The following is a 53,956-nucleotide window of genomic DNA, read 5'->3' as shown; positions in this document are numbered from 1 at the left end:
CGCGGCGCGAGGCTCGCCGCCGTGTCGGGGGACTCGTCGGAACCGGCGGAGCCGGAAGAATCGGACGGGTCGCCTTCGTCCGTCCGGGTGCCGGAGGGCTGCGTGGCGTCGCCGGAGCCCTTGCCGGGCGTCCTGCCGGCGGTCTCGTCGTCGCCCTTCTGGCGCGCCGACGGGCTGCCCGACGGGTCGGCGGCGGCGCCCTTGCCACCGGAGGGGCGGTCACCGCGCTCGTCAGCGGCCCCGGACTCGTCCTGTGTGGCGTTCGAGCCCTTCCCGCCGGCCGAGCCCTTCTCGTTGTCGGCCGAGCCCTTCTCGCTGCCGGTCGGGGTCGGGGTCCGGACCGGCGGGGTCTTCGCGGCGTCGCTGGGGATGTGGGCCGCCAGCTCCTTCTTCGCGTACAGCTCCTGGGCCTTGTCGTCGTCGCTGGCGGCGCCGTCGTACGACACGACGCGCTGCAGGTCGACGGTGAGGTGGCGGCTGCCCTCGGACGTCTCGCGCTTCCAGCGGCAGCCGACGCGGCGGTCGGTGTCGAAGGTGATGTCGGCCTGGCCGCGGTAGACCTTGTCGGCCTCGGCTGGGGTCTCCGAAGCGCCGTCGGTGGGCAGCAGGCTGCGCAGCGTGCTCCGGCCGGGCAGTCCGCAGGGCTCGGGCAGCGAGTCGAACCTGCCCGGCTCGGCGACCGGCGCCGAGGACGTGCTGTCGCCGCTCTTGGAGTCGTCGGCCCCCGCATCGGCGTCGGAGCCGCCGGAGCAGCTGGTGAGGAGGGTGGCCAGCGCCACGGCCGCCGCTACCGCGGCCCCTCGTACGGACGACCTTCGCTGCACCGTCACCGGCTCCTTCCGTACGAAATCCGGTTGCCGCCGAGCAGCGGCTGATGGACACAATGTCTACCGCACGCATCGCCGCGCATGCCGGTCCGCCGTCGTTGATCGGGTGCTATGTCCGCGATTTGCGTTTCTCTCTTTATTTGCGTTTTCTATCGTTTCGGGGGAATGAGGAAGTCATGTCGTACGTGGAAGTGCCTGGTGCGCAGGTACCCATCCGCATGTGGACGGACCCGGCCACGGTCGAGGGCGCCGCGCTGCAGCAGCTGCGCAATGTCGCGACCCTGCCGTGGATCAAGGGCCTCGCCGTGATGCCCGACGTGCACTACGGCAAGGGCGCCACGGTCGGCTCGGTCATCGCGATGCGCGGCGCGGTCTGCCCGGCGGCGGTCGGCGTCGACATCGGCTGCGGAATGTCCGCGGTCAAGACCTCCCTCACGGCGAACGACCTGCCCGGCGACCTCTCCCGCCTGCGCTCGAAGATCGAGCAGGCCATTCCGGTGGGGCGCGGGATGCACGACGACGCGGTGGACCCGTCCCGCCTGCACGGCTACGCCACGGCCGGCTGGGACGACTTCTGGACCCGCTTCGACGGCATCGCCGACGCGGTCAAGTTCCGCCAGGACCGGGCGACGAAGCAGATGGGGACGCTCGGTTCGGGTAACCACTTCATCGAGTTCTGTCTGGACGAGAACGACTCCGTCTGGCTGATGCTGCACTCCGGCTCCCGGAACATCGGCAAGGAGCTCGCCGACTTCCACATCGGCGAGGCCCAGAAGCTGCCGCACAACCAGGGCCTGGTCGACCGCGACCTCGCCGTCTTCATCGCGGACACCCCGCAGATGGCGGCGTACCGCAACGACCTCTTCTGGGCGCAGGAGTACGCCAAGCACAACCGCGCGATCATGATGGCGCTCTTCCAGGACGTCGTACGCAAGGAGTTCAAGAAGGCCCGCCCGGCCTTCGACCCGGTCATCTCCTGCCACCACAACTACGTGGCGGAGGAGCGGTACGAGGGCATGGACCTGCTGGTGACGCGGAAGGGGGCGATCCGGGCCGGGAGCGGGGACTACGGGATCATCCCGGGCTCGATGGGCACCGGCTCGTACATCGTGAAGGGGCTCGGCAACGAGAAGTCCTTCAACTCCGCGTCGCACGGCGCGGGACGGAAGATGAGCCGCAACGCCGCGAAGAAGCGTTTCTCTACGAAGGACCTGGAGGAGCAGACGCGGGGCGTGGAGTGCCGCAAGGACTCCGGCGTCGTGGACGAGATCCCGGGTGCGTACAAGCCGATCGGCAAGGTGATCGAGCAGCAGAAGGATCTGGTGCAGGTCATCGCGAAGCTCAAGCAGGTCATCTGCGTGAAGGGCTGAAGCCCGGCTCTGCACCTGCCTGATGGCCCCGGACGGCTTGTACGTGTCCGGGGCCATCGGTATGTCGCAAGTCGCGTACCGGCGTCGAATGCGCTCTCGTGGGGTCAGTTGCCGCAGCTGCAAGCCGAAGATTCCTGCTTCGTGTCAGCCGCAGGGGAACTGCTTGTGCAGCAGGCGCCCGCAGTGGAGTCGAGGGCTGCGCTCTTCCCCATCCGGTCGGCGTCGGCCTTGACGACGTAGACCTCCCAGGGCTCCTTGCCGGGGCCGTGGACCCAGACCTTGTCCTGGAGGGCGTAGCAGCAGGAGGTGTCGTTCTCCTCGAAGGTCGCCAGCCCCGCGTCCTTCAGGCGGTCGGTGGCGGCGGTGACCTGGCCGGTGCTCTCCACTTCGACGCCGAGGTGGTCCAGGCGGGTGTCCTGGCCCTCTTCTCCCTCGATGAGGACGAGCTTCAGCGGGGGTTCGGTAATGGCGAAGTTGGCGTATCCGGGGCGGCGCTTGGTCGGCTCGACGCCGAACAGTTTGGAGTAGAACTCCACCGATCCTTCGAGGTCGGCGACGTTGAGAGCGAGCTGAACACGGGACATGGCGGTCTCCTTCGATCGTCCTGCATTGACGTTTGTCGATGCAAGCTTGCGCCCTGGATTGAAGTTCGTCAACATAGAGGTATGTCGAAACAAGAGCTAGAGGTGCTCGGTCGGACCGAAGCCTGCTGCCCGGGTCTGCTGACCGCGCCGCTGGATGCGGATCAGGCCGTGGAGCTGGCGAAGGTGTTCAAGGCCCTGGGGGACCCGATCCGGCTGCGGCTGCTGTCGATGATCGCCTCCCGCGCCGGGGGAGAGGTCTGCGTCTGCGATCTGACGCCGGCCTTCGATCTGTCCCAGCCGACGATCTCCCACCACCTCAAGCTGCTGCGAGAGGCTGGTCTGATCGGCTGCGAACGTCGTGGGACGTGGGTGTACTACTGGCTGCTGCCGGAGATGACCGACCGGCTCGCCGGGCTCCTCACCCGCCCTGTCGGTCAGCCGTCTCCCGGGCACCCCGCCGAGGCCGGGGCCGCCTCGTGACCGCCGAGACCACGCCTACCGCCCCCGTGGTAGCTCGACTGTCGTTCCTCGACCGCTACCTCGCCGTATGGATCCTGGCCGCCATGGCCGCCGGCCTCGGCCTGGGCCGCCTCGTGCCCGGCCTCGGCGATGCGCTGGCCGAGGTCACCGTCACCGGTGTCTCGCTGCCGATCGCGCTCGGTCTGCTGGTGATGATGTACCCGGTCCTGGCCAAGGTCCGCTACGACCGGCTGGACACCGTCACCCGCGACCGCCGGCTGCTGATCCCGTCCCTCCTCCTGAACTGGATCGTCGGCCCGGCGGTCATGTTCGCCCTCGCCTGGATCTTCCTCCCGGACCTGCCCGAGTACCGCACCGGCCTGATCATCGTGGGCCTGGCCCGCTGCATCGCCATGGTCATCATCTGGAACGACCTCGCCTGCGGCGACCGCGAGGCCGCCGCCGTACTCGTCGCCCTGAACTCCGTGTTCCAGGTGATCGCGTTCGCCGCGCTCGGCTGGTTCTACCTGTCCGTACTGCCCGGGTGGCTCGGCCTGGAGCAGACCGGCCTCGACGTGAGTGTGTGGGAGATCGCCCGCAGCGTGCTGATCTTCCTCGGCATTCCGCTGGTCGCGGGGTATCTGACCCGGCGGCTGGGTGAGAAGGCCAAGGGTCGGGCCTGGTACGAGTCGCGGCTCATCCCGCGCATCGGCCCCTTCGCCCTCTACGGACTGCTGTTCACCATCGTCGTCCTGTTCGCGCTCCAAGGAGACGCGATCACCTCGAAGCCGGTCGACGTGGTGCGGATCGCCCTGCCACTGCTGGTGTACTTCGCTGTCATATGGGCCGGCGGCATGGCCCTGGGCAAGGCCGTCGGCCTGGACTATCCACGCACGACGACCCTGGCGTTCACCGCAGCGGGCAACAACTTCGAGCTCGCCATCGCCGTGGCCATCGCCACCTTCGGAGCCACTTCCGGGCAGGCCCTGGCCGGCGTCGTCGGCCCCCTCATCGAGGTGCCAGTACTGATCGGCCTCGTGTACGTGGCCATGGCCACCCGCCGATTCTTCCCCCGCCCCGCCGGACCGGTCGAGGCACCGACCGCTGAGGAGAATTCCACCCGTGTCTGATCGACAGAAACCATCGGTGCTGTTCGTCTGCGTGCACAACGCGGGCCGCTCCCAGATGGGTGCCGCGTTCCTCACGCATCTTGCGGGCGACCGCATCGAAGTCCGCTCTGCCGGCTCCGCCCCGGCCGATCGCGTCAACCCTGCCGTGGTGGAGGCGATGGCCGAAGTCGGCATCGACATCACCGCGGAGACCCCCAAGGCCCTCACCACGGGCTCCGTCCAGGCATCCGACGTGGTCATCACCATGGGCTGCGGCGACGCCTGCCCGGTCTTCCCCGGCAAGACCTACCTGGACTGGCGACTGGAGGACCCGGCCGGCCAGGGGCTCGCTGCGATACGGCTGATCCGCGATGAGATCCGGGCCCGCGTCGAGGGCCTTGTCGCCGAGCTCACGGCGGAAGATCGACAGACGCCCTGAGCTCCCAGAAGTCTTCGGTGAAGTCCTTCAGGCGGTCGGCGAGCCGGCCGAGCGTGGGAACGGCGTCGCGGACCCGGCCGTCGGCGTCGATGTACCGCACGGCCTGTACGCGGTGGTACGCGGGCTCGGGCGGCATCCGGGGCACGACGTCGTTGTGGTTGACGAACCGGAACATGCGCTTGGTGAAGGCCTTGTCGTGTGCCCGGGCCAGCACGCGGTCGCAGGTCCGCGGCTGTCCGAAGGTGTGGATGCCGTCCGTCGTCAGGTGCGGCTCCTCGAAGTGCGGCCGGCAGCCGGCCGGCATGGCAAGGCCCCGCCGAGGCTGAGCCCGGTCAGCCATACCGTCTGCGCGCTGTCGCGCAGCTCCGTGAGCGCGGTACGGACATCGGGGAGAACGGAGTCCGATGCCTCCCCGAAGCCGTAGGGGACGCAGCCCGTACCGCCGGGACCGGGCCGGTACGGCGTGGCGACGTCCGAAGCCAGTCCCGCGGCTCGCTCCGTACAGAGAGGTCCCGGCCGAACCGCGGGATGCTCCTCGGTGTCCGGCGGCGGGCTTGCTGCGGATGCAGCGCGTGGGCGTGGCGTGGCCGGCCTTCACCGGTCCTTCCTGGTCCGTTGCCGGTTCATGCGGATGCGGATCGTGGTGCCGTGCGGGGTGGTGCGCATGTCGGCGGCGTCGCTGAGCTGGCGGATGATCCACAGGCCGCGGCCGTCGAGGCCGGCGGTGCTGGGCGGCAGATAGCCGGCCAGGGCGGTGTTCAGCGTGCCGTGCGGGTCGGTCACCTCGCAGTAGATCTCGCCCGGCGTGGTCCAGATGCGGCAGCGGCCGAGGCCGCCGCCGTGGCGTACGGCGTTGGCGGCGGCCTCGTCCACGCACACCAGCAGGCTGTTGATCCGGTCGGCGGAGAGCCCTGCCCGGCGCGCCAGCCGGGCGGCGAAGTCCCGCAGTTCGGCGACCTGCTTCGGGCCGTCGAAGCGGAACTGGCTTGCGTCCCGGGGCGGGGCCGGCAGCGGCACGCTGTCGCAGGCCGCGCTGAAGTCCTCCGGCGCGACGTGCGCGGGGTTGGGCCGGTGCTCCCCGCCGGTGGTCAGCGTGGGGTGGGTGAGCTGCGCGGTGTGCAGGAGCGCGGTCGGCAGTGCGCGGGTGTCGTACGGGCACAGATGCCAGGCGCCGGTCGAGGCGAGGGCCAGCGTGAGCAGCGCCTCGTACCGGGTCCATTCGCGGACCTGGACGGACGAGAGGCCCTCCCAGGGCGTCTCGCCCAGGACCCGGGAGCGGCCACGGGCGGCACGTGCCCGGTCGTGGAAGTCCAGCAGCGCCTGAGCGGGGGTGCGGTACCAGGAGAGGGCGAAGGTGACCTCGTCGGCCCGCGTGGCCAGCTGCCGTCGCAGGAGGGCGGTGTTGTGCGGGGTGGTGGCGATGAACACCGGCTCTCGGGCATCCAGGCCGTCGCGGGCGAAGGGGACCGCGGAGGCCAGGAACTGTTCGTCGTTGCCGTAGAGCAGCAGGTGGTGCGCGTGGCGGGCTGGGCCCGGCCCCGCGGACGCACGTGACTCAGTCATCGCAGTCTTCCTCCAGGAGAGTCAGGGGAAGCTCGGGCCGGGTCCAGCCGCAGGCGGCCAGCATCTGCCCGATGATCGGTGTCCCGGCGCGGAGGATCAGGCGCCGGCCGGGTGCCAGCAGTTCGGCGTAGGACACCAGCGCGTGCAGGGAGGCAAAGCTGAAGAACGTCACCTTGCACAGATCGATCGTGATCCTGTCGGGGGTCCCGTCGAGGGCGAGCAGGTGAGTGAGGAAGGCGTGCTGGTTGGTCAGGTCGACCTGGCCCGACAGGCGGAGGCCCGGCGGGGCGGCGGTACGCCAGATCCGCAGTTGTTTGTCGGCGTAGGCAGGCGGCCGCACTGGGGGCCTCTTCCCTGCGCGCACCGCGACGCTTCCCGAGGCGGGCCTGAACCGCGGCCGCCCGGCCCGGAGACCGGGGATGCCCCACGGTGCGGCGGCGGTAGGTAGCGGCCGATCACACGGGACCGGAGGAACGTCCGCTGGCGGCATGGCGCTTCTCCTGTTCGAGGCCGCCGAATGCCCGCAGCAGAAACGCGCTCGATTCCGGTGGAGGCATCCACGGATTTTCTCCGAGGCTACGCCGGTCCGCCGCGACAAAGCGGGCACCGGAGGTGCACATTCCGCACCGCCCGGCACCACGTCACCGCTGGGCGCCTCCCGCCCCGGCGCGAGCGGACGGGCCCGCCGGCCGGGTCAGTCGTCGTGCGCGTCGGCGGGCGGGGTGTCGTTCCGGAGGTCGGCCACCGCCCGGCGGACGCGCTCCGCGCGGCGCCGGGCCTCGTCGGCCCGGCGCGACGAGTCCGGGCCGAGCCGTTCGTACTCATCGGCCAGCGCGTCCTGTGCGGCGCCGAGCGCGGCGGCCGTCTCCGCGAACAGATCCTCCAGGCGGCGCACCCTGGCTTCCAGGTCCTCGTGCGGGGTGGGGGCCTGACTGGCCCGGAGCACTTCGGTGGCGGCGACCTCCCGGTCGACGGAGCGCTGTTCCCGTTCGTCGCGCGCGTCGGCGCGGTGCAGCGCGGCCTCGCTGCGGTCCAGCCGGTCCCGGCTGGCTTCCATCAGCCCCCGGGCCCGCATGATCGCCTCATGCGAGCGCTGCCGTGGGCTGGGGGCCGACCCTCCCGTCGCACGGGCCCGCTGATCCATCCGGCCCTCCCACGCAGCGAGCCGCTTCTCCCGCGCGTCCGCATCGGCCTCCCGCGCGTCCGCATCGGCCTCCCGCGCGTCCGCATCGGCCTCCCGCGCGTCCGCATCGGCCTCCCGCGCGTCGGCCCTGCTCTCGCGGTCGTCGGCCCTGCGCTCTCGCTTGTCGGCCGCGCTCTCGCGGTCGTCCGCCCCGCGCTCGCGCTCGCCGGCCTCCCGGCCCTGGTCGGCGGCGGTGTCCTCCTGCTCATGCGCACGGTGCGCGGGGTCGGCTGCGTCGTGCTCTTTGCCCGGCCGATCCTTACTCATAGTGGCAGTATGCCCGGCTGCTTCCAGGGCGCCACACAACGTGACGGCCAAGAGGCGACGTGCGCCCCGGCAGGGTGACGGTGATGCGGCGGGGCCCGTCCCCGGGCCGTGGAGGTTCAGCTTGTCCCGCCACCTTTCCGGACGGGACAAGCCTGACCGAGCGCCGGCCCCGGGTGCCCGCCCTCGACTTGAGCGGCAGGTACCCGCGAGCCGCTCTTCCACGCCCGCCGGGTGTCAGAAGAAGGTCGCGGCCCGGCCGCCGGTCATGGCAGCGGCCGTGGGCCGCCGGCCCTCAGCGCAGCTCCTGGATGCGGATCTGGTTGCCCGCGGGGTCGCGGAAGGCGCAGTCGCGGACCCCGTACGGCTGCTCGGTCGGCTCCTGGATCACCTCGGCGTCGCCGGCCTGGAGCCGTTCGAAGGTGCCGTCGAGGTCCTTGGTGGCGAGCATGATCCAGCCGTAGGTGCCCTTGGCCATCATCTCGGCGATCGTGCGGCGTTCGTCGTCGGTGATGCCGGGGTCGGCGGCCGGCGGCGCCAGGAGGATGCACGTGCCGGACCCGCCAGGGGGGCCGACCGTGATCCAGCGCATCGTGCCGGTGCCGACGTCGCTGCGGACCTCGAAGCCGAGGACGTCGCGGTAGAAGGCGAGGGAGGCGTCCGGGTCGTCGTGCGGAAGGACGCTGGTGTGAATGGTGATGTCCATGTCCGTCACGCTAGCTACCGGTCCGTGGCGCCGCTTCTCGATTCCTGACCGGTCTGGTCACCTGCTTCGCCACGCACGCCGGCAGCTCCGCCGACCCGTCCGCCGCCCGGCGCCGGTACACGCTGGGCGGCATGCCGACCAGCTCCCTGAAGCGGGTGCTGAAGGTGCCCAGCGATGAACAGCCGACCGCGAAGCAGACCTCGGTGACGCCCAGGTCGCCGCGGCGCAGCAGTGCCATCGCGCGCTCGACCCGCCGCGTCATCAGATAGCTGTACGGCGACTCGCCGTAGGCCAGCCGGAACTGGCGGCTCAGGTGCCCCGCGGACATGTGCACGCCGCGCGCGAGCGCTTCGACGTCCAGCGGCTGCGTGTACTCCCGGTCGATCCGGTCACGGACGCGGCGCAGCCGGGCGAGCTCGCGCAGGTGCTGTGCCGCGGCGGGTCTGCTGGTCACGTGCACGATCGTGCCACGTCCCGCCGGAGTGCACCGGCGTTCGCCCGGTGCGGACGACGCGGCGGGCGCGGGGAGCCGGCGGTACGGAAAGTGGTGCGTTCTGCTCCGCATCGTGGACACGGCGCTCCGTCCGTCGGCGTATTTGCGGAAGGCGAGGGGCTCGCGGCAAACGGAGCGGTGGCATCCTGAATGCGTTCCTGCCCCGCCGCGGTTGCCGATCCCGTCGCGAGCGACAGCGGACCGGCCGAGACCCCGCCCCACCGCGAACCGTTCGTGCCCTGGAGCCGGCCATGCCCACTGAACCCGCTGAGCACGCCGGGCAACGCACCGCGCGTGAAGAAGAGCTCGCCGCCGCGTTCGTCGAACTCGCCGACACGCTGGTCGCGGACTTCGACATCATGGATTTCCTGCACGTGCTCGCCGAGCGGGCGATCGCCCTGCTGCCGGTGGACGCCGCCGGGGTCGTGCTGCTCGACGCCCGCGGCCGGATGGTCGACGCCTCCGCCACCGACGAACGGACCCGGCAGCTGGAACTGGCGCAGATCGAGTGGGAGGAGGGCCCGTGCCGGGACTGCACCCGCACCGGCAGCGCGGTCCCGTACACGCTGCTGGACGCCGCCGAGGCCCGGGACCGCTGGCCGCGGTTCACCGGCTGGGCGCTGGCGCGGGGGTTCGCCGGGGTGGCCGGCATGCCCCTGCGGCTGCGGGAGCGGAGCGTCGGCGCCCTGAACGTCTTCCGCTGCTGCCGCGAGGCCCCGAGCAGGGCCGAGCTGCGGCTGGGGCAGGCCCTGGCCGACGTGGCGACCATCGGCATCCTTCAGTACCGGGCACTGCGCGATCGGAGCCTGCTCGACGAGCGGCTGGAGGACGCCCTGGGCAGCCGCGTCGTCGTCGAGCAGGCGAAAGGGGTGCTCGCGGAACGCCTGCACGTGAGCCTGGACGAGGCTTTCGAGCGACTCCGCGCGCGTGCGCGCAGCCGGCGGAGGCCGCTGACCGACCTTGCCCGAGCGGTGATCGACGGCCGCGGGGACGACGCCGAGCCGGCTGATCCGTCACCACCCGGTTCCTGAATGATGCCGCTTCCGCACTCTTGATGCGGAGATCCGATGCCGACGAGTCCAGAGGCCCCGGTCAGCCCCCAGATGGCGGCCGTGCTCGCCATGGTGGCCCCCGCCGCGCCGGGCCTGGCCCAGGTGCCGGCGGACCGGTGCGCCGAGGCGCTCGGTCTCACCGGCGTCACGGTCTCGGCCCTGACCCGGGGCCGGAGCCTGGAGCTGATCTGGCACGCACCGGCCGACACCCTCGGGGCCGCCCTGGAGGACCTCCAGTACACCCTGGGCGAAGGGCCGTCGCTGGAGTGCGTCCACCACAACCGCGCCGTCCTCGAACCGGACCTCGCCCGCACGCCCGAGACCCGCTGGCCGGTGTTCCTGCCCGACGCGCTGCACGTGGGGGCCGGTGCCTTCTTCGCGTTCTCGCTGCGGATCGGCGCCATCCAGCTGGGCGTCTTCGCCGGTTACCGGACCCGCCCGGGGGCGCTCGGCCCCCAGCAGTACCGCGACGCGCTGGCCTTCACGGACTCCGCGACGTATCTGCTCCTGGGGGGCGTACCCGGCGCCCGGGGCCGGCGCGACCCGCTGGCGGACCTCGCCACGCTGCACCGCGCCGAGGTCCACCAGGCCACCGGGATGCTCTCCGTCCGCCTCCGGATCTCCCTGGACGAGGCGCTGCTGGCGATCCGTACCGAGGCCTTCAGCAGCGGACGGCCGATCCTGGACGTGGCCCGCGACGTCATCGTCCGCCGGGAACCCCCGGACGTGCCGTCCGCCGACTGAGACCCGGGCGGGACGGCGAGAGGGCCGGACCCCGGGTGGGATCCGGCCCTCTCGGACGTGACGGGTGCGCGGTCAGACCGCCGGCTGGGCCTCCGGCCGGCCCGGGGACTGCACGGGGCCGGCCGGCGGGCCCGCCTTGTACAGGGCGTCCCAGGTCGTCGGGGAGACCACGCCGTCGGGGACGAGACCGTGGTCGGCCTGGAAGTGGGCCACGGCCGCCAGGGTGTTGGTGTCGAAGGCGCCGCTGAGGTTGTTCCAGCCCAGGTACTGGCGGTTGGCCAGCAGGCACTGGATCTGGGAGACCTGGTCGCCGGCCTCGCCGAGGGCCACGGCGCCGCGGTCCTCGGAGAAGGCGCACGCCGCCGGGCCGTGCACGACGTTGTCGCCCATGGCGGCGGAGGCGGGCGTGGCGAGCAGGCCGGTGGTCAACAGGCCCGCGCCCGCGGCCAGGACGGCCGCGCGCTTGAGGGCCCTGCCGGGCCTGCGGAAACGGGGGGTGGGGATACGGAAAGTGCTCACGCGGGTCCCGTGCCCTGCGGGTGGAAAATCATGTGGCGCGATCATTGTGGATCTTGTGAAGGTCCGTCGCCCGCGGTGTGCCCTACGCGTCCACCGGGTACCAGCGCAGCTCGACGGTGTTGCCGTCCGGGTCCCGTACGTAGAGGGACTCGGCCGTGCCGCGGGCGCCGAAGCGCTTGCCGGGGCCGTCGACCACGGTGAACACGCCGGAGTCGATGACCTGCTGCCAGTCCAGCGGCGCGACGACCAGGCAGAGGTGGTCGACGTTGGCGCGGGCCGGCGTGCCTTCCCCGCCGGCGGCCTCCGGGGCCCGCACCAGGTCGATGATGGTCGTCGGGCTCACCCGGACCGAGGGGAACGGCACCTCGCCGGCCCGCCATTCGTCCACCCGGACCGCTTCGAGCCCCAGTGGCCCGCAGTAGAAGTCCAGCGCGCGTTCGACGTCGGCGACGTTGAGGACCAGGTGGTCGAAGGCGGTGACGCTCACGGGAGCGGGAACGGCGCGCATGGTGGCTCCTTCGCTGGGGTGCGGACACCGGGACCGTATCCGCGGGCCGGCGGACCGCGCATCGGCCGTTCGGCCTCCGTGCCGGACGGGCGGCCCGGGACGATGGTCCTAGGGCCCGGGCATACGTCAGGCCTCGCGGTGGACCTTGGTGTTGGAGGCCTGCGCGCGGGGGCGGACGACGAGGAGGTCGATGTTGACGTGGGCGGGCCGGGTGACCGCCCACGCGATCGTGTCGGCCACGTCGTCCGCGGTCAGCGGCTCGGCGACGCCCTCGTACACCTTGGCGGCCTTCGCCTCGTCGCCGCGGAAGCGGGTGAGCGCGAACTCGTCGGTGCGCACCATGCCGGGCGCCACCTCGATGACGCGTACGGGCTGCCCGCACAGCTCCAGGCGGAGCGTCTCGGCGAGGACGTGCGCGCCGTGCTTGGCGGCCACGTAGCCACCGCCGCCCTCGTACGTGCCGTGGCCCGCGGTGGAGGAGAGGACCACGACCGTGCCGTCGCCGGAGGCGGTCAGCGCGGGCAGCAGCGCCTGCGTCACGTTCAGCACGCCGAGGACGTTGACCTCGTACATCGTGCGCCAGTCGGCCGGGTCGGCGGTGGCCACCGGGTCGGTGCCGAGCGCGCCGCCCGCGTTGTCGACCAGGACGTCGCAGCGGTCCAGGGAGGCCGCGAAGGCGTCGACGGCGGCGCGGTCGGTGACGTCCAGGGCGTACGCCTCGGCGTGCGGCAGCTCGGCGGCCAGCGCTTCGAGACGGTCCTTACGGCGCGCGACGAGGATCACGCGGTATCCGGCCTCGGCGAGCTTCCGGGCGGTCGCGGCACCGATGCCGCTGCTCGCTCCGGTGACAACGGCGGTACGGGCGGCGGTCATACGTGCTCCTCGGCGTACGGACGTACGGATGTACGAGTGGGCGGTACGCGATCAGAATATGCGCAGCCGGGCCGGGGCCGGGGAGGTCCGCCGGGCCGTCACCGCCCCCGCGGCGCGTACATGATCAGGGCCATGCCGGCCAAGCAGACCAGGGCGCCGGTGATGTCCCAGCGGTCGGGCCGGTAGCCGTCCGCGACCATGCCCCAGACCAGCGACCCGGCGACGAAGACGCCCCCATACGCGGCCAGGATGCGGCCGAAGTCGGCGTCCGGCTGGAGCGTGGCGACGAACCCGTACGCGCCCAGGGCCAGTACGCCCGCGCCCGCCCACACCCAGCCGCGGTGCTCCCGCACGCCCTGCCAGACCAGCCAGGCGCCGCCGATCTCCAGGAACGCGGCGAGGACGAAGAGCACGGCGGAGCGGAAGATCGACATACCGGCAGCGTATGCGGGCCGCCCGGACCGGCAGGACCGCCCGGCCCGGTACGGCCGCCGGGGCTCACCCCCGGGCCGGTGCCGCCGCGGCCGGCTGCTGCTCGGCCGGCCCCGTCCAGCGCAGCAGGGCCGCCGCCAGGGCGTCCGCGCGGGCCGCGCGGTCCATGGTGTCGGTGGCCCAGGCGATGTAGCCGTCGGGGCGGACGAGCAGCGCGGTACGCCGGTGGCCGCGCCAGGTGCCGTGCGCGACGCGGCTCGCGTCCCGGCCGCCCAGCTCCGGTGTCTCGTACGCCGGGGTGATGAGCACGAAGCGGTTGCCGCGCAGCTCTTCGTAGAGGCGGCTGCCGTCGGCGAGCCGGATGTCGGGCGCGCGCCGGCCGGTGAGCGGGTGGTCGCCGCGGCCGCGCCGGTAGGCGATGCCGATGCCGGAGATCTGCGCGACGGCGCGGCGCGTCACCGGCGGCAGCCGCTTGACGACCTGCCCCACCAGTACGGCGGCTGCGCGCTGCGCGCGGGTCTGGAGCAGCGCGAAGCGGATGAGCGCGCCGCTGGAGCGCAGGACCGCGCGGCCCACCGGGTGGCGTTCGGCGTGGTACGTGTCCAGCAGCTCGTCCGTGGCCCGGCCGCGCAGCACCGCGATCAGCTTCCAGCTGAGGTTGGCGGCGTCCTGGAGGCCGGTGTTCATGCCCTGGCCGCCGGCCGGGGAGTGGACGTGGGCCGCGTCGCCCGCGAGGAAGGCCCGGCCGACGCGGTATTCGGGGACCTGCCGTTCGTCGCTGTGGAAGCGGGACATCCAGCGGGCCTCTTGGAGGCCGTAGTCGGTGCCGTGCGCGAGCCGGGTCAGCTCGCGGACCTCGGCCAGGTCGACCGGCGCCCGGTCGTCGGCCTGCCGGTGGCGGTGCCAGGCGATCACCCGGAACCAGCCGTCGCCGAAGCCCGCGACGAGGGCGAAGGCGTCGCCGTCCGCCCTGGCGACGAGCGGCTCGGACGGCGGCTCGGTGAGCCGTACGTCGGCGAGCACGACCGACCGGATGACGGCCTTGCCGGGGAACGGCAGGCCGAGCGCCCGCCGCACGCCGCTGTGCACGCCGTCGGTGCCGACCAGGTAGGACGCGCGGTACCCGCCGGTGGCGCCGTCCGTGGTGCGGACCGTGGCCGTGACGCTGTCCGCGTCCTGGCGGACCGCCGTGACCTCGTTGCCGTACGCGAAGGCCACGCCGGCCTTGCGGGCCCGCTCCTCCAGCACCCGCTCGACCTCGAACTGCGGAGTGACCAGGACGTACGGGTAGCGCGTGCGCAGCCCGGTCGGGTCCATCCGTACGTCGCCGAAGAGCTGGAGCGAGGTCACCGGATGTCCGGTGGCGATCACGTCATCGGCCAGGCCGCGGGAGTCGAACTGCTCCAGGGTGCGGGCGTGCACGACCAGGGAGCGGGTGAGGTTGCTGATCCCCGGGGCGCGGCGCTCCAGCAGGGTGACGTCGAGGCCGGCCTCGGCGAGGTCGCCTGCGAGCAGCAGGCCGGTGGGGCCGGCGCCGACGACCAGTACGTCGGAGGTGGGGTGCGGGGCTGTGGTGCGGGTCGTGGTGCCGGATTCGCGGTGCATGTCCGCCTCCTGTGCCAACGGTCGTTGGTCAACGCTTGTTGGCAACGTACGGCCGCGGCTCTGGCGTGTCAACAGCTGTTGGCCTACGCTTGTTGGCATGGCTGACATCGAGCCCTCAGTGCGGCCCCGCCGCTCCGACGCGACCCGGGCCGCGATCCTCACCGCGGCGCGCGACCGCTTCGCCGCCGAGGGGTACGAACGCGCGACCATCCGGGCCATCGCCCGGGACGCGGCCATCGACCCGTCCATGGTCATGCGCTACTACGGCAACAAGGAGGGGCTGTTCCTCGCCGCCACCGAGATCGACCTGCGGATGCCGGACCTGTCCGAGGTGGACCGCTCCGAGCTGGGGGAGCGGCTGGTACGCCACTTCCTGGCCGTCTGGGAGAGCGACGAGCGGCTGACCGGGATGGTGCGGGTCGGCGTCACGGTGGACGCGGGCGCCGAGCGGCTGCGGTCGATCTTCCGGGACCAGCTGGGGCCGGTGATCGCGGCGGTCTGCCCGGTGCCCGACGAGGCGCCGGTCCGGGCCGTGCTGATCGGCTCGCAGATCGTGGGCATGGCGCTGGCCCGCTATGTCGTACGGGTCCCGCCCGCCGTCGGGCTCGGCCACGACGAGGTCGTCGCCTGGCTGGCGCCGACGGTGCAGCGGTACCTGACGGCGGAGCGGCCCTGAGGGCGGGCCGCGCCCGCGGCGGCGCCGGGCGCGCTCACGGCAGCGGGATGCGACCCGCGGCGGCGCCGGGCGCCCTCACAGCGGGGTGGCCGCCTGGAGGACGAGGAAGAGCGCGACCGTGGCGTTGACGGAGGAGAGGGCGGAGGCGAGGGTGCCGGCCGCCGCGACGAGGGTGGCCAGCCCGGCGGGGGTGAGTGCCGGAGGCAGGCTGCGGGCCGGCGGGGTCGGGCCGAGCAGTGCGGCCACCCGGCGCGGCACGGGGCCCGGCGCGGCGAACGACGCCAGCCCCGCGAGCGGGGAGCCGCCGGTGACCAGGGCGGCCTTGCCCACCGCGCGGGCCGTTGCCCGGCGGTCGCCGACCGCCCGCGCCGCCTCCTCGTCCGCCCAGCGCTCGGCGCAGAACTCCGTCGCCGTACGCAGCGGCAGCAGGAACGGATTGGCCCGCGCCGCGAGCTGTACCGCCAGCAGATAGCGGTGGTGACGTCCTGTCAGATGCGCCCGCTCGTGCGCGAACAGGGCCCGCCGCTCACGCGAGTCCAGCAGCGCCAGCATCGCCGTGGAGACCACGATCCGGCCGCGTCCGGAGCGCCGGGCCGGCAGCGCGTACGCGTACGCGGCGGTGTCCGGCAGCACCGCCACCGGCGAGCCGGGCAGTCCCGCCAGCGCACGGGCCGCCCGGCGCCGCACCCGCACGTGGTGCCAGGCCGTACGGGCGCCCGCCACGGCCACCGCGAGCAGTGCCGGGATCGCGGCCTTGCCCGCGACCTCGTCGTACGGGACCGCCGCGCGGACCTCCGGGTCGGACCAGCCGTCGGGCAGCGGGTTGCCGGGGAGCTGGGCGGTGCCGACGACCATGATCAGGGCGAGGCAGAGCGTGCTGCACACGGCCAGCACGGCGGCGACCCCGGCCAGCAGCCGGGTGGCGCTGCGCGGGTGCAGATGCTGCTCGGCCAGGCGCGCGACCGGCCAGGCGGTGAGGGGGAGGACCAGGGGCAGGAAGACGAACACGCCCAAGGGTCAGTCCTCCGGCGTCTGTTCCGGCGCGCCGGTCCCGCGGGGGCCCGCGGGAGCGTCCGACGCCTCGTGGAGCAGGCCGCGCAACAGGCGTTCGTCGTCGGGGGAGAGGGCGGTGACGAAGCTGGCCAGTACCGCTTCCCGGTCGGCCTCCCCGTCCAGCACCCGGCGCATGCGCAGCGCGGCGAGCCCGGCCTCGTCGGACGCGGCCTGCCACGCGAAGGCGCGGCCCAGCCGCTCGCGGGTGACCGCCCCCTTGGCCAGCAGCCGGGAGAGGATGGTCATGACGGTGGTGTAGGCGAGGTCGCCGTCGAGACGTTCCTGCACCCAGGCCGCCGTCGCCGGGCCCGAGGACAGCCGCAGCACCGACAGGACCTGGGCCTCCAGTTCGCCCTGGCCGCGCCGGCGTCCGCGGGGGTCGCGTTCGTGCCGTCCCTCGCCCGCTCGCCTGCCCGCTCCGCGGTCCACTCCGCCGTCTCCCTCCGCCGCCCGCCCGCACGTGTGCTCGTACGCCCGTGGGGCGGCCATCGTACTGAGGGAAGCCCGCCGCGTACGCCCGGACCGCGCGCCTTGTTTCTACAGTGCTGTAGATTCAGCGGTCGGGGCACGGGTCGAGAAGCGGGGGAAGTGATGGCGCGGTTACCGGGGGAAGGGCTGCGGGCGCGGGACGCGGCGGACGTGGAACGGCTGGTGGACCGGGCGCTGAGCACCGGTGAGATCGCGCGGGCCGTACGGGCCGACCGCACCGGAGAGCTCGGCAGGCGGCTGCGGACCGGCGCGCTCGCCGAGGCCGCCCTGCTCGCGGAGGCGGCCGCGCCTGAGTACCGGACGTATCTCGCCCTCCGGGAGCACGCGGTCGGCGGAACGGGCGGCACCGGGGACAACGGGGCCGTGGGCGACACCGACGGCGACGCGGGACGGGGCCGGTGGCGCGGGCTGCTGCCCCTGCTCGGCGTGCTGGTGCCGAGCCTGGCCGCCGTGGCGTCCGTCGTCTTCTTCCTGCTGGGCTACCTGCTGCGGCCGGCCGCTTCGCAACGGGCGCTCGCGGACGCCCTGATCACCGCCGGGCAGGTCTCCGTGGTGCTCACCGCGGCGTCCCTGGCCTGCGGCGTCGCCGGGCTGCTCGGCACCGCGGCCCGGCACCGGGCGTCCGGCGCCGACACGCCCGGCGAGCGGCTGCGGCGGGCGCGGGAGGCCTGGCAGCTGGCGCTGCTGGAGCGCGGGATCGTGCCGCACCTGGAGCGGCAGCTCAACTCCGGCCCGCCGACCGCACCCGCCCGGGACGCCGGCCGCCGGACCCGGCCCGGCTACAGCAGCCCGGACTTCGCGGCGCCCGACTACACGAGCGGGCGGTATGCGAGCGGGGATTACGCCGGCGGCGACTACGCGAGCCCGGATTACGCGGGGCCCGACTTCAGCGGGCCCGATTCCGGGCCGCGGCACTGACCAGTACGCTCGTGATGCCCTCCGTGCGGAGGGGGAAAAGAGGACCGGGGATGTTCGGGATCAGTGAGATCGCACTGCTCCTCATCGTTGTCATCGTGCTGCTCGCGGCCAAGCGGCTGCCCGACCTCGTACGGTCCGCCGGCAAGGCGACCCGCATCCTGAAGAGCGAGACCCGGGCGATGAAGGACGGCGTCCACCCGGACGACGACGGCCCGCCGCCGCGCACGATCCGTGCCCGGCCCGGCGACGTCATCGGCTCCCGCGCGGACGACGAGGCGCCCCGTACGACCGGCGAGCCGGGCGCCCGCGGCTGACCGCCGCGGGCCGTGCCCGGCCGGCCGTCACAGGTCGAACTCGGCCGGCGGGATGTCCAGCGCGAAGCAGACGTCGCGCACGACGGCCTGCTCGGTCTTGTCGAAGTCGCCGTCGGCGCCGCCGATGACGATGCCGATCTGGATGACGGCCCGGCCCTCGGTCGGCTTCTTCTTCACCTTGCCGATCTCCTGCATGATGCTCACCTTGCCGAAGTCGAAGTCGGCGATGAGCTTGTCGAGGTAGCCGTCGAAGCGGCGCTGGAGGTCGTCGGCGGGGAAGTTCTGCAGCACCTCGTTCGACATGATCAGCTGGGCCACCCGGCGGCGCTCGGACGGGTCGACGGTGCCGTCCGCCGCGGCCACCAGCGCACACATCGCCATGCTCGCGTCCCGGAAGGCGCCGCTCTTCAGGTCGTTCTTCTTCGCGACCAGCTGAGTCTGCATCGTCTGCGCGGAATCCTTGATCCGGTCCCACAGAGCCATGTGAATCTCCTCGTCATCCCTCGTCCGTTGCGCACGGCTGCGCAGAGCTGAAATCTACACGGATGTAGAAGTTGACGGCATGGGCCGCCCCGGAGGGCCGGCGGTCCCCCGCCCCGAAGCCCGGAGCGGCGGTGTCCGTCGTGATGCTCAACGTGCCTGTGGGGCGAAAGGTGCCCGGGACGAGGAGCCTTCCGGAGCCCTCCCGGTCAGCGCCGGGGGGCCGCGGGGCCGTCCGGGCCGTCGCCGCCGAGCCGCAGGCGGCCCTCGACCACGTCGTGTGCGACCTCGCTCAGCACCCGGCGGTGGGCACGGGCGTGGCCGCGCAGCAGCGCGAAGGCGCCGTCCATGGAGAGCCCGCAGCTGTTGGCGAGCACCCCCTTGGCCTGCTCGATGATCACGCGGCTCACCAGCGCGTGCTCCAGCTGGCCGGCCAGCGTCCGGCTCTCCTGCAGCTCATGGCCGCGTATCAGCGCCAGCGCGGTGAAGTCCGCCAGCGACTGGGCGAGCGCCACGGTCTCCTCGGACATCGGAGCGTCCGCCGGGGAACCGAGCAGGACCAGCGCGCCCAGCGGACGCTCACGGGTCCGCAGCGGAAAGGCGGCGGCCCGGGTGTACCCCAGCTCCAGCGCGCGCGGGGTGTACCGCGGCCAACGCCGCCTGGCCGCCTCGCTGTCGAGCGCGACGTCGAGGAGCGCCCGGCCGCTGCGGCAGGCCTCCGTGCCGGGGCCCTCGGCCCACTTCACGGCCTCACGCTTCAGCAGCTGCGCACCGTCCTCGGAGCCGGCGATCTGAGGCTCGGTACGCGCGTCCACGGTGGCCACCGTGCCGACGGCGTGCACACCGAGGAGGTCCGGTCCGTACCGTACGAGTGTGGCCAGCAGCTCAGGGGCATCCAAGGGCGTGCCCGCGCTTCCTCCGGACAATTCCACGAACACGTCGGCGATCTGCTGTGCCGGTGTCGTCATGACGCCCCCTTCAGGCGAGTCGCAGCGCTCTGCGAACTTTGCGCCATCCCTTGCCTCTCAGGCAAGGCGGATCTCCCCACTCACGATCCGTTCCGCCATCACGTTGACGGGTATCCCGTCCGCGTAGGCCCTTGCCTTGATCAGCGCGAGGGCGTCCTTCACGGGACAGCGTTCCTGAACGGACACCATCCCCGCGGCCTGGTGCACGGTGTCCCGGTGGTCCGTCCCGCCGTAGAACTCCGGGTCGGCGTCCGGGCCGATGAGCATCGACCGCACCAGCGCCTCGGTGATGTCGGCGACGGCCGTGGCCGTGGCGGTGCCGGGCCGGGGGTCGAAGACCGCCAGCGAGCCCAGGCAACCGCCGGGTGTCTTCAAGGGTACGGCGATCACCTCGCCGAAGCCGAGTGCCCTGACGGCCGGGCCGTAAACGGGCCAGTACCGCTCCAGGTACCGGCCCGCCGCGGAGATCCGGCGGCTGCCGGCCGCGGCGTCCGTGCCCGGCCCCTCGCCCAGGACGTACTCCAGGTCCTGGGCGGCGCGGGACCCCTCGTCGGAGGCGGCCACGGCGAGCTGGCTCTGGTCGGACCCGACCAGGGTGAGGGCTGCGCTGCTGGTGCCGCAGGCGTCCGCGACCACGCTCATGAAGAGCGGCCGGGTGTCACGCGGGCCGGACCGGGCCATCAGCCGGCGGGCGAACTTCTCCTGGAGGCGCGCCGAGGAGCGGTGACGTTCCGCCGTCCGGCGATAGCTGTCGGCCAGTTCGGCATGGTGCACCTTGCCGCTTTGCAGGAAGAGTCGTTCGTACTGCTCGGCGAACGCCTCCGCGCGTGCGGCGCTCTCCAGCGCCCTGGTCATACGCCGCCAGGCGATGGCTGAGTGTCCCGACGAGCTGCCGGTATCCATGGCGACAGCCTACGCTGTTCCGCCCGTCAAACGGCTGGATCGGGACTCTGTTCTTCCATCAACAGGACGACGCCGCCGTTGTATCCGTCGAAGGGGGAGCACACGACGGTGCAGTCGATGGACCGGCCGATGCGGTTCACGGCGGGCAGCTCGACGGGGCCGGTACGGCGCCCGGTCTTCAGGCACTTCTGGACCGCGTGCCGCAGTCTTTCTGCGGGCAGCCCGAAGTCGAGGGAGAAGAAATCTTCGTTCTCGACCTCGTCGGGGCGCAGGCCCCACAGCTCGGCGGCGCCGCGGTTCCAGCTCTTGACCCGCGCCTCGCTGTCCAGGACCACCACTCCGGCGGCGACGCTGGTCAGCACGCCTTCGAGGAAGGCGCGGGCCTCGTCGAGCTCCGCGGTACGGATGCGCATCTCCTCATTCATGGTCTCCAGTTCCTCGTTGCCCGACTGGAGTTCTTCGTTGGTGGTCTCCAGTTCCTCGTTGGTGGACTGGAGTTCTTCGTTGGTGGTCTCCAGCTCCTCGATGCTCGACTGGAGTTCCTCGTTGGTGGTCTCCAGTTCCTCGTTGGTGGACTGGAGCTCTTCGTAAGCGGTCTCCAGCTCTTCGCGCACCCGCTTTACCTCGGACTTCAGCTGCGTGGAGACGGTGACGTCGGTGAAGGTGATGTGCGTCGCGACGGGCAGGCCGTTGGGGGTCACCAGCGGCTGGATCAGGATGTCGAAGAACTGCGTCTCCTCGCCGACCCGGCGCGCGGCACTGTTGACGCGCAGCGTCCGCCGTTCGTGGACGGCCTGTTCGATCAGGGAGCGCAGCTCGACCGGGCGGTAGGAGATCTCCAGGTCCTGGAAGGGGCGCCCGATGTCGTTGGAGGTGAGCGCGAACTGCGCCCGCGCGTGACCGTTGATCATCACGACGGTGCCGGCGAGGTCGACGGCGAGCGAGGGGGCCGGGGTCGAGTCCAGGATGAGGTCGCGCAGCTGGCGGTTGCGGGCGAGCGAGTTCAGCTCCTGGCCCGAGGCCGTTCCGATCCGCAGCGGTGTCGGCGAGTACGGCAGCCCCGTGTCGCCCGGCCGGCGCCGGAAGACCCGCTGCCGCATGCTCAGCACTTCGAACCGGTCGGCGTCGTTGAGCAGCATCTCGGCCTTGCCGAGGAAGAGGAAGCCGCCCTCACGGAGCGCGAAGTGGAAGCGGTCGACGATCTGGGTCTGCGCCTCGACGTTGAAGTACATCAGCGTGTTGCGGCACACCAGCAGGTTCAGGCGGGAGATGGGCGCGTCGCGGGTGATGTCGTGCCGGCCGAAGATCACCCGGCGGCGCAGGTCGGAGCGGAGGCTGAACTGCGCGCCGTTCTCGGTGAAGTACTTGCAGCGCAGCTCCGCCGACAGCGACTCCAGGGCCTTCGCGGGGTACAGGCCGGCGCGTGCGTCCCGCAGCGCCTCTTCGTCGACGTCGGTCGCGTAGATCTTGACGCGTTCCAGGGCCTCGTCCAGCCCCAGCGTCTCGGCGAGCATGATCGCGAGCGAGTACGCCTCCTCGCCGCTGGAGCAGCCCGCGCTCCACACCCGGATCTCCTCGCCGGGAGCGGCCTGGGACACCAGGTCGGGCAGCACCTCGCGCTGGAGGTACGTCCAGGCGTCCGCGTCGCGGAAGAAGGAGGTGACGTTGATCAGGATGGTGTTGAAGAGGGCGTTGAATTCCTCGGCGCTGGTCTCCAGCATGTCCCGGTAGTCGGCGTAGGAGGCCACTTCCACGTCCGCCATCCGCTTGCGGATGCGCCGGGTCAGGGAAGACCGCTTGTACCCCGTGAAGTCGAAACCGCGCGCGTCTCTCAGGAAGGTGAGCAGCCCTTCCAGCTCCTCATCGGTCTCCACTTCCCGCGTCTCGCCCATCACTGCCTCTTGACCTCGACCAGGCCACGGACCACCGTGGCGATTTCCTCCAGAGGTAGCACGAAATCCACCGCACCCGTCCCCACGGCCGCCTCCGGCATTCCGCTGAATTCTGCCGTGCTCGGGTCCTCACAGATGACGGTGCCGCCGCACGACTTCACCGCGTCCACGCCCATGGCGCCGTCCCGGCCGGTGCCGGTCAGCACACAGGCGATGGCGCGCGCACCGTAGGCACCGGCCACCGACTCGAAGAGGAGGTCGGCCGAGGGCCGTACGAAGTGGACCATGCTGCTGCGGGAGAGCGACAGGACGCCGTCGGCGTTCACGAGGAGATGGTGGTCGGGCGGGGCCACGTAGACGACGCCGGGCCGGGCGCGCTCGTCGTCCTCCGCGAGCTTGACCTCAAGCTTCGTACGGCGGCCGAGTACCCCGGCGATCACGGTGCTGTGCCGGCGGTCGAGATGCTGGACGACGAGCACGGGGACCGGCAGTCCGGCGTCCAGCTGTTCCACGAAGGTGGACAGGGCGTGGATGCCGCCGGCCGAGGAGGCGACCGCCACGACGGCGAAGTGGTCCGCTGCGGTCTCTTCTGCGGTCACACCAGTGAGCCTAATCCCGGGGAGCCGCCGTGGCGAGGAGCGGTCGGCCTTCATGTGCCGCCCGGAGGGGGATCGCGCCGTCCGCGCCGTGTCGCGCGGGCGGCGTGCGCCGTCCGTCCGTCAGGGCCACACCAGGCAGTACGCCTGATGTCCGGCCTCGTGCAGGCGGTGCGAGAAGTCCTGCCATTCGTGGAGGAGGCGGTAGACGGCGAAGGCGTCGCGCGGGCCGCCGCGGTCGGGAACGGTGGACCATATGAAGGCGGCGGCGCCCACCGACTCCTCGCCGACGCCGCGCAGCGGGTCGACGACCGTCATGGGGAGCTTGACCACGGCGTAGTCGGGGTGCAGGACGACCAGTTCCAGCGGGGGGACCTTGGAGAGGGGTATGCCCTCGATACCGGTCAGCACCATCGCCGCCATGGTCTCCGGCTTGATCTTGGTGAACATCCCGCCCATGCCGAGCTCGTCGCCGCCCAGCTCCTCGGGGCGCATCGAGATGGGCACCCGGGCCGCCGTGGCGCCGTCGGGAGCGCCGAAGTACTTGTAGGTCACCCCCATGCGCCCGCCTCTGCCGCTGGTCCCGCTGTTGTTCTCCGCGCCGCTGGTAGGGGCGCCGCTCTGCTCCGCACGGTCCTGCTCGCCGCTGTACTCCGCTCGGCGGTGGCGGCCACGCCGGGCGCGCTCCGGGCCCCGGTCATCGGTCCCTTCGCCCAGTTCGCCACCGCGATGCATATCTCCACCCGACCACTCGCAGCCTCGGCCGCGCAACCCGATCATCGTCTCAGAGACCTCCCCCGTCACCGGCGTGTGAAACGCCCGGCCGCGCGCCCCCGTGCGCCTCTGAGACCATTGCTTGCGTGACTCACTCGTACGATGCCCCAGTTTCGCAGACGCTCTTCGACCGCGCGGCCGTCGTGACGCCCGGCGGCGTGAACTCTCCCGTGCGCGCGTTCGGCGCCGTGGGCGGTACGCCCCGGTTCATGGTGTCCGGTACCGGTCCGTACCTCACGGACGCCGACGGCCGTGAGTACGTCGACCTCGTGTGCTCGTGGGGGCCGATGATCCTCGGTCATTCGCACCCCCAGGTCGTCCGGGCCGTCCAGGACGCCGTCGCGCACGGCCTGTCGTTCGGTACGCCGGGCGCCGGTGAGGTCGAACTCGCCGAGGAGATCGTGGCCCGCATCGAGCCGGTCGAGCAGGTGCGCCTGGTCTCTTCCGGCACCGAGGCGACCATGTCCGCGATCCGGCTGGCCCGCGGCTTCACCGGCCGCCCCAAGGTGATCAAGTTCGCCGGCTGCTACCACGGGCACGTCGACGCGCTGCTGGCCGCGGCCGGCTCCGGCGTGGCGACCTTCGGACTGCCCGACACGCCGGGCGTCACCGGCGCGCAGGCCGGCGACACGATCGTGCTCCCGTACAACGACATCGAGGCCGTGCGCGCCGCGTTCGCCGCGCACGAGGGCCAGATCGCCTGTGTGATCACCGAGGCGTCGCCCGGCAACATGGGCGTGGTCCCGCCGCTGCCCGGCTTCAACCAGGGCCTGAAGGACCTCTGCTCCGCCCACGGCGCGCTCTACATCTCCGACGAGGTCATGACCGGCTTCCGCGTCAGCAAGGCCGGCTGGTACGGCATCGACGGCGTGCGTCCGGACCTGATGACCTTCGGCAAGGTCATGGGCGGCGGCTTCCCGGCCGCGGCGTTCGGCGGCCGCGCCGACGTGATGGCCCACCTCGCCCCGGCCGGCCCGGTCTACCAGGCGGGCACCCTCTCCGGTAACCCGGTCGCCACCGCCGCCGGCGTCACGCAGCTGCGGCTGCTGGACGACGTCGCGTACGAGAAGGTCGACGCGGTCTCCGCCGAGCTGCGCGGGCTGGTCTCCGAGGCGCTGTCCAAGGAGGGCGTGGCGCACCGCGTGCAGGTCGCGGGGAACATGTTCTCGGTCTTCTTCTCCGACGTGGACGTCACCGACTACGAGAAGGCCAAGGCGCAGGAGTCCTTCCGCTTCACGCCGTTCTTCCACTCGATGCTCTCCCAGGGCGTCTACCTCCCGCCGTCCGCCTTCGAGTCGTGGTTCGTCTCCACCGCGCACGACGCGCAGGCCGTCGAGCGGATCGCGGCGGCGCTGCCGGCCGCCGCCCGGGCCGCCGCCGAGGCCACCGCATGAGCGGCACGACCGGCGGCAAGGGCGGCGGCGACGAGATCACCGTCGTCCACCTGATGCGCCACGGCGAGGTGCACAACCCCGACGGCGTCCTCTACGGGCGGCGCCCCGGGTACCACCTCTCCGAGCTGGGCCGGCAGATGGCCGACCGGGTCGCCGAGCACCTCGCGGACCGCGACATCACGCATGTCGTCGCCTCCCCGCTGGAGCGGGCGCAGGAGACGGCCGCGCCGGTCGGCAAGGCGCACGGGCTGGACGTCGACAGCGACCCGCGGCTCATCGAGGCCGGGAACATCTTCGAGGGCAAGACCTTCGGGGTCGGCGACGGCGCGCTCAAGCGGCCGGGCAACTGGAAGTACCTCACCAACCCGTTCCGGCCCTCCTGGGGCGAGCCGTACATCGAGCAGGTCGTCCGGATGATGGCGGCGCTCGGCACGGCCCGGGACGCGGCCCGCGGCCACGAGGCGGTCGCGGTCAGCCACCAGCTGCCGATCTGGATCGTGCGCAGCTTTGCCGAGCGGCGCCGGCTGTGGCACGACCCGCGCAAGCGGCAGTGCACCCTCGCCTCGCTGACGTCCTTCACCTTCCACGGCGACCGGATCGTCTCGGTCGGCTACACCGAGCCCGCGCTCGACCTGGTGCCGGAGCATCTGCGCGCCGGGGCCCAGCCGCGGTTCGGCAAGGGCTCCGTGAAGGGCCAGGCCAAGGCCGCCGGCGCCTGAGCCCGGTCCCTGCGGCGGTACGTGCGGACAGCCGTCCGTCCGTACCGCCGTAGATATATGCGATTACCCCGGAACCCCGGAACCCGCTCCGCCCTCTTACCCGATGTCCGTATTTACGGGCGTTGAGTACGGCGAATCAGGGCAAATGCGGACGGGAACGGTATGAGCGCGATCAGTCGGCGGAACCTGCTGGGCATCGGAGCGGGGGCGGCCGCCGCGATCGGACTCGCGGGCTGCGGCACCGAACGGCCCGGCGACGCCGCCAGGAGGAAAACCGTCCAGGCCCGCCCGAAGCCGATAGGCGACGGCTCCACCGCCGAGACCGGACCGCAGCCGCACCAGCCCCCGAAGCCCGAACCGCTGGAGCCGGGCCAGACCCCGCCGCAGTTCGTCGTCTTCTCCTGGGACGGCGCCGGCGAGGTCGGCAACGGGCTCTTCCCGCGCTTCCGCCGCCTCGCCGAGGACCACGGCGCGAAGATGACCTTCTTCCTCTCCGGCCTGTACTGCCTCCCGGAGTCCAAGAAGTCCCTGTACCGCCCGCCGAACAACCCGGTCGGCGCCTCCGACATCGGCTACCTCACCGACGCGCACATCAAGGAGACGCTGCGCAACGTCCGGGCCGCCTGGCTGGAGGGCCACGAGATAGGCACCCACTTCAACGGCCACTTCTGCGCCGGCTCCGGCTCGGTCGCCCGCTGGACGCCCGCCCAGTGGCGCTCCGAGATCGACCAGGCTGTCGACTTCGTCACGAAGTGGCGCACCCACACCGGCTTCACCGACGTCGAGCCGCTGCCCTTCGACTACAAGAAGGAGCTCGTCGGCGGCCGCACCCCCTGCCTGCTCGGCCAGGACAACCTGCTGCCCACCGCCCGCGGCCTCGGCTGGCGCTACGACGCCAGCTCGCCCGGCGGCCGCCAGACCTGGCCCACGAAGAAGCGCGGCATCTGGGACTTCCCGCTCCAGCAGATACCGTTCCCGGGCCACTCCTTCGAGGTCCTCTCGATGGACTACAACATGCTCGCGAACCAGTCCCGCAACTCCACCAGGGCCCCCAGCGCGAACTACCCCGGCTGGCGCCGGCAGGCCGCGGGCGCCTACATATCCGGATTCCGGCGCGCCTACGAGTCCAACCGCGCCCCCTTCTTCATCGGCAACCACTTCGAGGAGTGGAACGGCGGGATCTACATGGATGCCGTCGAGGAAGCCCTCAAGCACATCGCGGACGACGGCCACCGGGACGTGCGGCTGGTGTCCTTCAAGCAGTTCACCGACTGGCTGGACGTCCAGGACCCGAAGGTGCTGGCCCGGCTCCAGCGGCTGGGCGTCGGCGAACGGCCGGCCGGCGGCTGGCGGCGGTACCTCACCGGAGCCTGAACCGCGCCGACGAGGGGGGTGCGGAAGATCCACAAAAGGCCCATGCGAAACTTTTCACATGAGTGCCTGCCGCGTCCCCCGCCGCGTCACCCGCCGCCGCCTGCTCCTGCCGGCCGCCGGCGCCGCGGCCGCCGCCGTGCTGCTCAGCGCCTGCGGATCAGGGGGTACCTCAGGCGGCTCGCAGCAGACCAAGTTCGTCCAGGGCAAGGGCGGCGTGGACACCGTCAAGCCGGCGGACCGGCAGCCGGCGCCCGACATCTCCGGCGAGTCCACCGAGGGCAAGCAGCTCGACGCCGCCGACTACAAGGGCAAGGTCGTCGTCCTCAACATCTGGGGATCATGGTGCGCGCCCTGCATCGCCGAGGCCCCGAACTTCGCCAAGGTCGCCAACGAGACCAAGAGCAAGGGCGTGCAGTTCCTCGGGATCAACACCCGGGACTCCCAGAAGACCCAGGCGGTGAGCTTCGAGGAGCAGCACAAGATCCCGTACCCCAGCCTGTACGACCCGATGGGCAAGCTCATGCTGCGCTTCCCCAAGGGCAGCCTGAACCCGCAGGCGATCCCCAGCACCATCGCGATCGACCGCAAGGGCCGGATCGCGGCCCGCGCGCTCACCCCGCTCAGCGAGAGCGAGCTGCGCAAGATGATCGACCCGCTGATCGCGGAGAAGTGATTCCGTGAGCGCGCTCGCCGTAGCCGGCACCGCACCGAATCACACGGTGCTCACCGGTGCCCTGCTGGTCGCCCTGCCGGTCGCCCTCCTCGGCGGCCTGGTGTCCTTCTTCTCGCCGTGCGTGCTGCCGCTCGTACCGGGCTACATGTCGTACGTCACCGGCGTCACCGGCACCGACCTCGGTGAGGCCCGGCGCGGCCGGATGCTCACCGGCGCCTCCCTCTTCGTCCTCGGCTTCACCGTCGTCTTCGTCTCCGGCGGTGCCCTCTTCGGGTACTTCGGACAGACGCTCCAGGACTACAAGGACGTCATCTCGCGAGTGCTCGGCGCCCTGACCATCCTGCTCGGCCTCACCTTCATGGGTGTGCTGGGCCGCTTCGGGCAGCGCGAGTTCCGGATGCTGCACAAGCGGCCCGCGATGGGGCTGGTGGGCGCGCCCGTGCTCGGCGTGCTCTTCGGCGTCGGCTGGACGCCGTGCCTGGGCCCCACCCTGACCGCCGTGAACGCCCTGTCGTTCAACGAGGCCAGCGCGGGCCGCGGCGCGCTGCTGACCATCGCGTACTGCATCGGCCTCGGCCTGCCCTTCATCCTGGTCGCGCTGGCCTTCCGCAAGGCGCTCGGCGCGTTCGGCTGGGTCAAGCGCCACTATGTGTGGGTGATGCGGACCGGTGGCGGCCTGCTCGTCGTCATCGGCGTCCTGCTCGTCACAGGAATCTGGGACAGCATGATGTCCGCACTGCAGAGCTGGACCACAGGCTTCACCGTTGGGATCTGATCGATGACCGCCAAGACCGACACCCGCGAGTCCGAGCCCGAACTGGGCGCGGCCGGGTCCCAGCTCTCCACCGCGCCCAAGGAAGAGATCAGCCTGCCGTCCCTCGGGCCCCTCGGCTGGGCCCGCTGGTTCTGGCGCCAGCTGACCTCGATGCGGGTGGCGCTGATCCTGCTGTTCCTGCTCTCGCTCGGCGCCGTGCCCGGCTCGCTGATCCCGCAGACCAGCATCAACCCGGTCAAGGTCGACGAGTTCAAGAAGCAGCACGACGTGCTCGGGCCGCTGTACGACAAGCTCGGGATGTTCCACGTCTACAGCTCGGTGTGGTTCTCCGCGATCTACCTGCTGCTGTTCATCTCACTGATCGGCTGCATCATCCCGCGCACCTGGCAGTTCGTCGGCCAGCTGCGCGGCCGGCCGCCGGGCGCCCCGCGCCGCCTGACCCGGCTCCCCGCGTACGCCACCTGGCGCACCACCGCCGAGCCCGAGCAGGTCCTCGACGCCGCCGGGCGGACGCTCAAGAAGCGCCGCTTCCGTACCCAAATCGTGGGCACCGCGGTCGCCTCCGAGAAGGGCTACCTCCGCGAGGCCGGCAACCTGGTCTTCCACATCGCGCTGATCGTGATGCTGGTCGCCTTCGCCGTCGGCAACCTGTGGAAGTCCGAGGGCGGCAAGCTGATCGCCGAGGGCGACGGCTTCTCCAACAGCCTGACCCAGTTCGACGACTTCAAGTCCGGGTCGTTCTTCGACACCGACGACCTGGCGCCGTTCGGCTTCCAGCTCGACAAGTTCGTCGCCACGTACGAGCGCGGCGGACCGCAGAACGGCACCCCGCGCGTCTTCCGCGCCGACGTCACCTACTTCGACGGTGCCGACGGCAAGGAGCGCAAGACCTCGATCAAGGTCAACGAGCCGCTGGACATCGGCGGCGACCGGGTCTACCTGCTCTCGCACGGCTACGCCCCCGAGGTCACCGTCAAGGACGGCACCGGCAAGGTCGTCTACGAGGGCGCGGTCCCCTTCCTCCCGCAGGACCAGAAGAACTTCACCTCCAGCGGCGTGGTGAAGGTCCCCGGTGCCAAGACCAAGGACGGCAAGAAGAACCAGCTGGGCTTCCAGGGCTTCTTCGTCCCGACCTTCGGCGGCAAGGGCTCCGGCTCGATGTTCTCGGTCTTCCCGGCGCTGGACAATCCCCGGCTGACCCTCACCGCGTACCACGGTGACCTGGGCGTGGACTCCGGCCTGCCGCAGAACGTGTACCAGCTGGAGACCAAGAACCTGAAGCAGTACAAGCAGGACGGCCGGGCGGTCGCCCAGATGATGGCGCCGGGCCAGACGATGAAGCTGCCCAACGGTGACGGCAGCATCAAGTTCGACGGCGTCAAGCAGTGGGCCAGCTTCACCATCTCCCACCAGCCCGGCAACGAGATCGCGCTGGGCGGCGCCGTCGCGGCGCTGCTGGGCCTGGCCGGCTCGCTGTTCATCCAGCGCCGCCGGGTGTGGGTCCGTGCCGAGCCGGGCCCCGACGGCGTCACCGTCGTGGAGATCGCCGGGCTGGGCCGCAGCGAGTCCCCGAAGCTCCCCGAGGAGCTGGCCGACCTCGCGTACGCCCTCCAGCCGGAAGCGCCGCAGGCCCCCGAGCCCGCGGCCGAGGCCCCCGACCCCGAAGCAGAAGACTCCGCGGAGCCGTCCGACTCCGCCGGCAACGCTGATCCCTCCGAAGGAGCGCGCGCGTGAACCTCGCGGCCGCGGCCAACGAGAACCTGGCCAGTACCAGCAACACGCTGATCTATTCGGCGATGGCGATCTACACCCTGGCGTTCCTCGCGCACATGGCGGAATGGGTGTTCGGCAGCCGCAGCAAGGTGGCCCGTACGGCCGCCGCGCTCACCGCGGAGAAATCAGCGACGCGCGCCGTGACGGTCCAGTCCAAGGACCGGTCCGGCGGCACCGCCGTCCTGGACCGCCCCAAGGTCGTCACCCGCTCCGCGGCCGGCAGCCGGGACGTGCCCGACGGCCCCGGCGCGCACGGCGGCACCGAGAAGGGTGACCTGTACGGCCGGATCGCCATCTCGCTGACCACCCTGGCCTGGCTGATCCACGTGGGCGGCGTGATCTCCCGCGCCCTGTCGGTGGAGCGTGCCCCCTGGGGCAACATGTACGAGTTCTCCACGACCTTCGCCGCGGTCGCGGTGGCCGTGTACCTGATCCTGCTGGTCGCCAAGAAGAACGTCCGCTGGATCGGCCTGCCGCTGATCACCACGGTCCTGCTGGACCTCGGCCTCGCCGTCTCGGTCCTCTACACCGCCAGCGACCAGCTCGTCCCGGCGCTGCACTCGTACTGGCTGTGGATCCACGTCAGCTGCGCGATCATCTCCGGCGCGGTTCTCTACATGGGCGCGGTCGCCACGCTCCTGTACCTCTTCCGCGACCGGTACGAGGCCAAGCTCGCGGACCCCGCGGGCAAGCAGCCCGGCGCCTTCGCCAAGTCCGTCCTGGAGCGGCTGCCCGCGGCCGCCTCGCTGGACAAGTTCGCGTACCGCATCAACGCGACCGTCTTCCCGCTGTGGACCTTCACGATCATCGCGGGCGCGATCTGGGCCGAGGCCGCCTGGGGCCGCTACTGGGGCTGGGACCCCAAGGAGGTCTGGTCCTTCATCACCTGGGTCGCCTACGCCTGCTACCTGCACGCCCGCGCCACCGCCGGCTGGAAGGGCCGCAAGGCCGCCTACCTGGCCCTGATCGCCTTCGCCTGCTACCTCTTCAACTACTACGGCGTGAACATCTTCGTTACCGGCCTGCACTCGTACGCGGGGGTCTGACCGGCGGGTCTCGATACCGGGACCGTGCGCGCTTCGGCGCCGCACGGTCCCGGTTCGCGTTTCAGCGGACCAGCGTTTCAGCGGATCGGGCCGGTCAGCGGGTCAGTGCGACCGTGGCGGTGGCGGTCGCCGCGGTGTGCTGCCCGTCGCCCCCGTAGGTGACGGTGTAGACCGCCTCGCCCTTGCCCTTGGGCCGGTCGGTGACGGAGAAGGTGCCGTCGGCGGCCACGGCGGCCTTGCCCAGGGACACCCGCTTCCCGCCGGGGCCCGCGCGCGTCACCCCGACCGTCGTGCCCTCGGGGAGGGCCAGCCGTGCGGTGAGCGTGCCCGACACGGTCAGCTGCTTGTGGGGGGCCGAGGTGCCGGGAGCGGTGACCGTGAGGGCCGAGACGGCCTTCGTGGCGTCCGTGAACACCTTGAGGGCGTAGGCCGCCTCGCCGTTGTCCGTGCCCTCCGTGACGGCGAAGAGCCGGTCACCCTCGGGCGCCCAGGCCAGCCCGGCGGCCCGCAGGTCGGGCGTGCCGGTGCCGCGGAAGTCGTACGTGCGGTACGCGGTTCCCCGGTCGGGCTTGAAGAGCGACAGCGCCGGGGTCCAGCCGGAGATGCCGGCCGCGACGGTGCCGTCCGGCCCGACGGCCACGGAGTTCGGGTAGGTGTTCGTGGCATAGCGCCCGTCCGCCGACAGGTCCGCCAGCCGGAACACCTGGTGGTAGTACGGGGAGCCGCTGGCCGTGACGACGTGCTCGCCGTCCGGGGTGATCGCCATGTCCTGCATGTTGGAGGTGGACCCGCCAGGGTCCCGGACCGAGGCCTGCTGCCGCGGAGTGCCGGAGGAGACGTCGTACACCGTGAGGGTCGCGGGGCTCGAACCCTCGACGGTCGCGACGATCCTGCCGGGCGCCGCGGGAGAGGAGACCAGGGCCGGCGCGGAGTAGAAGGGGCCGTACCCCACCTGCTTCAGCGAGACGACCGGCTCGGGGCCGGACAGGTCGAGGGAGCCGACGTCGCCGAAGGAGTCGGCGGAGTCGTACCCGAACCACACCGTGTCGCCGATGACGGCCGGGCTCAGCGGGCGGTTGCCGGCGCCCAGGCGGTAGCGGGCCTTCTCCGTCAGCGTGCCGGTGTCGACGGCGGAGATCGCGTCGCCGTTCGGCAGGGCGACGAAGAGGGTGCCGGAGTCCTCGGACAGCGCGAGCCCGGCGGCGCCCGGCTCGCCCTCGATCCGCTCGACGAGCTTGCCGTCGTAGTCGGTCACCACGACGGCGCTGCCGGCCGGGTCGCTGAGGAACACCCGGTCGTGGACGCCGTCCACGACGATGTCCCCGTGGCCTCCGGTGAGTGGCAGCGGAGCGGTGGAATCGGCCGCAGCGGCGGTCCCGGCTCCTAAGAGGGAGGCGGCACCCACCACGGCCGCGAGGGCCGCGGCTCCGACGAGTCTTCGTATGCGCACGTTTCTTCATCCTCACTCTGGACGCGTCGAATCGACGGCCGGAGGGCCCGGCCGCGAGGAGGGCGAATGGGGGGACGGGCCCGCGCCGCCGTTGCCGGGGGCGGGTCCGCTGCGCCGGTCAAAGATTAGGCGGGGTGACTGGCGGCCGGTGTGGATTCCGGTGCCGGGTAAGGGAGTTCGTGCGGCAGCAGGGCCCGCGCCGCCGGCAGGTCACCGTCCCGTACGAGGGCGTGGACCCGGTGGGTGAGCTCGGTGACGTCGGTGATGGAGATGATCCAGTCGTCCGCGTAGCTGCGGCTCGCTTCGCCGGAGAGGCCGAGTTGGAGGGAGCGGTGGGGGAGGGGGCGCAGGTGGAGGTCGCGTTCCGGGTCCCATTGGATGCGGACGGGGGAGTCGCGCAGCGCCCGCTTCCAGGCGGTGCGGTCGGTGTGCTCGGCCGGGTCGTAGTGCGAGAGGCAGGCGCGTTCCAGCGCCCGGTCGAAGCCGGCCCGGTCGATCTCCACGGCCAGTACGCACTCCTGGCCGGGCTTGGTGGCCCAGCCGCAGCGGTACATCATCCACAGGAACGACGGCTTGATCCACGTCATCCGGTCCCGTTTCCACGTGGCGGGGAAGCGCCCGGTGCGGGCGGCCGGGACGCCGAGCGCGGGGTCGTAGGCCTGGTAGACGGTGACGGTGGTATCGGTGTACGCGGCCCTGATCTGGCGGGCCGGCGGGGTCTGACGGTCGTTCATGGGGGATCAGCGTGCGCCATGCCGCGGCGGGGTGCCATCGAATTTCCCGTGGCTTCGAGGCCGTCGGGCCGTGGCTCAGCGGCGTTTGCGGTTGCCGGGTTCCTGGCGGGGCGGGGACTGGTCAGCGCCCGGGAGGACGGGCTTGGGCAGGGTCGCGACCTGCTTCTTTGCCGCCGTCAGCCGGGCGGCGGTGTCCCGCGGCAGCCGGGGCGGGCGTGCGGGCGTGAAGCCGAAGGCCGAGGTCAGATCGCCGAAGGTGGCGCGGCGCCAGTCGGAGATGTTCGGTTCCTCGACACCGGTGAAGCGCTCCAGGAACTGCAGGACGGAGGTGTGGTCGAAGGGCTCGCCCGCGGCCCAGCCGCCCACCGTCCACGGCGAGACGATCAGACACGGGACGCGAAAGCCGGCGCCGAGGGGCAGCCCGTCGACGAACTCGTCCGCGGTCCCGGTGGGCGCCACCGGCGGCGGCACGTGGTCGAAGAGTCCGTCGTTCTCGTCGTAGTTCATGATGAACACGGTCTTCCGCCAGACCTTCGGGTTGGCGGCGATGGCCTCGACCGTCCGCGCGACGAAGGCGGCGCCGGCGGCCGGCAGGAAGTCCGGGTGCTCCGACTCCGCGGCCGTCGGGATGATCCAGGAGACGGCCGGCAGCCGGTCGTTCCGGGCGTCGTCCTCGAAGGTGCCGGCGGGCCGCGGCCGCAGCCCGTGCTCGTACAGCGGGTCCCCGGGCCGGGCGTCCCGGAAGGTCTTGAAGTGCTCCAGCAGGTTGCAGCCGTAGTCGTCGTCCTGCTGGTAGACCCGCCAGCTCACCCCGGCCGCCGCCAGCCGCTCGGCGTAGGAGGTCCAGCGGTACGGCCGCGGGGCGGCGTTGCGCACGACCGGGCCGCCCCGGGTGCCGCCGGGGTCGATGGTGCCGGTCATCCAGTACAGGCGGTTCGGCCAGGTCGGCCCCAGCACCGAGCAGAAGTAGTGGTCGCAGAGGGTGAACGCCTCGGCGAGGGCGAAGTGGAAGGGGATGTCGGCGCGGGTGTGGTAGCCCATCACGTACGGGCCGTTCCGGCCGTCCGCTTTGCGGTGCGCGGGCAGCCAGCGGTCCATCCGGCCGCCGTGCCACGCCTCGTGCTGCACGGACCGGACGTGGCTGGTGGAGGGGATCGCCTGGGCGCTGGAGCTGCGTGTGTCCAGGTGGAACGGCAGCAGGTAACCGTCCGGGTTGGTCTCGTCCGGCTGGTGGAAGACCGAGCGCCCCGTGGACAGGGTGAGCGCGTCCGGGTCCGCGAAGCCGCGTACGCCCCGCAGCGTCCCGAAGTAATGGTCGAACGAACGGTTCTCCTGCATCAGCAGCACGACGTGCTCGATGTCGGCCGGTGAGCCGTACCGGGGCGGCCCGGCAGCGGCCGCCCTGCGCACGCTCGGCGGCAGCACCGACAGCGCGGCGGCGCCGCCCAGCGCTCCCGCGGCGGAGCCGAGCAGCCTGCGCCGGGTCATGTGCCGGGGGCAACATCCGGGCCGGGACCGTCCACCGAAGTCGATCATCGTGGGCAGCCTAGGGCGGGCGCATCATTTCCTGACGGAGGCTCAGGGAAAGGTCACGCGGGCAGCGGGCAGAAGGCCGTGGGGGCGCGAGTGTGCGGGGCGCGGTCAGTCCTCGCCGATGTCCTCGTGCCACAGCTCGGGCCGCTCGGCGATGAAGTCGCGCATCATCGCCACGCACTCCGGATCGTCCAGCACCACGACCTCCACGCCGTGCTCGGCCAGCCAGTCGTGGCCGCCGTGGAAGGTCTCCGCCTCGCCGATCACCACCCGGGAGATCCCGAACTGGCGCACCAGCCCGCTGCAGTACCAGCAGGGCGAGAGCGTGGTGACCATGGTCGTGCCCTTGTACGAGCGCTGCCGCCCCGCGGCCTTGAACGCCGCGGTCTCCCCGTGCACCGACGGGTCGCCGTCCTGCACCCGGCGGTTGTGGCCGCGGCCGAGCAGGGTCCCGTCCGCGCCGTACAGCGCCGCGCCGATCGGGATGCCGCCCGAGGCGAGCCCGGCCCGGGCCTCGGCCACCGCGGTGGCCAGCATCGCGTGGGCGTCGGGCGCGCCGGACGTGCCGGGCGCCTCGTGGCCGCTCATTCGTCCCGCTCCCCGGACTCGCGCCGGTCCCCGGCCTCGCTGTGCCCGCCGGTCTCGCCGCGACCGCCGGTCTCGCCGGGCTTCCCGGTCTCGCGGCGGCGCAGCTCCTCCTCGCGGCGCTTCAGGTCCGCCTCCCAGTCCTTGAGCAGCGCCTCGTCCTCGTCCCGCCGCTGCGCCCGCTCCTGCGTACCCAGCTTCTCCAGGAACTCGGGATTGTCGTCCGGCGCGACCCAGCCGCCCCGGGCGCGCCGCGGGCCGCCGTCCTGGGCGGCGAGCGCGGCCCGGTCCTTCCCGGCGATCAGCCAGGAGACCGAACCGACGAGCGGAAAGAGCAGTACGAGGATCGCCCAGAGTGGTTTGGGCATGTGACGCACATGCTTCTCATCGGTGGTGACGCAGTCGATGAACGCATAGATGCTCAGTGCCAGCGGCACCAGGATCATCAGCACCCGCAGCATGTGTCGCTCCCCCTGGGAGTGGCCGGGCGGGCCGGTGAGCGCGGCCCCAGTGACCAGTCCAGGGTAGTGCGTACCGGATACTGGGATGCATGGCTTATGACGATCTTCGCTCGTTCCTGCGGGCGCTCGACCGCGAAGGCGACCTGAAGCGCATCAAGGCCGAGGTCGACCCGTACCTGGAAGTGGGGGAGATCGTCGACCGGGTGCAGAAGGCCGGCGGCCCCGCGCTCCTCTTCGAGAACGTCAAGGGCTCGGCGATGCCGCTGGCCATGAACGTCTACGGCACCGACCGCCGGCTGCTGAAGGCGCTCGGGCTGAAGTCCTACGACGAGATCAGCGGCAAGATCGGCGGACTGCTCAAGCCGGAGCTGCCGCAGGGCTTCGTCGGTGTCCGCGACGCCTTCGGGAAGCTCGCGAACATGACGCACGTCCCGCCGCGCAAGGTGAAGGCCGACGACGCGCCCGTGCAGGAGGTCGTCCTCCAGGGCGACGAGGTGGACCTGGACCGGCTGCCGGCCCTGTTCACCTGGCCCGAGGACGGCGGCTCGTTCTTCAACCTGGGCCTGACCCACACCAAGCACCCCGAGACCGGCGTCCGCAACCTCGGCCTGTACCGCCTCCAGCGCCACGACAAGCGCACCATCGGCATGCACTGGCAGATCCACAAGGACAGCCGGAACCACTACCAGGTCGCCGCCAAGCGCGGCGAGAAGCTGCCGGTCGCGATCGCCTTCGGCTGCCCGCCGGCCGTGACGTACGCCTCGACCGCGCCGCTGCCCGGTGACATCGACGAGTACCTCTTCGCGGGCTTCGTGCAGGGCAAGCGGATCGAGATGGTCGACTGCAAGACCGTGCCGCTCCAGGTCCCGGCCAACGCCGAGGTCGTCATCGAGGGCTGGCTGGAGCCGGGCGAGACGCTGCCCGAGGGCCCCTTCGGGGACCACACCGGCTTCTACACGCCGCAGGAGGAGTTCCCGGCGCTGAAGATCGACTGCGTCACGATGCGCAAGCGTCCGCTGCTGCAGTCGATCGTGGTCGGCCGGCCGCCGACGGAGGACGGGCCGCTGGGCCGGGCCACGGAGCGGTTCTTCCTCCCGCTGCTCAAGATCATCATCCCGGACATCGTGGACTACCACCTGCCGGAGTCCGGGGGCTTCCACAACTGTGCGATCGTCTCGATCGACAAGAAGTACCCCAAGCACGCGCAGAAGGTCATGCACGCCATCTGGGGCGCGCACATGATGTCCCTCACCAAGCTGATCGTGGTGGTGGACTCCGACTGCGACGTGCACAACTACCACGAGGTCGCCTGGCGGGCGCTGGGCAACACCGACTACGCCCGCGACCTGACCGTCGTCGAAGGCCCGGTCGACCACCTGGACCACGCCTCGTACCAGCAGTTCTGGGGCGGCAAGGCCGGCATCGACGCGACCGCGAAGTGGCCCGAGGAGGGGTACACGCGGGACGGCGGCTGGCCGGAGATGGTCGACTCGGACCCCGCGACCGCGGAGAAGGTGTCCCGCCGATGGAAGGAGTACGGCCTGTGAGCAGCGCCTCAGCGGCCATTCCGCAACCAGGCCGTACCAAGGCGTTCCTGCGCCTGGTCATGATCGAGCACTCGGTGTTCGCGCTGCCCTTCGCGTACATCGCGGCGCTCACCGCGATGTTCCGGGTGGACGGGTCCGTCCACTGGTGGGAGCTGCTGCTCGTCACCGTCGCGATGGTGGGCCTGCGCACCTTCGCCATGGCCGCGAACCGGATCATCGACCGCGAGATCGACGCCCGCAATCCGCGCACCGCCCACCGCGAGCTGGTCACCGGCGCGATGTCGGTGAAGCACGCCTGGACGGGCGCGCTGGTCGCCGTCGTCGTCTTCCTCGCCGCTGCCGCGCTGCTCAACCCGCTGTGCCTGGCGCTGGCCCCCGTCGCGGTGATCCCGATGGTGGTCTATCCGTACGGCAAGCGGTTCACGAACTTCCCGCAGGCCATCCTCGGTCTCGCCCAGGCCATGGGTCCGGTCGGCGGCTGGCTGGCGATCACCGGCGAATGGTCCTGGGAGGCGGTGATCCTCGGTCTGGCGGTGGGCATCTGGATCGGCGGCTTCGACCTGATCTACGCCTGCCAGGACGTCGAGACCGACCGCGAGGTCGGCGTGAAGTCCGTACCGGCGCGCTTCGGCATCCCGGCCGCCATCTGGGGCGCGCGCGGCTGTCACGCGGTCACCACGGCGCTGTTCGTGTGGTTCGCGCTGGTCACCGGCGCCGGGGTGTTCTTCTGGGTCGGCCTGGTGATCGTCGCGGGCGCGTTCCTGTACGAGCACACGATCGTCCGGCCGCACGACCTGTCGCGCCTGAACCGGGCGTTCTTCAGCGTCAACGGCTTCATCGGCATGGCGCTGTTCGTCTGCGCGCTGCTGGACCTGCTCGTGCGGGGGCTGACGGTCTGACCGCGGGGCGACCACGGCGGAGTGGGACGACCACGGCGAGGGGCCGGTACCCGGGTGGGTACCGGCCCCTCGCGTTTCCGCTCCCGGAGGCCCGGGCGCGGCCTCAGTTCTTGACGAAGCGCCAGGCCACGAGCTTGGGGTAGGACCACAGCTGCCCGCTGTTGGCCTTCACCGTGCCGATGATCCCGTAGACCAGCGTGGTGATCCAGTACCCGCCGAAGATCACGAGGTAGGCGATCAGGGGGATGAAGAACACCGCGCCGGGGTCGCCCGTGCCGGAGTCGGCGGTCACGGCGCCGCCGACCACGACGGCGAAGTACAGCACCGCGGTGATCACCGACATGATCGCCTGGGTGATGCCGTAGTTCATGCCCTGGGCGGTGTGGTGGCGGATGTACGGGTCGTGCTCGTTCTGGCCGTTGCCGCGGATGGAGAGCGGGGCGATCCAGCCGCAGAGCATGCCGATGCAGCACATGCCCGTGCCGACGAAGACGGTGAGCACCGCGCCGAGGTGCGCCCACATGGCGGGGGAGGTCGAGGGGCGCTGCGGGGCGTAGCCGTACCCGGGCTGGCCGCCCCAGCCGGGGCCGCCGGGCGCGCCGTACGGCTGCTGCTCCCCGCCGGGGACGTACGCGCCGTACTGCTGGCCGCCGCCGTACTGCTGACCGCCCTGCTGCGGGTAGCCGTACTGCGGGCCGCCGGGCGCACCGTACGGCTGGCCGTACCCGGGCGCGGCACCGGGCGCGCCGCCCTGCGGCTGCTGCGGCGGGGGCTGCTGGCCGTACGGCTGGCCGCCCTGCGGGGGCTGCCCGCCCTGCGGCGGCTGCCCGCCCTGCTGCGGCTGTCCCTCAGCCGGCGGCTCGGACGCGGACTTGTCGAATTCGACCATGGGCTGATCCCCCCGATGACGTAACTCTCGCGCGCGAGGCGCTGGACACGGGCGGCGTGCGTCGTAGGACCGGCGCGTCCGCCTGCAGGCGAGACTACGGGACGCCGCCGGGCGAGCGGAGGGCCGGAGTCCGGACCCGGAAGACGTACGCGGCCAGCACGCCGCCGGCGAGCCCGAAGAGGTGCGCCTGCCAGCTGATGCCGTCGGCGGCCGGGAGCGCGCCCCACAGGAGCGAGCCGTAGAGCACCGCGACGAGCAGGCCGATGGCGATGTCCAGGGCCTTGCGCTCGATGAAGCCGCGCACGACGAGGTAGCCGAAGAGTCCGAAGACCACGCCGGAGACGCCCGCGGTGTTGCTCCCCGGTGGCGATATCAGCCAGACGCCCAGGCCGCTGACGACGGCGATGAGCAGCGCGACGCCGGCCAGTCTGCGGACCCCGGAGCGGAGCCCGGCCAGGAAGCCGAGCACGAGCAGCGGAAGGGTGTTGGCCATCAGGTGGGCGAAGCCGAAGTGGACGGCTGTCGCGGGGACCACGTCGATCAGCTCGCTCAGCTCGCGCGGCCGGATGCCGAAGGTGTCCAGGGCGTGCCCGCTCGCGACGTCCACCACCTCCAGGACCCACAGCAGTCCGGCCCAGGCCAGCACCAGCAGCGCGGCGGGCTTGGCGCGTGCTCCCATGTCGGCCCTCCTCACCTGTGCACCGGGGTGTGCGCCGAGTCCGTGCGGCCGGCGTGGCCGCACGAGCTCACAAGCAACAACGGCTGTGACGGTGCTTCTGGTTCCGCCGGATAGGCTCGGTGCCGTGGAGCCGCCGCACAACGTCACCAGTCAGCACGCCGGCACCGGCCGCAGGCCGTGGGTCGTCGGGGTCTCCGGCGCGTCCGGAACCCCGTACGCCGCGTCGGTGGTGCGCGGGCTGCTGGCCGCCGGGGAGGCCGTGGACCTGGTGGTGAGCCGCGCCTCGCGGCTGACGCTGCTGGACGAGACCGGGATCTCCTTCCGGGACGCGCACTGGCGCACGGACCTGCGCGAGTGGCTGGCGCGGGGCGCCGACGGCAAGCCGGACACCTTTCCGGTCACCGAGGCGGACCTGGCGGACGTACGGTACTGGCCGGCCGGTGACCTGGCGGCGGGCCCGTCGTCGGGCTCGTACCCGGCCAAGGGCATGCTGATCGTGCCGGCCAGCACGGCGTGCGTGGCCGGGGTGGCGCTGGGGCTGTCGAAGGACCTGCTGCAGCGGACGGCGAGCGTGACGCTGAAGGAGCGCAGGAAGCTGGTCGTCGCGGTGCGCGAGACGCCGCTGAACGGACAGACCCTCAAGCACCTGGTCGCCCTGGACGAGGCGGGCGCCGTGGTGCTGCCGGCCTCGCCCGCGTTCTACGCGGGGGCGACGCACATCCAGGACCTGGTGGACTTCGTGGCCGGCCGGGCGCTGGACGCGGCGGAGGTGCCGCACGGCCTGTACCGGCGCTGGGAGGGCGAGCTCGGCGGCGCGTCGCGCGGCGGCGGGGACGGTGGCGGGGCCACGCGCGACGAGGGCGGCGAAGCGAGCCGTCCAAGCAGAAGTCGGTGATCGAACTCCGTTTGTTACCTGGGATTGCAGGCTAAATCGCCCTGCATGCCTTAGATTTCGTAATCAGTAGTGGCAGTGCGGAAAGATTGAAAGGTCGGGGACGCAATGGACGCGGTGGACAGGCAGCTCATTCAGGCACTGCGCGAGAACGGCAGGGCCTCGTACGCGGAGCTCGGCCGGCTCGTGGGTCTTTCCGGCCCCAGCGTCACGGACCGCATCAACCGGCTGGAGTCGGCCGGTGTGATCACCGGCTATCGCGCCACCGTCGACGCGGCCTCGCTGGGCCTGGGCGTCACGGCCCTGGTCGGCATCTCGCTGACGGACGCCACCGACCACGAGGAGCTCGCCCACCGGCTGCGCGACCTCGCCGAGATCGAGGACTGCTGGTTCATCGCGGGCGACGACTCGTACATGCTCAAGGTGCGGGTCGGCGACGTGGACGGGCTGGAGCGGACCATCAGGCGGCTGTCCGGCACGAAGGGCGTGTCCCGGACGCGCACCACCGTCGTGCTCTCCACGAAGTGGGAGAACCGCGTCGGGGAGCTCCCCGAAGAGGTGTAGCGGCCCGTTGTGGCCGCACACGGGGGCGCCGCTCGGGCGAAAACCGGGGGAGTAAGGTCGATGAGGCTTGTTATTCGGCAGAACAATGGAGGCGGACCGGAATGGACGCTGGGCTCAAGCGCGAGCTGGAGGAGAAGGTCCATGCCGGTGAGCGGCTGACCCGTGAGGACGGCATCGCCCTCTACGAGTCCGACGACCTGGCATGGCTCGGCGGGCTCGCGCACGAGGTGCGTACCCGTATGAACGGCGACCTGGTGCACTTCAACGTCAACCGTCACCTCAACATGACGAACGTGTGCACCGCCTCCTGCGCGTACTGCTCCTTCCAGCGCAAGCCGGGTGAGAAGGACGCCTACACGATGCGCATCGAGGAGGCCGTCCGCCTGGCCAAGGCCATGGAGAACGAGAACCTCACCGAGCTGCACATCGTCAACGGCCTGCACCCGAATCTGCCCTGGCGTTACTACCCCCGCTCCCTGAAGGCCCTCAAGGAGGCGCTGCCCGACGTGGGGCTGAAGGCCTTCACCGCGACCGAGATCCACCACTTCGAGTCGATCTCGGGCCTGGACGCCTCGGACATCCTCGACGAGCTGATCGACGCGGGCCTGGAGTCGCTGACCGGCGGCGGCGCCGAGATCTTCGACTGGGAGGTCCGGCAGCACATCGTGGACCACCGCACCCACTGGGAGGACTGGTCGCGGATCCACCGCCTGGCGCACCAGAAGGGCCTCAAGACGCCCTCCACGATGCTGTACGGCCACATCGAGGAGCCGCGCCACCGCGTCGACCACGTACTGCGGCTGCGTGAGCTGCAGGACGAGACCGGCGGCTTCCAGGTCTTCATCCCGCTGCGCTACCAGCACGACTTCGTGGACATGCAGGACGGCAAGATCCGCAACAAGCTCCAGGCGCGCACCACGATGGCCACCGGCGCCGAGGCGCTGAAGACCTTCGCGGTCTCCCGGCTGCTCTTCGACAACGTGCCGCACGTGAAGTGCTTCTGGGTCATGCACGGCCTGCAGACCACGCAGCTGGCGCTCCAGCACGGCGCGGACGACATGGACGGCTCGGTCGTCGAGTACAAGATCACGCACGACGCCGACAACTACGGCACGCCGAACAAGCTCACCCGTGAGGACCTGCTGGACCTCATCACGGACGCGGGCTTCACGCCGGTCGAGCGCAACACCCGGTACGAGATCATCCGCGAGTACCCGGGCCCGGACGCGAACCGCCGCGAGGCGCCCCAGCCGATGCGGGTGTGACGGAACGCGCTTCCCGGTCACCGGAGTGACGGATTAGGGTCCAGGTCATGAGCGTGCGCTTCGACCTGGACCCTTCTGTCACCCCTGAACTGCGTGACGGGATCTGCACGCTGTGGGCCGATGTCTCCAACGCCGGCGGAGCGGTCGGCTTCGTGCCGCCCGTCACCCGCGAGGACATCCGTCCCGAGCTGATCAAGCACCTGGCCGCGATGGCCGAGGGCCGGGCCCGGCTGATCGTCGGCCGGGACGCGGCGGGCACCCCGCTGGCCACCGCCTTCGTGTACGCGAACACCCACCGGCTCATGAAGCACTGGCTGTGGGTCTACAGCGTGATGGTGCACCCCTCGCTCCAGGGGCAGGGCGTGGGGCGCGACCTGATGGCGGCGGTCGCGGACGCCGCGCGGGAAACCGAGGCGGTACGCGGCCTCCGGCTCACCTGCCGCGGCGGCACCGGAGCCGACCGCTTCTACGCCTCCTGTGGGTACAAGGAGGTCGGCCGGGTCCCCGACGCGATCAAGGTCGCCGACGACGACTACCGCGACGACATCACGATGTGGCGCGAAGTGGCCTGATGCCCCGACGCCGGGGGCGCGAAAGATCGCCCGGGGCGCTGTGCTTGACTGGATGCAGACCCTTTCGGTTGTCGTTGAGAAGAAGGTCCGACCGTGAGCAGCCAGAAGCACGCCGCACTCCTGTACACCGCTTCCCGCGTGGGCATCTTCGTCGTGTGCTTCGCGGTCGTCTGGGTCCTCGCGTACTTCCGCGTCATCCCGCTGGCCGTGGGCGCCTCGAACACCGTCTGGATGCTGCTGCTCGCCATCGTGATCTCCGCGCCGCTCAGCTTCGTGCTGCTGCGCAAGCAGCGGGACGCGATGTCCCAGCAGATCGTGGCCAAGGTGGACCGCCAGAAGGCCCGGCTCGCCGCCAACCGCAGCCAGGAGGACGGCGTCTGAGGATGCCGCCCGGCCGGCCCAGCGGCCTGTAAGGCAGCTCACACACCGTTCACGCCCGCCCGTGGAGTTTCCGCTCCACGGGCGGGCGTTGACGTTTACCGTCCGGCCGGGGCCGACGGATGCCAAAGATTTTCTTTGAGTACCCCAAAGTTCAAGTGTTAACGTAATGGACATGAAGACAGCAGTAGCGCACCAGTTCCCCATGAGCCTCACGCTCGTGGCGCGCCTGCACGTCGATCTTTGCCGCTGTGTGTCCGCGGCCTGTTGCCGCCGCTGACGACGTCCCCGCGACGCCAGCCCAGCGGCCGGAGATCCAGCAAACGGACCTCCTGGCGCTCCACGCCCTCTTCCCGAAGCCTGTACGCACCCGGAGTGTGCCCGTTGTCCACGTCTTCCGAGACCTCTCCCAAGACCTCCCGCATACCGAGAGTCCCCTTCTGGGCGCAGATCCTGCTGGGTCTCGTCCTCGGTGTGCTCCTCGGCTGGATCGCCAAGAGCGGCGACATCGGCTGGCTGGTCACCACCCTCGGCAAGATCGGTGAGCTCTTCGTCCAGCTGCTGAAGCTGGCCGTGGCCCCGCTGGTCTTCTTCGCCATCGTGGTGTCGATCACCAACCTGCGGCAGGTCAACAACGCCGCCCGGCTCGCCACCCGCACCCTGCTGTGGTTCATGGTCACCTCGCTGATCGCGGTCGCGATCGGCATGGCCATCGGCCTGGTCACCAACCCCGGCGCCGGTACGGGCCTCACGCCCGCCGACGGCTCCAAGCCCGACCACGCCGGTACCTGGATCGACTTCCTGACCGGGATCATCCCGACCGACATCATCACGCCGTTCACCGATCTGCAGGTCCTGCAGATCGTGTTCATGGCCGCCGTCGTCGGCATCGCCGCGCTCCAGCTGGGCGAGAAGGCGGAGCCGGTCCTCAAGCTCAGCCGCTCGGCGCTGGAACTGCTGCAGAAGGCTCTGTGGTGGGTCATCCGGCTGGCCCCGCTGGGCACCGTCGGCCTCATCGGCAACGCGATCGCCACGTACGGCTGGAACCTCATCGGCAAGTACGCGACCTTCACCGTCGACATCTACGTCGGCTGCGCGCTGGTGATGTTCGGCGTCTACCCGCTGCTGCTCTCCACGGTCGCCAAGGTCAACCCGCTGCAGTTCTTCCGCGGCGCCTGGCCCGCGATCCAGCTGGCCTTCGTGTCCCGCTCCTCGGTCGGCACGATGCCGGTCACCCAGAAGGTCACCGAGCGCCTCGGCGTCCCGAGGGAGTACGCGTCCTTCGCCGTGCCCTTCGGCTCGACCACCAAGATGGACGGCTGCGCCTCCATCTACCCGGCGCTCGCCGCGATCTTCATCGCGCAGATCTTCGACGTGCACCTCGGCGTCGCCGACTACGTCCTGATCGCGTTCGTCTCGGTCATCGGCTCGGCCGCCACCGCCGGCCTCACCGGCGCCACGGTCATGCTGACCCTGACCCTGTCCACGCTCGGCCTGCCGCTGGCCGGTGTCGGTCTCCTCATGGCGATCGACCCGATCCTGGACATGATGCGTACCGCCACCAATGTGGCCGGCCAGGTCGTCGTCCCGATCCTGGTCTCCGCCAAGGAGAAGATCCTGGACCGCGACGCGTACGCCCGCGCCACCAGCACCGGTCTCGGTGAGGACGCCGCGACGGCCGCGGCCGCCGAAGAGGCGGAGCAGAAGGTCACCGTCCCGGCGCCCGCCGCCGGCTGACCCCTCTCGGGCCCACCGGCCCCTCCCGTACGGGCACAGCGCCCCGGAGCTCCCTCGGCTCCGGGGCGTCCGTGCGTCAGGAGGCCGTACTCACGTGACGGGTGTGCTCCAGCACCGCGTCGGCCAGCGGCCCCAGCACCTCCCGGGGCAGGGCGTGCCCCATCCCGGGAATGTCCACGATCCGGGTGTCGTGTTGACCGATCACCTGCGCCAGGTGCTCCGCGTGCGCCGGCGGGAACACCGGCTCGGCGCTCGCGCGCACGACGAGCGTGGGCACCTCCGTCCCGGCCAGCTCCGCCGTCCGCAGCATCCCCGAGTCGTCGGCGCGGGCGTGCGCGCTGTTGGTGTCGTACCGCCCCGTGTGCGCGATGATCCGCCGCTCCAGCGCGCGGAAGTACGCCGCGTCGAACGGGATGGAGCCGCCGCTGAGCAGCCGCCAGTGCGCGACCCGCCGGTCCAGCTCGGCCTCCGGGCCGTGGTCCTCGACGGGCTGCGCCCAGGCCGCCAGGATCTCCGGCGCGATGCCCGGCAGTTCCGCTACCGGCACCCGGGTGCCGTCCGCCCGTACGTGATCCGCCGTGCTGAGCGCGCACGTCCCGATCAGCGTCGCGCTGAGCAGCCGGTCCGGGCGGTCGGCGATCAGCAGCTGCGCGAGCATCCCGCCCAGCGACATCCCGACGACGTGGGCCCGGGCCACGCCCAGCCCGTCGAGCACGCCGATCGCGTCCGCGGCCAGGTCGGTGATCCGGTACGGCCGCTCGTCGAAGGCCCAGGGGGACCGGCCGGTGTCGCGGTGGTCGTAGCGGATGACCCGGTGGCGGGCGGCGAGCGCGTCGACCAGCTCGTCGGGCCAGCCCAGTCCGGACGCCTGCGCGCCCATGATCAGCAACAGCGGGGGCGCTTCCACCGATCCGCGCTCCTCGACCCACAGCCGCACGCCGGGCGTCACCTCCACGTACTGTCCGCCGTCCATGGCAGCCCCTTCCTCCTTCGCGAGACGCAACGTCTCGCGCAACGAACCGTATCGTCTCGCGTCACCGCGGCCACGTCAACGCAATATCGCCCGCGAAGGACGGACCTCGTCCGGGCGGATCCGTAAACTTACTTAGCGGTAAGAGGGCGGGGCGGAAGGACGTTCGGTGTGGGTGACGTGAAGAGCAAGCGCGTGCCGCGGGCGGTGCGCGAGCAGCAGATGATGGACGCGGCCGTGCTGACCTTCGCGCGGCGCGGCTACCGCGCCGCCTCCATGGACGAGATCGCCGAGGTCGCCGGCGTCTCCAAGCCGCTGGTCTATCTCTACCTGCACTCCAAGGAAGAGCTGTTCAGCGCGGTCATCCGGCGCGAGGCCGCGGCCCTGGTCGCCGCCGTACGGGCCGCCGTGGAGGCAGGCGCGCCCGCCGACCGGCAGCTGTGGAGCGGAGTGCAGGGCTTCTTCGCGCACACCGCCGAGCACCCGGACGGCTGGGCGGTACTGCACCAGCAGGCGCGCACGCACGGCGAGCCGTTCGCCCTCGAAGTGGCCGCGATGCGGACCGAGATCACCGAGTTCGTCACCGGCCTGATCGGCGCCGCCGCGCGGGAGGCGGGCTGCGACGAGAACCTGGCGGAGCGCGAGGTCTCCGGCCTCTCCCACGCCCTCGTCGGCGCCGCCGAATCCCTCGCCGAATGGGCCAACGCCCGCCCCGCCGACTCCCGCCCCACCGCCAGGGAAACCGCCGCCACCCTCATGAACTTCGCCTGGACGGGACTGGGCCCCCTGATGTCGGGAGTCCGCTGGTCACCGGGCGGGTGAGCCGGTGAGCAACGTCTTCACGGCGGGCGAGGAGCGCCTGGACATGAGCAACGGCGGCACCGGCGTCTTCGTCGAGGTGCTGATGCTCGCGGTGTCCGCGCTCGCCGAGAGCGAGTGGGAGCGCCGCTTCGCCGCCCTGCTGAACCAGCAGGACCAGAGCGTCATGGGCTGTGGCGTCGTCGGCTTCGACCTGGCGGACGTCGACTGGGGCGAGGATCCGTACGGTGCCCGGGACTTCGTCCTCCGTACCGTACGGCTCGCCCTTCGCCGCCACCGCTGGGACGAGTTGAGGTACGACCCGCCGCACGCCGAGAGTTATCTGCGGCGCTATGAGGCGATGGTGGCGGCGTTCGATCCACTGGACCCACCGCCGCCCGGATTCCTCGCCGGTTGCACCGACTTCCCCGCCCCCGAAGAGGCGGCGAACGCGAGCTGTCTGCGGCACCGTGTGCTGAGTGGGCTGCCGCAGTGGGACGTGTGCGTGTTCTGCAGCAGCGGCTTGCTCAGGTCCTGATCTCCGTCTCCCCCGTCAGGTGCAGGCGGTCCTCGTGGCCTGGGCCTCCGCGGAGTTCGAAGGCGGGGCCCGTCGCCGCGTAGGTCACTGTTGTCGGGAGGAGTACGGGGGCGCGGAACTCCGCGGTGATGCGTACGGCGTGGGTGTCCTCGGGGACGGTTTCGGCTGCGCAGCGGGCGAAGGTCCACATGCCGTGGGCGATGGCGCGGGGGAAGCCGAGCGGGCGGGCCGTCAGCGGGTGCAGGTGGATGGGGTTGTAGTCGCCGGAGACGGCGGCATGGCGGCGGCCGAGGTCGCCGGGCAGCCGCCACTCGGCACGGGGCGGCAGCGCCGAAGCGGCCGGTGAAGTGGCCTTCGGGGGAGCGGGATGCGTGGATGCCGATTCCGTGCGGTGGCGGGCCAGGTATGTGCTGCGGTCCTGCCAGAGCAGCTCGCCGTCGCGCCGGGCCTCCGTGACCATGACGGCCTCGGTGCCCCGTCGGTGCGGCCGGAGTTCCGCCGCGTAGACCGTCAGGTCCAGGGGTTCTCCGGCCGGGAGCGGCGCGTGCTGGGTGATCTCGATCGTGGTGTGGACCAGGCCGAGCATCGGGAGCGGGAACGCGCGGGCGCTCATCAGCCGCGCCGCCAGCGGGAAGCCGAGGACGTGCGGGTAGGTGACCGGCAGTACGGGGGCGTGCGCGGCGAAGCCGCAGACCTCGGCGTACGCGGCGGTACGCGCGGGGTCGGCCCGTACGCCGGGCAGGGTGAGCCGTACGGCCGGCAGCGGCGCGTCCGGGCGTGGCCGCTTGCCGATCCCGGTCAGTACCCCTTTGCCGAACGCCGGCATCAGGCGCGGCGCGCGCGTCAGTGTCAGGTCCAGGTCCGTGGTCGTGTCCGTCATCACGCCCCCAGCAGGCTCTGTCCGCAGACCCGTACGACCTGGCCGTTGACCCCGCCGGAGGCCGGGTCCGCGAGCCAGGCGATGGTCTCGGCGACGTCGGCCGGCAGGCCGCCCTGCCCGAGGGAGTTCATCCGGCGGCCGGCCTCCCGGATGAAGAGGGGGACGGCTGCGGTCATCTTTGTCTCGATGAAGCCGGGGGCGACCGCGTTGACGGTGACGCCGTGCTCGGCCGCCGCCCGCGGTGCCAGGGAGCGGACCAGGCCGATGATGCCGGCCTTGCTGGCCGCGTAGTTCGTCTGGCCGGTGTTCCCCGCGATCCCGGCGATGGAAGCGGTGGCGACGATCCGCCCCGTGCCGCGCCGCAGCGTGCCCGCGGCCAGCAGCTGGTCGGTCGTGCGGAGTACGGAGCCGAGGTTGACGTCCAGGACGCTGTCCCAGCGGTCGGCCGCCATGTTGGCCAGCCGCCGGTCGCGGGTGATGCCCGCGTTGTGGACGAGGACGTCCAGGCCGTCGGGGAGGGCGGCGGCGATCCGCTCGCCCGCGTCGGCCGCGGTGATGTCCAGCGCGAGGGCCTGCCCGCCCAGCCGCTCGGCGACCGCCCGTACGTCCGCCTCGGCCTGCGGCACGTCCAGGCAGACCACCCGCGCGCCGTACCGGGCCAGCGTCTCCGCGACCGCCTCGCCGATCCCGCGCGCGGCACCGGTCACCAGCGCCGTACGTCCGTCCAGCGGCCGGTCCCGGTCCTCCGGGGCGGTCACCTCGGCGGCCTCGACCCCGATGACCTGGCCGCTCACGTACGCGGAGCGCGGGGAGAGAAGGAAGCGGAGGGTGGACTCGGCCGCCTCGGCGGCGTCCGGGGCCAGTCGCAGCAGCTGGGCCGTGCGGCCGCGGCCCGCCTCCTTGCCCAGCGACCGTACGAACCCTTCGAGGGCCTGCTGAGCGGCGGCCTGGTGGTGGTCCGCCGGATCGGGCGCCGAGCCGAGCACGATCAGCCGCGCTTCGTCCGTCAGCGACCGCATGACCGGGTGCAGTCCGTCGTGCACCTCGCGCAGGGTGGCCACGTCCGCCGCCCCGGTGGCGTCGACGACGACCGCCGCGTAGCGCGCACCCTCCTCGCGGGAGGTGTGCACGGGCAGTCCGGTGCGGGCCAGTACGGCCGCGGGGTCGGCCGTGCTCTTCCCGGCCGAGACGTGCAGGAGCGGGCCCTCCAGTACCGGCCGCTCCGCGCTCCAGCGGTGCAGCGGGGCCGGCTGCGGCAGCCCCAGCCGCCGGGTCACGAAGCGGCCCGGACCGGATTGCGTGAAACGAAGGTAGCGATCGGGCATTGGCCGGCTCCTGGTTCTCGCGTAAATTTACTTCTGAGTAAGGTTACTCAAGGGTCAGGAGCTGGTCGAGGATGAGTACGCAGGAGAACACCGCGGGCATCCGGCGGGTCGCGGTGATCGGCGGCAGCCGTATCCCCTTCGCCCGCTCGGACGGCCCGTACGCCACCGCCTCCAACCAGGAGCTGCTGACCGCGGCGCTGGACGGCCTGGTCGGCCGGTTCGACCTGGAGGGCGAGCGGATCGGCGAGGTCGTCGCGGGCGCGGTGCTCAAGCACAGCCGCGACTTCAACCTCGCCCGCGAGACCGTGCTCGGCTCCGGACTGGACCCGCGCACCCCCGCGTACGACATCCAGCAGGCGTGCGGCACCGGCCTCCAGGCCGTGATCGCCGCCGCCAACAAGATCGCCCTCGGCCAGCTCGACAGCGCGGTAGCCGCCGGCTCCGACACCGCCAGCGACGCCCCGCTCGGCGTCAACGAAGAGCTGCGCAGGATCCTGCTGGCCACCCGCCGCGCGAAGTCGGCCGGTGCCCGCCTCAAGGAGCTGTCCCGCATCCGGCCGCGCCACCTCGTCCCCGAGATCCCGCGCAACGCCGAGCCGCGCACCGGCCTCTCCATGGGCGAGCACGCGGCCCGTACGGCCAAGAAGTGGGGCATCCAGCGCGAGGACCAGGACGCGCTGGCGGCCACCAGCCACCAGCGGCTGGCCGCCGCGTACGACAGCGGCCTGCTCAAGGAACTCGTCGTGCCCTTCCGCGGCCTGGACCGGGACCAGAATCTCCGGCCGGACTCGACCGCGGAGAAGCTCGCCCGGCTCAAGCCGGTCTTCGGCGTCCGGGACGGCGACGCGACCATGACGGCGGGCAACTCCACCCCGCTGACCGACGGCGCGGCGACCGTGCTGCTGGCGAGCGAGAAGTGGGCGAGCGCGCGCGGCCTGAAGCCGCTGGCCTACCTCACCGCGTACGAGACGGCGGCGGTGGACTTCGTGGACGGGGACGACGGGCTGCTGATGGCGCCCGCGTACGCCGTGCCGCGGATGCTGGAGCGGGCCGGGCTCGGCATCGAGGACTTCGACCTGGTCGAGATCCACGAGGCGTTCGCCTCCCAGGTGCTGGCCACCCTCGCCGCCTGGGAGAAGCAGGGGCTGGCCCCCGTGGACCGCGACCGGCTCAACGTCGCCGGGTCCTCGCTCGCCACCGGCCACCCCTTCGCCGCGACCGGCGCCCGTATCGTCGCCACCCTCGCCGAGCTGCTGGCCGCACGCGAACCCGCCGCCGAGGGCACGCCCGTACGCGGCCTGATCTCGATCTGCGCCGCGGGCGGCCTGGGCGTCACGGCGGTCCTCGAACGCGCCTGACGGCCACACCGGCCGGCCGCGGTACGAGGCGCCGGCCCCCGCACACCGGCCGTAGTACGGCTGCGCCAGCCTCCGACGCACCTGCCGCAGTACTGAAGCTCAAGCCCCCCACGCGCCACCGCAGCACCCCAGCACCACGGAAGTTCCGCCGGACAGTCCAGGGCGCCCCGCCCCCTCGGGGCGCCCGCCCGCCTGAGGAGCCGCTCGTGTCCCGCCAGGAAGCCGCACCACCCACGAACCCCGTACTGATACCGCCGCACAAGACCGTCGAGGACGGCACCGTGCGCGAGGTCTCCGTCCCCCCGCTCGCCCCCGCCGTCCGCACCGGCTCCCTCGGCGACATCCCCTTCGACAACGCCGCCGAGGCCCCCACCGAGGCGGTCCTCGGCCGCAAGCAGCACGACGGCAGCTGGCGCGACGTGACCGCCGCCGAGTTCGCCGAGCAGGTGCTGGCCCTCGCCAAGGGCCTGATCGCGCACGGCCTGCGCCCCGGCGACCGCCTCGCCATCATGGCCAGGACCAGCTACGAGTGGACCCTGCTCGACTTCGCGTCCTGGGCGGCCGGCCTGGTCACCGTGCCCCTGTACCCGACCTCCTCGGCCCACCAAACCCAGTGGATCCTGCACGACTCCGGCGCCCGGGCCTGCGTCGTGGAGCACGTCGAGCAGACCCGCATGATCAGCGGTGTACGCGGCGAACTCCCCGCCCTCGACCACCTCTGGCAGCTCGACGCCGGAGCCGTCTCGCAGATCACCTCGGCCGGTCGCGACCTGCTCCCCGACGAGGTGACCAAGCGCCGCGCCGGCCGCGGCCCGGCCGACACCGCCACCCTGATCTACACCTCCGGCACCACCGGGCGCCCCAAGGGCTGCGTCCTGACGCACGGCAACTTCTTCGCCGAGGTCGACAACTCCATCGAACTGCTGCACCCGGTCTTCCGGTCGGTCAGCAAGGACCCCGCCTCGACCCTGCTCTTCCTGCCGCTCTCGCACGTCTTCGGCCGGATGGTCGCGGTCGGCTGTCTGCGGGCGCGGGTGAAGCTCGGCCACGCGCCCAGCATCCAGACCGAGGATCTGCTCGCCGACCTGGCCGGCTTCCGTCCGACGTTCCTGCTGGCCATCCCGTACGTGCTGGAGAAGGTCTACAACACCGGCCGGGCCACCGCCGAGAAGATGGGCCGGGCTTCCTCCTTCGACCGCGCGGCCCGCATCGCCCGCGCGTACGGCCAGGCCGTCGAGGCCGCCGAGCACGGCACCGGCTCCGGCCCCGGGATCGGCCTGAAGGCGGCGCGCGGCCTGTACGACCCGCTGGTCTACCGCCGCATACGGGCGGCGCTCGGCGGCCGGGTCCGGTACGCGATCTGCGGTGGCTCCCCGCTCGGCCGGCGGCTGGCCTCCTTCTACGAGGGCGCCGGCATCCAGGTCTTCGAGGGCTACGGGCTGACGGAGACCACCGCGGCCGCCACCGTCACCCCGCCGCTCAAGCCGCGCCTGGGCACCGTGGGCTGGCCGCTGCCCGGCAGCGCGGTCCGCATCGCCGACGACGGGGAGGTGCTGCTGCGCGGCGGGCAGGTCTTCACCGGGTACTGGGACGCGGCGAGCGGGACCGCCGTACCGGCCGTCGACGGGCAGGCGTGGTTCGCCACCGGCGACCTCGGCGCGCTGGACGCGGACGGGTATCTGTCCATCACCGGCCGCAAGAAGGAGATCATCGTGACCTCCGGCGGCAAGAACGTCGCCCCCGCGCCCCTGGAGGACCGGATGCGCGCGCATCCGCTGATCGGCCAGTGCCTGGTGGTGGGCGAGAACCGCCCGTACGTCGCCGCGCTGATCACCCTGGAGCCGGACGGGCTGGCGCACTGGCGCCGGATGCAGAAGAAGCAGGACGTGCCCCTGGCGGAGCTGGTCCGCGACGAACGGCTCCTCGCCGACCTGCAGCGCGCGGTGGACGACGCCAACCGGCTGGTGTCCCGTGCCGAGTCCGTCCGGCGCTTCGCCGTGCTGCCCGGCGACTTCACCGAGGAGGCCGGCCACCTCACTCCTTCGTTGAAACTGAAGCGAGTGGCCATTGCACGGGACTATGCGAAAGACATCGAGGCGCTGTACGAAAGTAGTTGAGCGCGGAACCGACCCCCGCCCGTCGTACGTCCAACCGGGCGCGTCAGACTGGAGTCCCGTGTCGCCTCTGTGGGGGAGGCGGCGCGGGGCTCCACCCTTTGTGCCCGTTTTGCCGGGCCGGTCGATCAGGGCCGGAGCCGGCCGGGTGCCGGGAAAGGCATCGGAAAAGGCAGGAGCCCCGCTTCGCCGCCGAAGCGACGGAGCAGGGCTCCTTGGGTACTGCTACTTACGGCCGCGA

59 protein-coding genes (1 of these 59 only partly in view) are annotated in these 53,956 nt (G+C 71.8%); 28 read left to right on the top strand and 31 right to left on the bottom strand.

Translation table 11 applies throughout. The annotated features are described in order from the left end of the window. Nucleotides 1-824, bottom strand: partial view of a hypothetical protein gene (locus ACIGQF_RS15260; protein WP_399710059.1) — the 5' portion only. 226 nt of this gene lie to the left of the window's left edge; only the first 824 of its 1,050 coding nucleotides appear in the window; its start codon is at nt 822-824; its stop codon lies off the left edge, out of view. A 179-nt stretch (nt 825-1,003) separates the two neighbouring features. Here ACIGQF_RS15260 and ACIGQF_RS15255 point away from each other — a divergent pair, with 179 nt between their 5' ends. Beyond that, nucleotides 1,004-2,197: an RtcB family protein gene (locus tag ACIGQF_RS15255; RefSeq protein WP_399710057.1), complete on the top strand. Its 1,194-nt coding sequence runs from the start codon at nt 1,004-1,006 to the stop codon at nt 2,195-2,197. A 104-nt stretch (nt 2,198-2,301) separates the two neighbouring features. On the opposite strand, the gene ACIGQF_RS15250 is transcribed toward ACIGQF_RS15255, so the two are convergent. Beyond that, nucleotides 2,302-2,781 (bottom strand): ArsI/CadI family heavy metal resistance metalloenzyme, encoded by a 480-nt coding sequence (locus ACIGQF_RS15250; protein WP_399710055.1) that lies wholly within the window; start codon nt 2,779-2,781, stop codon nt 2,302-2,304. Nucleotides 2,782-2,862: 81 nt separating this feature from the next. Here ACIGQF_RS15250 and ACIGQF_RS15245 point away from each other — a divergent pair, with 81 nt between their 5' ends. The 3 genes from ACIGQF_RS15245 to ACIGQF_RS15235 are packed head-to-tail and all read left to right on the top strand — an operon-like array spanning nt 2,863 to nt 4,788. Beyond that, nucleotides 2,863-3,261 (top strand): ArsR/SmtB family transcription factor, encoded by a 399-nt coding sequence (locus tag ACIGQF_RS15245; protein ID WP_399710053.1) that lies wholly within the window; start codon nt 2,863-2,865, stop codon nt 3,259-3,261. After that, nucleotides 3,258-4,370 (top strand): ACR3 family arsenite efflux transporter, encoded by a 1,113-nt coding sequence (gene arsB / locus ACIGQF_RS15240; RefSeq protein WP_399710051.1) that lies wholly within the window; start codon nt 3,258-3,260, stop codon nt 4,368-4,370. The genes ACIGQF_RS15245 and arsB overlap by 4 nt, the downstream gene beginning before the upstream one ends. Next, a complete protein-coding gene (locus ACIGQF_RS15235) occupies nt 4,363-4,788 on the top strand; it encodes an arsenate reductase ArsC (RefSeq protein WP_399710049.1) in 426 nt (141 codons plus the stop codon). The genes arsB and ACIGQF_RS15235 overlap by 8 nt, the downstream gene beginning before the upstream one ends. Here the strand turns inward: ACIGQF_RS15235 and ACIGQF_RS15230 are convergent. From ACIGQF_RS15230 to ACIGQF_RS15205, 6 genes are all read right to left on the bottom strand, one after another. After that, entirely contained in the window at nt 4,760-5,092 is a 333-nt protein-coding gene (locus ACIGQF_RS15230; protein ID WP_399710047.1) for a hypothetical protein, read from the bottom strand. The genes ACIGQF_RS15235 and ACIGQF_RS15230 overlap by 29 nt on opposite strands. Before the next feature lie 290 nt (nt 5,093-5,382). Beyond that, nucleotides 5,383-6,351: an anti-sigma factor RsbA family regulatory protein gene (locus ACIGQF_RS15225; RefSeq protein WP_399710045.1), complete on the bottom strand. Its 969-nt coding sequence runs from the start codon at nt 6,349-6,351 to the stop codon at nt 5,383-5,385. Beyond that, nucleotides 6,344-6,691: an STAS domain-containing protein gene (locus tag ACIGQF_RS15220; RefSeq protein WP_399710042.1), complete on the bottom strand. Its 348-nt coding sequence runs from the start codon at nt 6,689-6,691 to the stop codon at nt 6,344-6,346. The genes ACIGQF_RS15225 and ACIGQF_RS15220 overlap by 8 nt, the downstream gene beginning before the upstream one ends. Before the next feature lie 354 nt (nt 6,692-7,045). Then, on the bottom strand, nt 7,046-7,801 hold the full coding sequence (locus tag ACIGQF_RS15215; RefSeq protein ID WP_399710040.1) for a hypothetical protein: 756 nt from the start codon (nt 7,799-7,801) through the stop codon (nt 7,046-7,048). Between the two features lie 292 nt (nt 7,802-8,093). Continuing rightward, nucleotides 8,094-8,504, bottom strand: coding sequence for a VOC family protein (locus ACIGQF_RS15210; RefSeq protein WP_399710038.1), 411 nt, complete (start codon nt 8,502-8,504; stop codon nt 8,094-8,096). Nucleotides 8,505-8,514: 10 nt separating this feature from the next. Beyond that, on the bottom strand, nt 8,515-8,958 hold the full coding sequence (locus ACIGQF_RS15205) for a helix-turn-helix transcriptional regulator (RefSeq protein ID WP_399710036.1): 444 nt from the start codon (nt 8,956-8,958) through the stop codon (nt 8,515-8,517). Between the two features lie 290 nt (nt 8,959-9,248). Here ACIGQF_RS15205 and ACIGQF_RS15200 point away from each other — a divergent pair, with 290 nt between their 5' ends. Both ACIGQF_RS15200 and ACIGQF_RS15195 read left to right on the top strand, forming a co-directional pair. Then, on the top strand, nt 9,249-10,028 hold the full coding sequence (locus tag ACIGQF_RS15200; protein ID WP_399710034.1) for a GAF and ANTAR domain-containing protein: 780 nt from the start codon (nt 9,249-9,251) through the stop codon (nt 10,026-10,028). Between the two features lie 36 nt (nt 10,029-10,064). Next, nucleotides 10,065-10,793, top strand: a complete 729-nt coding sequence (locus tag ACIGQF_RS15195; RefSeq protein WP_399710032.1) for an ANTAR domain-containing protein — start codon at nt 10,065-10,067, stop codon at nt 10,791-10,793. Nucleotides 10,794-10,865: 72 nt separating this feature from the next. Here ACIGQF_RS15195 and ACIGQF_RS15190 read toward each other — a convergent pair whose 3' ends face one another. The 5 genes from ACIGQF_RS15190 to ACIGQF_RS15170 all read right to left on the bottom strand — a co-directional run bounded on the left by ACIGQF_RS15190 (nt 10,866) and on the right by ACIGQF_RS15170 (nt 14,730). Further along, nucleotides 10,866-11,312, bottom strand: a complete 447-nt coding sequence (locus ACIGQF_RS15190; RefSeq protein WP_399710029.1) for a peptidoglycan-binding protein — start codon at nt 11,310-11,312, stop codon at nt 10,866-10,868. A gap of 82 nt (nt 11,313-11,394) precedes the next feature. Next, complete coding sequence (locus ACIGQF_RS15185) at nt 11,395-11,799, bottom strand: VOC family protein (protein ID WP_399710160.1); 405 nt, start codon at nt 11,797-11,799, stop codon at nt 11,395-11,397. A gap of 147 nt (nt 11,800-11,946) precedes the next feature. Further along, nucleotides 11,947-12,693 carry an SDR family oxidoreductase gene (locus ACIGQF_RS15180; RefSeq protein WP_361557891.1) on the bottom strand — a complete coding sequence of 249 codons (747 nt, stop codon included), beginning with the start codon at nt 12,691-12,693 and terminating at the stop codon, nt 11,947-11,949. A 98-nt stretch (nt 12,694-12,791) separates the two neighbouring features. Further along, nucleotides 12,792-13,127 (bottom strand): YnfA family protein, encoded by a 336-nt coding sequence (locus tag ACIGQF_RS15175; RefSeq protein ID WP_399710024.1) that lies wholly within the window; start codon nt 13,125-13,127, stop codon nt 12,792-12,794. A gap of 64 nt (nt 13,128-13,191) precedes the next feature. Beyond that, on the bottom strand, nt 13,192-14,730 hold the full coding sequence (locus ACIGQF_RS15170) for an FAD-dependent oxidoreductase (RefSeq protein WP_399710021.1): 1,539 nt from the start codon (nt 14,728-14,730) through the stop codon (nt 13,192-13,194). A 97-nt stretch (nt 14,731-14,827) separates the two neighbouring features. Here ACIGQF_RS15170 and ACIGQF_RS15165 point away from each other — a divergent pair, with 97 nt between their 5' ends. Further along, the gene (locus tag ACIGQF_RS15165; RefSeq protein ID WP_399710018.1) at nt 14,828-15,406 is read left to right on the top strand and encodes a TetR/AcrR family transcriptional regulator; all 579 of its coding nucleotides are present in this window, start codon (nt 14,828-14,830) and stop codon (nt 15,404-15,406) included. 75 nt (nt 15,407-15,481) lie between these two features. Here the strand turns inward: ACIGQF_RS15165 and ACIGQF_RS15160 are convergent, their stop codons facing one another. Together ACIGQF_RS15160 and ACIGQF_RS15155 are read right to left on the bottom strand one after the other, a co-directional pair. Beyond that, a complete protein-coding gene (locus ACIGQF_RS15160; RefSeq protein WP_399710015.1) occupies nt 15,482-16,420 on the bottom strand; it encodes a M56 family metallopeptidase in 939 nt (312 codons plus the stop codon). A gap of 3 nt (nt 16,421-16,423) precedes the next feature. After that, on the bottom strand, nt 16,424-16,888 hold the full coding sequence (locus tag ACIGQF_RS15155; protein WP_399710012.1) for a BlaI/MecI/CopY family transcriptional regulator: 465 nt from the start codon (nt 16,886-16,888) through the stop codon (nt 16,424-16,426). Between the two features lie 162 nt (nt 16,889-17,050). On the opposite strand from ACIGQF_RS15155, the gene ACIGQF_RS15150 reads away from it, so the two are divergent. Together ACIGQF_RS15150 and ACIGQF_RS15145 are read left to right on the top strand one after the other, a co-directional pair. Continuing rightward, nucleotides 17,051-17,866, top strand: a complete 816-nt coding sequence (locus ACIGQF_RS15150; RefSeq protein WP_399710009.1) for a hypothetical protein — start codon at nt 17,051-17,053, stop codon at nt 17,864-17,866. 50 nt (nt 17,867-17,916) lie between these two features. Next, on the top strand, nt 17,917-18,180 hold the full coding sequence (locus ACIGQF_RS15145) for a twin-arginine translocase TatA/TatE family subunit (protein ID WP_399710006.1): 264 nt from the start codon (nt 17,917-17,919) through the stop codon (nt 18,178-18,180). 27 nt (nt 18,181-18,207) lie between these two features. On the opposite strand, the gene ACIGQF_RS15140 is transcribed toward ACIGQF_RS15145, so the two are convergent. The 6 genes from ACIGQF_RS15140 to ACIGQF_RS15115 form a co-directional block, all read right to left on the bottom strand. Then, nucleotides 18,208-18,663, bottom strand: a complete 456-nt coding sequence (locus tag ACIGQF_RS15140; protein WP_399710003.1) for a tellurite resistance TerB family protein — start codon at nt 18,661-18,663, stop codon at nt 18,208-18,210. 206 nt (nt 18,664-18,869) lie between these two features. Then, nucleotides 18,870-19,628, bottom strand: a complete 759-nt coding sequence (locus ACIGQF_RS15135; RefSeq protein WP_399710000.1) for an ANTAR domain-containing protein — start codon at nt 19,626-19,628, stop codon at nt 18,870-18,872. 57 nt (nt 19,629-19,685) lie between these two features. Next, the gene (locus ACIGQF_RS15130; RefSeq protein WP_399709997.1) at nt 19,686-20,531 is read right to left on the bottom strand and encodes an ANTAR domain-containing protein; all 846 of its coding nucleotides are present in this window, start codon (nt 20,529-20,531) and stop codon (nt 19,686-19,688) included. A gap of 26 nt (nt 20,532-20,557) precedes the next feature. Then, nucleotides 20,558-22,423, bottom strand: a complete 1,866-nt coding sequence (locus tag ACIGQF_RS15125) for a CheR family methyltransferase (protein WP_399709994.1) — start codon at nt 22,421-22,423, stop codon at nt 20,558-20,560. Next, entirely contained in the window at nt 22,423-23,022 is a 600-nt protein-coding gene (locus tag ACIGQF_RS15120; protein ID WP_399709991.1) for a chemotaxis protein CheB, read from the bottom strand. The genes ACIGQF_RS15125 and ACIGQF_RS15120 overlap by 1 nt, the downstream gene beginning before the upstream one ends. 120 nt (nt 23,023-23,142) lie before the next feature. After that, nucleotides 23,143-23,754, bottom strand: a complete 612-nt coding sequence (locus tag ACIGQF_RS15115; protein WP_361557927.1) for a hypothetical protein — start codon at nt 23,752-23,754, stop codon at nt 23,143-23,145. A gap of 125 nt (nt 23,755-23,879) precedes the next feature. On the opposite strand from ACIGQF_RS15115, the gene hemL reads away from it, so the two are divergent. From hemL to ccsB, 7 genes are all read left to right on the top strand, one after another. Next, complete coding sequence (gene hemL / locus ACIGQF_RS15110; protein WP_399709988.1) at nt 23,880-25,187, top strand: glutamate-1-semialdehyde 2,1-aminomutase; 1,308 nt, start codon at nt 23,880-23,882, stop codon at nt 25,185-25,187. Next, nucleotides 25,184-25,906 (top strand): histidine phosphatase family protein, encoded by a 723-nt coding sequence (locus ACIGQF_RS15105; protein ID WP_399709985.1) that lies wholly within the window; start codon nt 25,184-25,186, stop codon nt 25,904-25,906. Before hemL ends, ACIGQF_RS15105 begins: the two co-directional genes overlap by 4 nt. A 162-nt stretch (nt 25,907-26,068) precedes the next feature. Beyond that, a complete protein-coding gene (locus ACIGQF_RS15100) occupies nt 26,069-27,280 on the top strand; it encodes a hypothetical protein (RefSeq protein ID WP_399709982.1) in 1,212 nt (403 codons plus the stop codon). Nucleotides 27,281-27,338: 58 nt separating this feature from the next. After that, nucleotides 27,339-27,953: a TlpA family protein disulfide reductase gene (locus tag ACIGQF_RS15095; RefSeq protein ID WP_399709979.1), complete on the top strand. Its 615-nt coding sequence runs from the start codon at nt 27,339-27,341 to the stop codon at nt 27,951-27,953. A gap of 4 nt (nt 27,954-27,957) precedes the next feature. Then, nucleotides 27,958-28,728: a cytochrome c biogenesis CcdA family protein gene (locus ACIGQF_RS15090; RefSeq protein WP_399709976.1), complete on the top strand. Its 771-nt coding sequence runs from the start codon at nt 27,958-27,960 to the stop codon at nt 28,726-28,728. A gap of 3 nt (nt 28,729-28,731) precedes the next feature. Next, on the top strand, nt 28,732-30,462 hold the full coding sequence (locus tag ACIGQF_RS15085; RefSeq protein ID WP_399709973.1) for a cytochrome c biogenesis protein ResB: 1,731 nt from the start codon (nt 28,732-28,734) through the stop codon (nt 30,460-30,462). Further along, nucleotides 30,459-31,547 (top strand): c-type cytochrome biogenesis protein CcsB, encoded by a 1,089-nt coding sequence (gene ccsB / locus ACIGQF_RS15080; RefSeq protein ID WP_399709970.1) that lies wholly within the window; start codon nt 30,459-30,461, stop codon nt 31,545-31,547. Before ACIGQF_RS15085 ends, ccsB begins: the two co-directional genes overlap by 4 nt. Nucleotides 31,548-31,641: 94 nt before the next feature. On the opposite strand, the gene ACIGQF_RS15075 is transcribed toward ccsB, so the two are convergent. The 5 genes from ACIGQF_RS15075 to ACIGQF_RS15055 form a co-directional block, all read right to left on the bottom strand. Next, nucleotides 31,642-32,997, bottom strand: coding sequence for a hypothetical protein (locus ACIGQF_RS15075; protein ID WP_399709967.1), 1,356 nt, complete (start codon nt 32,995-32,997; stop codon nt 31,642-31,644). A gap of 125 nt (nt 32,998-33,122) precedes the next feature. After that, entirely contained in the window at nt 33,123-33,731 is a 609-nt protein-coding gene (locus ACIGQF_RS15070; RefSeq protein ID WP_399709964.1) for a DUF4291 domain-containing protein, read from the bottom strand. Between the two features lie 75 nt (nt 33,732-33,806). Beyond that, nucleotides 33,807-35,219 carry an alkaline phosphatase family protein gene (locus ACIGQF_RS15065; protein ID WP_399709961.1) on the bottom strand — a complete coding sequence of 471 codons (1,413 nt, stop codon included), beginning with the start codon at nt 35,217-35,219 and terminating at the stop codon, nt 33,807-33,809. Between the two features lie 153 nt (nt 35,220-35,372). Beyond that, nucleotides 35,373-35,852 carry a nucleoside deaminase gene (locus ACIGQF_RS15060; RefSeq protein WP_399709959.1) on the bottom strand — a complete coding sequence of 160 codons (480 nt, stop codon included), beginning with the start codon at nt 35,850-35,852 and terminating at the stop codon, nt 35,373-35,375. After that, nucleotides 35,849-36,310 (bottom strand): PLD nuclease N-terminal domain-containing protein, encoded by a 462-nt coding sequence (locus ACIGQF_RS15055; protein WP_399709956.1) that lies wholly within the window; start codon nt 36,308-36,310, stop codon nt 35,849-35,851. The genes ACIGQF_RS15060 and ACIGQF_RS15055 overlap by 4 nt, the downstream gene beginning before the upstream one ends. 89 nt (nt 36,311-36,399) lie before the next feature. Between ACIGQF_RS15055 and ACIGQF_RS15050 the strand changes: the two genes are divergently transcribed. Further along, nucleotides 36,400-37,857: a menaquinone biosynthesis decarboxylase gene (locus tag ACIGQF_RS15050; RefSeq protein WP_361557962.1), complete on the top strand. Its 1,458-nt coding sequence runs from the start codon at nt 36,400-36,402 to the stop codon at nt 37,855-37,857. Then, on the top strand, nt 37,854-38,756 hold the full coding sequence (gene mqnP, locus ACIGQF_RS15045; protein ID WP_399709952.1) for a menaquinone biosynthesis prenyltransferase MqnP: 903 nt from the start codon (nt 37,854-37,856) through the stop codon (nt 38,754-38,756). The genes ACIGQF_RS15050 and mqnP overlap by 4 nt, the downstream gene beginning before the upstream one ends. Nucleotides 38,757-38,859: 103 nt before the next feature. On the opposite strand, the gene ACIGQF_RS15040 is transcribed toward mqnP, so the two are convergent. Together ACIGQF_RS15040 and ACIGQF_RS15035 are read right to left on the bottom strand one after the other, a co-directional pair. Then, entirely contained in the window at nt 38,860-39,645 is a 786-nt protein-coding gene (locus tag ACIGQF_RS15040) for a DUF4870 domain-containing protein (protein ID WP_399709949.1), read from the bottom strand. Between the two features lie 94 nt (nt 39,646-39,739). Next, nucleotides 39,740-40,324 carry a rhomboid family intramembrane serine protease gene (locus ACIGQF_RS15035; RefSeq protein ID WP_399709946.1) on the bottom strand — a complete coding sequence of 195 codons (585 nt, stop codon included), beginning with the start codon at nt 40,322-40,324 and terminating at the stop codon, nt 39,740-39,742. A gap of 124 nt (nt 40,325-40,448) precedes the next feature. Here ACIGQF_RS15035 and ACIGQF_RS15030 point away from each other — a divergent pair, with 124 nt between their 5' ends. The 6 genes from ACIGQF_RS15030 (at nt 40,449) to ACIGQF_RS15005 (ending at nt 45,732) form a co-directional block, all read left to right on the top strand. Further along, nucleotides 40,449-41,219, top strand: coding sequence for a UbiX family flavin prenyltransferase (locus ACIGQF_RS15030; protein WP_399709943.1), 771 nt, complete (start codon nt 40,449-40,451; stop codon nt 41,217-41,219). Between the two features lie 105 nt (nt 41,220-41,324). After that, the gene (locus ACIGQF_RS15025) at nt 41,325-41,780 is read left to right on the top strand and encodes an Lrp/AsnC family transcriptional regulator (RefSeq protein WP_361557976.1); all 456 of its coding nucleotides are present in this window, start codon (nt 41,325-41,327) and stop codon (nt 41,778-41,780) included. Between the two features lie 101 nt (nt 41,781-41,881). Continuing rightward, nucleotides 41,882-43,045 (top strand): aminofutalosine synthase MqnE, encoded by a 1,164-nt coding sequence (mqnE, locus tag ACIGQF_RS15020; RefSeq protein WP_361557979.1) that lies wholly within the window; start codon nt 41,882-41,884, stop codon nt 43,043-43,045. 47 nt (nt 43,046-43,092) lie between these two features. After that, nucleotides 43,093-43,617, top strand: a complete 525-nt coding sequence (locus ACIGQF_RS15015; RefSeq protein WP_399709938.1) for a GNAT family N-acetyltransferase — start codon at nt 43,093-43,095, stop codon at nt 43,615-43,617. Between the two features lie 93 nt (nt 43,618-43,710). Beyond that, nucleotides 43,711-43,998, top strand: a complete 288-nt coding sequence (locus ACIGQF_RS15010) for a DUF4229 domain-containing protein (protein WP_399709935.1) — start codon at nt 43,711-43,713, stop codon at nt 43,996-43,998. Between the two features lie 372 nt (nt 43,999-44,370). After that, nucleotides 44,371-45,732 (top strand): dicarboxylate/amino acid:cation symporter, encoded by a 1,362-nt coding sequence (locus tag ACIGQF_RS15005; protein WP_399709932.1) that lies wholly within the window; start codon nt 44,371-44,373, stop codon nt 45,730-45,732. A 76-nt stretch (nt 45,733-45,808) separates the two neighbouring features. On the opposite strand, the gene ACIGQF_RS15000 is transcribed toward ACIGQF_RS15005, so the two are convergent. Beyond that, nucleotides 45,809-46,705 (bottom strand): alpha/beta fold hydrolase, encoded by an 897-nt coding sequence (locus tag ACIGQF_RS15000; RefSeq protein WP_399709929.1) that lies wholly within the window; start codon nt 46,703-46,705, stop codon nt 45,809-45,811. A 168-nt stretch (nt 46,706-46,873) separates the two neighbouring features. Between ACIGQF_RS15000 and ACIGQF_RS14995 the strand changes: the two genes are divergently transcribed. Together ACIGQF_RS14995 and ACIGQF_RS14990 are read left to right on the top strand one after the other, a co-directional pair. Next, nucleotides 46,874-47,524: a TetR/AcrR family transcriptional regulator gene (locus ACIGQF_RS14995; RefSeq protein ID WP_399709927.1), complete on the top strand. Its 651-nt coding sequence runs from the start codon at nt 46,874-46,876 to the stop codon at nt 47,522-47,524. Nucleotides 47,525-47,528: 4 nt separating this feature from the next. Further along, entirely contained in the window at nt 47,529-48,038 is a 510-nt protein-coding gene (locus ACIGQF_RS14990) for a hypothetical protein (RefSeq protein WP_399709924.1), read from the top strand. Here ACIGQF_RS14990 and ACIGQF_RS14985 read toward each other — a convergent pair. Beyond that, nucleotides 48,028-48,918, bottom strand: a complete 891-nt coding sequence (locus ACIGQF_RS14985) for a MaoC/PaaZ C-terminal domain-containing protein (protein ID WP_399709921.1) — start codon at nt 48,916-48,918, stop codon at nt 48,028-48,030. The two genes, ACIGQF_RS14990 and ACIGQF_RS14985, sit on opposite strands and share 11 nt — an antisense overlap. Then, complete coding sequence (locus ACIGQF_RS14980) at nt 48,918-50,243, bottom strand: 3-oxoacyl-ACP reductase (protein ID WP_399709918.1); 1,326 nt, start codon at nt 50,241-50,243, stop codon at nt 48,918-48,920. The genes ACIGQF_RS14985 and ACIGQF_RS14980 overlap by 1 nt, the downstream gene beginning before the upstream one ends. A 71-nt stretch (nt 50,244-50,314) precedes the next feature. On the opposite strand from ACIGQF_RS14980, the gene ACIGQF_RS14975 reads away from it, so the two are divergent. Then, nucleotides 50,315-51,601, top strand: coding sequence for an acetyl-CoA C-acetyltransferase (locus ACIGQF_RS14975; protein ID WP_399709915.1), 1,287 nt, complete (start codon nt 50,315-50,317; stop codon nt 51,599-51,601). 206 nt (nt 51,602-51,807) lie between these two features. Next, entirely contained in the window at nt 51,808-53,718 is a 1,911-nt protein-coding gene (locus tag ACIGQF_RS14970; RefSeq protein WP_399709912.1) for an AMP-dependent synthetase/ligase, read from the top strand. The last annotated feature ends 238 nt before the right edge of the window (nt 53,719-53,956 follow it).

Source organism: Streptomyces sp. NPDC053560, from assembly GCF_044544605.1.
Taxonomy (GTDB): Bacteria; Actinomycetota; Actinomycetes; order Streptomycetales; family Streptomycetaceae; genus Streptomyces.
Note: the sequence above shows the minus strand (reverse complement) of the source record. Positions and strands in the feature narration are given on the sequence as shown.

What these genes read in the sequence shown, in the direction of transcription:
- ACIGQF_RS15035 (WP_399709946.1), bottom strand. Translation starts at nt 40,324, where the DNA reads ATGGGAGCACGCGCCAAGCCCGCCGCGCTGCTGGTGCTGGCCTGGGCC.
- ACIGQF_RS15115 (WP_361557927.1), bottom strand. Translation starts at nt 23,754, where the DNA reads ATGCATCGCGGTGGCGAACTGGGCGAAGGGACCGATGACCGGGGCCCG.
- ACIGQF_RS15210 (WP_399710038.1), bottom strand. Translation starts at nt 8,504, where the DNA reads ATGGACATCACCATTCACACCAGCGTCCTTCCGCACGACGACCCGGAC.
- ACIGQF_RS15200 (WP_399710034.1), top strand. Translation starts at nt 9,249, where the DNA reads ATGCCCACTGAACCCGCTGAGCACGCCGGGCAACGCACCGCGCGTGAA.
- ACIGQF_RS15055 (WP_399709956.1), bottom strand. Translation starts at nt 36,310, where the DNA reads ATGCTGCGGGTGCTGATGATCCTGGTGCCGCTGGCACTGAGCATCTAT.
- ACIGQF_RS15215 (WP_399710040.1), bottom strand. Translation starts at nt 7,801, where the DNA reads ATGAGTAAGGATCGGCCGGGCAAAGAGCACGACGCAGCCGACCCCGCG.
- ACIGQF_RS15095 (WP_399709979.1), top strand. Translation starts at nt 27,339, where the DNA reads ATGAGTGCCTGCCGCGTCCCCCGCCGCGTCACCCGCCGCCGCCTGCTC.
- ACIGQF_RS15145 (WP_399710006.1), top strand. Translation starts at nt 17,917, where the DNA reads ATGTTCGGGATCAGTGAGATCGCACTGCTCCTCATCGTTGTCATCGTG.
- ACIGQF_RS15140 (WP_399710003.1), bottom strand. Translation starts at nt 18,663, where the DNA reads ATGGCTCTGTGGGACCGGATCAAGGATTCCGCGCAGACGATGCAGACT.
- ACIGQF_RS15195 (WP_399710032.1), top strand. Translation starts at nt 10,065, where the DNA reads ATGCCGACGAGTCCAGAGGCCCCGGTCAGCCCCCAGATGGCGGCCGTG.
- ACIGQF_RS15000 (WP_399709929.1), bottom strand. Translation starts at nt 46,705, where the DNA reads ATGGACGGCGGACAGTACGTGGAGGTGACGCCCGGCGTGCGGCTGTGG.
- ACIGQF_RS15255 (WP_399710057.1), top strand. Translation starts at nt 1,004, where the DNA reads ATGTCGTACGTGGAAGTGCCTGGTGCGCAGGTACCCATCCGCATGTGG.
- ACIGQF_RS15060 (WP_399709959.1), bottom strand. Translation starts at nt 35,852, where the DNA reads ATGAGCGGCCACGAGGCGCCCGGCACGTCCGGCGCGCCCGACGCCCAC.
- ACIGQF_RS14985 (WP_399709921.1), bottom strand. Translation starts at nt 48,918, where the DNA reads ATGACGGACACGACCACGGACCTGGACCTGACACTGACGCGCGCGCCG.
- ACIGQF_RS15050 (WP_361557962.1), top strand. Translation starts at nt 36,400, where the DNA reads ATGGCTTATGACGATCTTCGCTCGTTCCTGCGGGCGCTCGACCGCGAA.
- ACIGQF_RS15150 (WP_399710009.1), top strand. Translation starts at nt 17,051, where the DNA reads ATGGCGCGGTTACCGGGGGAAGGGCTGCGGGCGCGGGACGCGGCGGAC.
- ACIGQF_RS15175 (WP_399710024.1), bottom strand. Translation starts at nt 13,127, where the DNA reads ATGTCGATCTTCCGCTCCGCCGTGCTCTTCGTCCTCGCCGCGTTCCTG.
- ACIGQF_RS15180 (WP_361557891.1), bottom strand. Translation starts at nt 12,693, where the DNA reads ATGACCGCCGCCCGTACCGCCGTTGTCACCGGAGCGAGCAGCGGCATC.
- ACIGQF_RS15225 (WP_399710045.1), bottom strand. Translation starts at nt 6,351, where the DNA reads ATGACTGAGTCACGTGCGTCCGCGGGGCCGGGCCCAGCCCGCCACGCG.
- ACIGQF_RS15250 (WP_399710055.1), bottom strand. Translation starts at nt 2,781, where the DNA reads ATGTCCCGTGTTCAGCTCGCTCTCAACGTCGCCGACCTCGAAGGATCG.
- ACIGQF_RS15130 (WP_399709997.1), bottom strand. Translation starts at nt 20,531, where the DNA reads ATGGATACCGGCAGCTCGTCGGGACACTCAGCCATCGCCTGGCGGCGT.
- ACIGQF_RS15165 (WP_399710018.1), top strand. Translation starts at nt 14,828, where the DNA reads ATGGCTGACATCGAGCCCTCAGTGCGGCCCCGCCGCTCCGACGCGACC.
- ACIGQF_RS15065 (WP_399709961.1), bottom strand. Translation starts at nt 35,219, where the DNA reads ATGACCCGGCGCAGGCTGCTCGGCTCCGCCGCGGGAGCGCTGGGCGGC.
- ACIGQF_RS15025 (WP_361557976.1), top strand. Translation starts at nt 41,325, where the DNA reads ATGGACGCGGTGGACAGGCAGCTCATTCAGGCACTGCGCGAGAACGGC.
- ACIGQF_RS15070 (WP_399709964.1), bottom strand. Translation starts at nt 33,731, where the DNA reads ATGAACGACCGTCAGACCCCGCCGGCCCGCCAGATCAGGGCCGCGTAC.
- ACIGQF_RS15105 (WP_399709985.1), top strand. Translation starts at nt 25,184, where the DNA reads ATGAGCGGCACGACCGGCGGCAAGGGCGGCGGCGACGAGATCACCGTC.
- mqnE (WP_361557979.1), top strand. Translation starts at nt 41,882, where the DNA reads ATGGACGCTGGGCTCAAGCGCGAGCTGGAGGAGAAGGTCCATGCCGGT.
- ACIGQF_RS15230 (WP_399710047.1), bottom strand. Translation starts at nt 5,092, where the DNA reads ATGCCGGCCGGCTGCCGGCCGCACTTCGAGGAGCCGCACCTGACGACG.
- ACIGQF_RS15170 (WP_399710021.1), bottom strand. Translation starts at nt 14,730, where the DNA reads ATGCACCGCGAATCCGGCACCACGACCCGCACCACAGCCCCGCACCCC.
- ACIGQF_RS15085 (WP_399709973.1), top strand. Translation starts at nt 28,732, where the DNA reads ATGACCGCCAAGACCGACACCCGCGAGTCCGAGCCCGAACTGGGCGCG.
- ACIGQF_RS14980 (WP_399709918.1), bottom strand. Translation starts at nt 50,243, where the DNA reads ATGCCCGATCGCTACCTTCGTTTCACGCAATCCGGTCCGGGCCGCTTC.
- ACIGQF_RS15040 (WP_399709949.1), bottom strand. Translation starts at nt 39,645, where the DNA reads ATGGTCGAATTCGACAAGTCCGCGTCCGAGCCGCCGGCTGAGGGACAG.
- ACIGQF_RS15245 (WP_399710053.1), top strand. Translation starts at nt 2,863, where the DNA reads ATGTCGAAACAAGAGCTAGAGGTGCTCGGTCGGACCGAAGCCTGCTGC.
- ACIGQF_RS14975 (WP_399709915.1), top strand. Translation starts at nt 50,315, where the DNA reads ATGAGTACGCAGGAGAACACCGCGGGCATCCGGCGGGTCGCGGTGATC.
- ACIGQF_RS15015 (WP_399709938.1), top strand. Translation starts at nt 43,093, where the DNA reads ATGAGCGTGCGCTTCGACCTGGACCCTTCTGTCACCCCTGAACTGCGT.
- ACIGQF_RS15100 (WP_399709982.1), top strand. Translation starts at nt 26,069, where the DNA reads ATGAGCGCGATCAGTCGGCGGAACCTGCTGGGCATCGGAGCGGGGGCG.
- ACIGQF_RS15125 (WP_399709994.1), bottom strand. Translation starts at nt 22,423, where the DNA reads ATGGGCGAGACGCGGGAAGTGGAGACCGATGAGGAGCTGGAAGGGCTG.
- ACIGQF_RS15135 (WP_399710000.1), bottom strand. Translation starts at nt 19,628, where the DNA reads ATGACGACACCGGCACAGCAGATCGCCGACGTGTTCGTGGAATTGTCC.